Source organism: bacterium, assembly GCA_016699995.1.
Taxonomy (GTDB): Bacteria; Patescibacteriota; Doudnabacteria; order UBA920; family UBA920; genus UBA920.
On record CP064996.1, the window covers coordinates 401,217 to 458,887 of the forward strand.

The 57,671-nt window shown below is 43.5% G+C and carries 57 protein-coding genes, 3 tRNA genes and 1 other RNA gene (2 of these 61 cut by a window edge); 48 read left to right on the top strand and 13 right to left on the bottom strand.

Features of this window, described 5'->3' with window-relative positions; all coding sequences use genetic code 11:
- Together IPM19_02115 and IPM19_02120 are read right to left on the bottom strand one after the other, a co-directional pair.
- A protein-coding gene (locus IPM19_02115; GenBank protein QQS23337.1) for a class I tRNA ligase family protein crosses the window boundary here: on the bottom strand, nt 1–1,059 show its 5' portion. Its footprint begins 276 nt before the window's first position; the window shows 1,059 of its 1,335 coding nt (coding positions 1–1,059); the start codon lies at nt 1,057–1,059; the stop codon falls past the left edge of the window.
- A gap of 17 nt (nt 1,060–1,076) precedes the next feature.
- Nucleotides 1,077–2,786, bottom strand: a complete 1,710-nt coding sequence (locus tag IPM19_02120) for a cation:proton antiporter (GenBank protein ID QQS23338.1) — start codon at nt 2,784–2,786, stop codon at nt 1,077–1,079.
- A 78-nt stretch (nt 2,787–2,864) separates the two neighbouring features.
- On the opposite strand from IPM19_02120, the gene IPM19_02125 reads away from it, so the two are divergent.
- The 6 genes from IPM19_02125 to IPM19_02150 all read left to right on the top strand — a co-directional run bounded on the left by IPM19_02125 (nt 2,865) and on the right by IPM19_02150 (nt 6,318).
- Nucleotides 2,865–3,476, top strand: coding sequence for a nucleoside monophosphate kinase (locus tag IPM19_02125; GenBank protein ID QQS23339.1), 612 nt, complete (start codon nt 2,865–2,867; stop codon nt 3,474–3,476).
- The gene (locus IPM19_02130; protein QQS23340.1) at nt 3,476–4,147 is read left to right on the top strand and encodes a nucleoside monophosphate kinase; all 672 of its coding nucleotides are present in this window, start codon (nt 3,476–3,478) and stop codon (nt 4,145–4,147) included. Before IPM19_02125 ends, IPM19_02130 begins: the two co-directional genes overlap by 1 nt.
- Nucleotides 4,108–4,866, top strand: a complete 759-nt coding sequence (gene map / locus IPM19_02135; GenBank protein ID QQS23341.1) for a type I methionyl aminopeptidase — start codon at nt 4,108–4,110, stop codon at nt 4,864–4,866. Before IPM19_02130 ends, map begins: the two co-directional genes overlap by 40 nt.
- Nucleotides 4,867–5,076: 210 nt before the next feature.
- Nucleotides 5,077–5,499, top strand: coding sequence for an IS200/IS605 family transposase (gene tnpA, locus IPM19_02140; protein ID QQS23342.1), 423 nt, complete (start codon nt 5,077–5,079; stop codon nt 5,497–5,499).
- Between the two features lie 110 nt (nt 5,500–5,609).
- Complete coding sequence (locus IPM19_02145) at nt 5,610–5,747, top strand: hypothetical protein (GenBank protein QQS23343.1); 138 nt, start codon at nt 5,610–5,612, stop codon at nt 5,745–5,747.
- An 88-nt stretch (nt 5,748–5,835) separates the two neighbouring features.
- Nucleotides 5,836–6,318: a hypothetical protein gene (locus IPM19_02150; protein QQS23344.1), complete on the top strand. Its 483-nt coding sequence runs from the start codon at nt 5,836–5,838 to the stop codon at nt 6,316–6,318.
- Nucleotides 6,319–6,352: 34 nt separating this feature from the next.
- Here IPM19_02150 and IPM19_02155 read toward each other — a convergent pair whose 3' ends face one another.
- The 3 genes from IPM19_02155 to dnaE form a co-directional block, all read right to left on the bottom strand.
- A complete protein-coding gene (locus IPM19_02155) occupies nt 6,353–6,625 on the bottom strand; it encodes a hypothetical protein (protein QQS23345.1) in 273 nt (90 codons plus the stop codon).
- 25 nt (nt 6,626–6,650) lie between these two features.
- Nucleotides 6,651–8,402 (bottom strand): threonine--tRNA ligase, encoded by a 1,752-nt coding sequence (thrS, locus tag IPM19_02160; protein QQS23346.1) that lies wholly within the window; start codon nt 8,400–8,402, stop codon nt 6,651–6,653.
- 622 nt (nt 8,403–9,024) lie between these two features.
- Nucleotides 9,025–12,498, bottom strand: coding sequence for a DNA polymerase III subunit alpha (gene dnaE, locus IPM19_02165; GenBank protein ID QQS23347.1), 3,474 nt, complete (start codon nt 12,496–12,498; stop codon nt 9,025–9,027).
- Nucleotides 12,499–12,565: 67 nt separating this feature from the next.
- Between dnaE and IPM19_02170 the strand changes: the two genes are divergently transcribed.
- From IPM19_02170 to IPM19_02185, 4 genes are all read left to right on the top strand, one after another.
- Complete coding sequence (locus tag IPM19_02170; protein ID QQS23348.1) at nt 12,566–13,414, top strand: hypothetical protein; 849 nt, start codon at nt 12,566–12,568, stop codon at nt 13,412–13,414.
- Nucleotides 13,415–13,416: 2 nt separating this feature from the next.
- Nucleotides 13,417–14,517 (top strand): rod shape-determining protein RodA, encoded by a 1,101-nt coding sequence (gene rodA / locus IPM19_02175; GenBank protein ID QQS23349.1) that lies wholly within the window; start codon nt 13,417–13,419, stop codon nt 14,515–14,517.
- Between the two features lie 59 nt (nt 14,518–14,576).
- The gene (locus IPM19_02180) at nt 14,577–14,939 is read left to right on the top strand and encodes a hypothetical protein (protein ID QQS23350.1); all 363 of its coding nucleotides are present in this window, start codon (nt 14,577–14,579) and stop codon (nt 14,937–14,939) included.
- Between the two features lie 106 nt (nt 14,940–15,045).
- On the top strand, nt 15,046–15,726 hold the full coding sequence (locus tag IPM19_02185) for a 50S ribosomal protein L25 (protein QQS23351.1): 681 nt from the start codon (nt 15,046–15,048) through the stop codon (nt 15,724–15,726).
- A 52-nt stretch (nt 15,727–15,778) separates the two neighbouring features.
- Here the strand turns inward: IPM19_02185 and prmC are convergent, their stop codons facing one another.
- On the bottom strand, nt 15,779–16,609 hold the full coding sequence (prmC, locus tag IPM19_02190; protein QQS23352.1) for a peptide chain release factor N(5)-glutamine methyltransferase: 831 nt from the start codon (nt 16,607–16,609) through the stop codon (nt 15,779–15,781).
- On the bottom strand, nt 16,609–17,703 hold the full coding sequence (prfA, locus tag IPM19_02195) for a peptide chain release factor 1 (GenBank protein ID QQS23353.1): 1,095 nt from the start codon (nt 17,701–17,703) through the stop codon (nt 16,609–16,611). The genes prmC and prfA overlap by 1 nt, the downstream gene beginning before the upstream one ends.
- A gap of 91 nt (nt 17,704–17,794) precedes the next feature.
- On the opposite strand from prfA, the gene IPM19_02200 reads away from it, so the two are divergent.
- A complete protein-coding gene (locus tag IPM19_02200) occupies nt 17,795–18,319 on the top strand; it encodes a hypothetical protein (GenBank protein ID QQS23354.1) in 525 nt (174 codons plus the stop codon).
- A 54-nt stretch (nt 18,320–18,373) separates the two neighbouring features.
- On the opposite strand, the gene rpmE is transcribed toward IPM19_02200, so the two are convergent.
- Entirely contained in the window at nt 18,374–18,640 is a 267-nt protein-coding gene (gene rpmE, locus IPM19_02205) for a 50S ribosomal protein L31 (GenBank protein QQS23355.1), read from the bottom strand.
- A 232-nt stretch (nt 18,641–18,872) separates the two neighbouring features.
- On the opposite strand from rpmE, the gene rpsB reads away from it, so the two are divergent.
- From rpsB to IPM19_02230, 5 genes are all read left to right on the top strand, one after another.
- Nucleotides 18,873–19,631, top strand: a complete 759-nt coding sequence (gene rpsB, locus IPM19_02210) for a 30S ribosomal protein S2 (protein QQS23356.1) — start codon at nt 18,873–18,875, stop codon at nt 19,629–19,631.
- A 19-nt stretch (nt 19,632–19,650) separates the two neighbouring features.
- Nucleotides 19,651–20,235, top strand: a complete 585-nt coding sequence (tsf, locus tag IPM19_02215) for a translation elongation factor Ts (protein QQS23357.1) — start codon at nt 19,651–19,653, stop codon at nt 20,233–20,235.
- A gap of 100 nt (nt 20,236–20,335) precedes the next feature.
- Nucleotides 20,336–21,097 carry a tetratricopeptide repeat protein gene (locus IPM19_02220; protein QQS23358.1) on the top strand — a complete coding sequence of 254 codons (762 nt, stop codon included), beginning with the start codon at nt 20,336–20,338 and terminating at the stop codon, nt 21,095–21,097.
- Nucleotides 21,098–21,120: 23 nt separating this feature from the next.
- Nucleotides 21,121–21,196 (top strand) — tRNA-Thr (locus IPM19_02225).
- Nucleotides 21,197–21,353: 157 nt separating this feature from the next.
- Complete coding sequence (locus IPM19_02230; GenBank protein QQS23359.1) at nt 21,354–23,249, top strand: hypothetical protein; 1,896 nt, start codon at nt 21,354–21,356, stop codon at nt 23,247–23,249.
- Between the two features lie 50 nt (nt 23,250–23,299).
- Here the strand turns inward: IPM19_02230 and IPM19_02235 are convergent, their stop codons facing one another.
- Complete coding sequence (locus IPM19_02235; GenBank protein QQS23360.1) at nt 23,300–23,914, bottom strand: hypothetical protein; 615 nt, start codon at nt 23,912–23,914, stop codon at nt 23,300–23,302.
- Between the two features lie 659 nt (nt 23,915–24,573).
- Between IPM19_02235 and IPM19_02240 the strand changes: the two genes are divergently transcribed.
- From IPM19_02240 to IPM19_02255, 4 genes are all read left to right on the top strand, one after another.
- Nucleotides 24,574–24,649, top strand: a tRNA-Thr gene (locus IPM19_02240).
- A 22-nt stretch (nt 24,650–24,671) separates the two neighbouring features.
- On the top strand, nt 24,672–24,827 hold the full coding sequence (rpmG, locus tag IPM19_02245) for a 50S ribosomal protein L33 (protein ID QQS23361.1): 156 nt from the start codon (nt 24,672–24,674) through the stop codon (nt 24,825–24,827).
- Between the two features lie 63 nt (nt 24,828–24,890).
- Nucleotides 24,891–24,964 (top strand) — tRNA-Trp (locus IPM19_02250).
- Between the two features lie 72 nt (nt 24,965–25,036).
- Nucleotides 25,037–25,546: a DUF2726 domain-containing protein gene (locus IPM19_02255; protein ID QQS23362.1), complete on the top strand. Its 510-nt coding sequence runs from the start codon at nt 25,037–25,039 to the stop codon at nt 25,544–25,546.
- A gap of 145 nt (nt 25,547–25,691) precedes the next feature.
- Here the strand turns inward: IPM19_02255 and IPM19_02260 are convergent, their stop codons facing one another.
- Both IPM19_02260 and IPM19_02265 read right to left on the bottom strand, forming a co-directional pair.
- Nucleotides 25,692–26,042: a hypothetical protein gene (locus IPM19_02260; GenBank protein QQS23363.1), complete on the bottom strand. Its 351-nt coding sequence runs from the start codon at nt 26,040–26,042 to the stop codon at nt 25,692–25,694.
- A 248-nt stretch (nt 26,043–26,290) separates the two neighbouring features.
- Entirely contained in the window at nt 26,291–26,557 is a 267-nt protein-coding gene (locus IPM19_02265) for a hypothetical protein (protein QQS23364.1), read from the bottom strand.
- A gap of 98 nt (nt 26,558–26,655) precedes the next feature.
- On the opposite strand from IPM19_02265, the gene IPM19_02270 reads away from it, so the two are divergent.
- From IPM19_02270 to uppS, 7 genes are all read left to right on the top strand, one after another.
- Nucleotides 26,656–27,075 carry a DUF1761 domain-containing protein gene (locus IPM19_02270; protein QQS23365.1) on the top strand — a complete coding sequence of 140 codons (420 nt, stop codon included), beginning with the start codon at nt 26,656–26,658 and terminating at the stop codon, nt 27,073–27,075.
- Between the two features lie 52 nt (nt 27,076–27,127).
- Nucleotides 27,128–27,670 (top strand): nucleotidyltransferase family protein, encoded by a 543-nt coding sequence (locus IPM19_02275; protein ID QQS23366.1) that lies wholly within the window; start codon nt 27,128–27,130, stop codon nt 27,668–27,670.
- Nucleotides 27,671–27,675: 5 nt separating this feature from the next.
- Nucleotides 27,676–28,266: a hypothetical protein gene (locus IPM19_02280; GenBank protein ID QQS23367.1), complete on the top strand. Its 591-nt coding sequence runs from the start codon at nt 27,676–27,678 to the stop codon at nt 28,264–28,266.
- A 16-nt stretch (nt 28,267–28,282) separates the two neighbouring features.
- A complete protein-coding gene (locus IPM19_02285; GenBank protein ID QQS23368.1) occupies nt 28,283–28,870 on the top strand; it encodes an AAA family ATPase in 588 nt (195 codons plus the stop codon).
- A gap of 211 nt (nt 28,871–29,081) precedes the next feature.
- A complete protein-coding gene (locus IPM19_02290; protein ID QQS23369.1) occupies nt 29,082–29,468 on the top strand; it encodes a hypothetical protein in 387 nt (128 codons plus the stop codon).
- 43 nt (nt 29,469–29,511) lie between these two features.
- Nucleotides 29,512–30,054 (top strand): class I SAM-dependent methyltransferase, encoded by a 543-nt coding sequence (locus IPM19_02295; protein QQS23370.1) that lies wholly within the window; start codon nt 29,512–29,514, stop codon nt 30,052–30,054.
- A gap of 46 nt (nt 30,055–30,100) precedes the next feature.
- Nucleotides 30,101–30,802 carry a di-trans,poly-cis-decaprenylcistransferase gene (uppS, locus tag IPM19_02300; GenBank protein QQS23371.1) on the top strand — a complete coding sequence of 234 codons (702 nt, stop codon included), beginning with the start codon at nt 30,101–30,103 and terminating at the stop codon, nt 30,800–30,802.
- 32 nt (nt 30,803–30,834) lie between these two features.
- Here uppS and rnpB read toward each other — a convergent pair.
- An RNA gene (gene rnpB / locus IPM19_02305) (RNase P RNA component class A) lies at nt 30,835–31,184 on the bottom strand.
- Between the two features lie 153 nt (nt 31,185–31,337).
- Here rnpB and IPM19_02310 point away from each other — a divergent pair.
- From IPM19_02310 to IPM19_02390, 17 genes are all read left to right on the top strand, one after another.
- On the top strand, nt 31,338–32,438 hold the full coding sequence (locus IPM19_02310; GenBank protein ID QQS23372.1) for a glycosyltransferase: 1,101 nt from the start codon (nt 31,338–31,340) through the stop codon (nt 32,436–32,438).
- Nucleotides 32,422–33,537 (top strand): glycosyltransferase family 4 protein, encoded by a 1,116-nt coding sequence (locus tag IPM19_02315; GenBank protein ID QQS23373.1) that lies wholly within the window; start codon nt 32,422–32,424, stop codon nt 33,535–33,537. Before IPM19_02310 ends, IPM19_02315 begins: the two co-directional genes overlap by 17 nt.
- A gap of 13 nt (nt 33,538–33,550) precedes the next feature.
- Nucleotides 33,551–34,759 (top strand): glycosyltransferase family 4 protein, encoded by a 1,209-nt coding sequence (locus tag IPM19_02320; GenBank protein ID QQS23374.1) that lies wholly within the window; start codon nt 33,551–33,553, stop codon nt 34,757–34,759.
- Nucleotides 34,759–35,889: a glycosyltransferase gene (locus IPM19_02325; protein ID QQS23375.1), complete on the top strand. Its 1,131-nt coding sequence runs from the start codon at nt 34,759–34,761 to the stop codon at nt 35,887–35,889. Before IPM19_02320 ends, IPM19_02325 begins: the two co-directional genes overlap by 1 nt.
- On the top strand, nt 35,879–36,934 hold the full coding sequence (locus IPM19_02330) for a patatin-like phospholipase family protein (GenBank protein ID QQS23376.1): 1,056 nt from the start codon (nt 35,879–35,881) through the stop codon (nt 36,932–36,934). The genes IPM19_02325 and IPM19_02330 overlap by 11 nt, the downstream gene beginning before the upstream one ends.
- Nucleotides 36,935–38,353, top strand: coding sequence for a UDP-N-acetylmuramate--L-alanine ligase (murC, locus tag IPM19_02335; protein QQS23377.1), 1,419 nt, complete (start codon nt 36,935–36,937; stop codon nt 38,351–38,353).
- A 24-nt stretch (nt 38,354–38,377) separates the two neighbouring features.
- Nucleotides 38,378–39,448 (top strand): UDP-N-acetylmuramate dehydrogenase, encoded by a 1,071-nt coding sequence (murB, locus tag IPM19_02340; protein ID QQS23378.1) that lies wholly within the window; start codon nt 38,378–38,380, stop codon nt 39,446–39,448.
- Between the two features lie 31 nt (nt 39,449–39,479).
- Nucleotides 39,480–39,833, top strand: coding sequence for a ribosome-associated translation inhibitor RaiA (raiA, locus tag IPM19_02345; protein QQS23379.1), 354 nt, complete (start codon nt 39,480–39,482; stop codon nt 39,831–39,833).
- Between the two features lie 98 nt (nt 39,834–39,931).
- Entirely contained in the window at nt 39,932–42,676 is a 2,745-nt protein-coding gene (gene secA, locus IPM19_02350; protein QQS23415.1) for a preprotein translocase subunit SecA, read from the top strand.
- 340 nt (nt 42,677–43,016) lie between these two features.
- A complete protein-coding gene (locus tag IPM19_02355; GenBank protein ID QQS23380.1) occupies nt 43,017–43,325 on the top strand; it encodes a hypothetical protein in 309 nt (102 codons plus the stop codon).
- 111 nt (nt 43,326–43,436) lie between these two features.
- Complete coding sequence (locus tag IPM19_02360) at nt 43,437–43,997, top strand: uracil-DNA glycosylase (GenBank protein QQS23381.1); 561 nt, start codon at nt 43,437–43,439, stop codon at nt 43,995–43,997.
- On the top strand, nt 43,994–46,573 hold the full coding sequence (locus IPM19_02365; protein ID QQS23382.1) for a M1 family metallopeptidase: 2,580 nt from the start codon (nt 43,994–43,996) through the stop codon (nt 46,571–46,573). The genes IPM19_02360 and IPM19_02365 overlap by 4 nt, the downstream gene beginning before the upstream one ends.
- Before the next feature lie 34 nt (nt 46,574–46,607).
- A complete protein-coding gene (gene secD / locus IPM19_02370) occupies nt 46,608–48,095 on the top strand; it encodes a protein translocase subunit SecD (protein QQS23383.1) in 1,488 nt (495 codons plus the stop codon).
- 5 nt (nt 48,096–48,100) lie between these two features.
- Nucleotides 48,101–48,994 (top strand): protein translocase subunit SecF, encoded by an 894-nt coding sequence (gene secF / locus IPM19_02375; GenBank protein QQS23384.1) that lies wholly within the window; start codon nt 48,101–48,103, stop codon nt 48,992–48,994.
- Nucleotides 48,995–49,098: 104 nt separating this feature from the next.
- Nucleotides 49,099–50,190, top strand: a complete 1,092-nt coding sequence (locus IPM19_02380; GenBank protein ID QQS23385.1) for a hypothetical protein — start codon at nt 49,099–49,101, stop codon at nt 50,188–50,190.
- Between the two features lie 36 nt (nt 50,191–50,226).
- Nucleotides 50,227–51,450: a hypothetical protein gene (locus IPM19_02385; GenBank protein ID QQS23386.1), complete on the top strand. Its 1,224-nt coding sequence runs from the start codon at nt 50,227–50,229 to the stop codon at nt 51,448–51,450.
- Nucleotides 51,451–51,471: 21 nt separating this feature from the next.
- Nucleotides 51,472–53,415, top strand: coding sequence for a type IV secretion system DNA-binding domain-containing protein (locus IPM19_02390; protein QQS23387.1), 1,944 nt, complete (start codon nt 51,472–51,474; stop codon nt 53,413–53,415).
- Nucleotides 53,416–53,451: 36 nt separating this feature from the next.
- Here the strand turns inward: IPM19_02390 and trxA are convergent, their stop codons facing one another.
- A complete protein-coding gene (gene trxA / locus IPM19_02395) occupies nt 53,452–53,775 on the bottom strand; it encodes a thioredoxin (GenBank protein ID QQS23388.1) in 324 nt (107 codons plus the stop codon).
- 92 nt (nt 53,776–53,867) lie between these two features.
- On the opposite strand from trxA, the gene IPM19_02400 reads away from it, so the two are divergent.
- The 4 genes in view from IPM19_02400 to murD are tightly spaced (at most 39 nt apart) and all read left to right on the top strand, a layout consistent with a single transcriptional unit that may run on beyond the window.
- A complete protein-coding gene (locus tag IPM19_02400) occupies nt 53,868–54,770 on the top strand; it encodes a serine hydrolase (protein ID QQS23389.1) in 903 nt (300 codons plus the stop codon).
- Nucleotides 54,771–54,809: 39 nt separating this feature from the next.
- Nucleotides 54,810–55,850, top strand: a complete 1,041-nt coding sequence (gene mraY / locus IPM19_02405) for a phospho-N-acetylmuramoyl-pentapeptide-transferase (protein ID QQS23390.1) — start codon at nt 54,810–54,812, stop codon at nt 55,848–55,850.
- Nucleotides 55,851–55,881: 31 nt separating this feature from the next.
- On the top strand, nt 55,882–57,438 hold the full coding sequence (locus tag IPM19_02410; GenBank protein QQS23391.1) for an amidohydrolase family protein: 1,557 nt from the start codon (nt 55,882–55,884) through the stop codon (nt 57,436–57,438).
- On the top strand, nt 57,438–57,671 hold the 5' end (the start) of the coding sequence (gene murD / locus IPM19_02415; GenBank protein QQS23392.1) for a UDP-N-acetylmuramoyl-L-alanine--D-glutamate ligase. 1,158 nt of this gene lie beyond the right edge of the window; only the first 234 of its 1,392 coding nucleotides appear in the window; its start codon is at nt 57,438–57,440; its stop codon lies off the right edge, out of view. The genes IPM19_02410 and murD overlap by 1 nt, the downstream gene beginning before the upstream one ends.

Below are 57,671 nucleotides of genomic sequence, written 5' to 3' on the forward strand. Positions count from 1 at the left end.
CAAAAACTCGCCAGCAATAGAAACCTCTTCGGCGGAATTTACATCTACAGAATTTGCCAATTTAACTCTGGCATTATGAGCGGCTTCGATTGCTTCCCAGGTAAAATTGTTTTGCTGTCGGAAATTGCTTTGCAGCAAAAGGTATCTTAAGTCTAAGCCTGAAAAGCCTTTGCCTTTGAGTTCCTCTAGAGTGTAATCGTTTTTTAGGCTCTTCGACATTTTTTTGCTGTCTACTAGAAGGTGTTCAAAATGAACCCAGTAATTTACAAATGGACCAAGCGGCTGACTTTGTGCAATCTCGTTGGTGTGATGAGGGAATATTAAATCAATGCCGCCGGTGTGTATGTCGGTTGCTTCTCCCCTAAACGCGTGAAAGTTAATTGCCGAACATTCAATATGCCAACCCGGGCGGCCTTTGCCTAATTCCGGATGTTCCCAAAATATGGCGCCGTCTGCCTCGTCCCAGGCCTTCCATAAAGCGAAGTCGCTGAGATTGTCTTTGTCGTACTCGTCATGCTTGATGCGCGCGCCGACCTTTTTGCCTTCCAAAAATTTAGCTCCAACTAAGGCACCATAATCTTTAAAATCATTTTGGTATTTCTCAATGCTGAAATAAGTGCTGCCGTCTTCGGCGGTATAGGCGTAGCCTTTTTCCTTGAGCTTCATAATGAATTCCTGAATTTCGGGAATTACATCGGTCACATTAATGAACTCAATTTGTTCCGTATTTACGCCTACTTCGCGCAGATCCGCGATAAACCGTTCGGTGAATTTAGTGGTGTAAGTTTTTAGAGTTTTGATGCTGGATTCATTTCCGAATTCTGCCAGACAGCCGCGGATGGTTTTATCATCGATATCGGTGATGTTCATGACCCAGCGCACTTTTTGGCCGTTTGCTTTTAAGGTGCGGAAAAGCACGTCGGCCATGATAAAACTGCGCAAATTTCCTATGTGGGCATAACCGTAAACGGTTGGTCCGCAACTGTAGAAATTAACCGTTTCGCCGGAGAATTCTAGAGGAATGATATCTTTTTGCAAGGTATCGAAAATTTTAAGCATACACTATTGTAGCAGATTTAATGGTGGTCGTGCGCGCGCAGGCTTTTTAAGTGGCGCTCTTTGAGTTTTTTAAGTGCGTTAGGGTTTTGATTAGCTTCTATTACCCCAGCCAAGTGCAGACTGCCTATGATATGCTGCACCAAAACATAATCAGCGCCTAGGTCGTATAATACTTGCGCTTCGTCTTCATCCTGCGCTGTCATGATGATTTTGATCTTCTTTTTTTGACGTTTGATAAACTCAAACGTCGCCATGTTGTCGGCCAAGTCGGGGATAGTGGAGATAATCAGCCTGGCTTTTTTCAAATTAGACACCTCCTGGATGTATTGGTCTGCGATATCACCACAGATGGCTGTATAGCCGAGTTTTTCGTAATGATGAACGACGTCCGGGTTAAAGTCTATTATTACTATCTCTTCTGCCGGCACCGAAAGCGAATCTAAGATGTGGCTACCTAGCCTATGCGCGCCAATGATGATTATGTGGTTTGCAGGAGGAGACTTAATAAGTTCATTATCCTTTTTAGTATTCGAGAAATCCAAATAATTAAAGAGTGGCTGAACATATTTATAGATCTTTGAGGCGTACAAAATGCCATAAGTTGCTGCGGCGATAGTAAGGATTCGGACTAAGGCGACAACGGTTACGTCTGTTTCGTTTACATATCCTGCAGCCAGCCCGGCAGAGGTAATGAGTAGGCCGAATTCCGAGATATGCGCTATAGAGGCTCCGCTCATAAAGCCGATGCGCGGCTTGTATCCAAGTATGCTTAGTGAGAGCGAAGTTATAAGCGGTTTAATTATCAATACAAATCCTGTAATTATCAGCGCCGGGATTATGGCATCAGAAATGTTTGTAAGGGATAGGCTGGCGCCCAGGACTATGAAGAATATGATAATGAAAAAATCGCGCAGGGGCTGAATGCGGCTGCCGATCTTATGCTGGATGCCAGAATTAGCCAACGAGAGTCCGGCTACGAATCCGGCGATCGCGGCGTTGAATCCTATGATCGGCAAGCTGAACAAAGCAGCTATGCCTAGCGACCACGCCAAGGCGAACAATAAAATAAGCTCTTCCGATTTTTCTATGGATTTTATAACTCGCGGGAATACGTACTTGCTAAGCCATACAATCGCTACTCCGAGCATAAAAGTTTTGCCTAGAGTGAGCACTAATTGCCCGCTTAAGTTAAAGCCCGCGAACGGGGATCCGCTTACTGCATTCGAAGAGGACAGTAGTACTAAAATAAATATCGCCAAGACTGCTTGAACCAGCAGGATTCCTACGACAATTTTCCCGTATAAGCTTTGCAGATCCTTTTTTTCTGATAAAAGCTTAACGGCAATAATGGTAGAAGAAAAACTGATGGCGATCGAGATGTACAGTGCGGTAACAAATTCGAATCCGAGCAGGCTTAGTAACCCGAAGCCTGCAACACCTGTGAATATAACTTGGACTAATCCGGTAATGATCGCGGTTTTGCTAATACGCTTTAACTGAGAGATGTCCATTTCCAGTCCGACCATAAATAACAGCAGGGTAATGCCAATTTCACCCAAGCCATGGAAGATCTCGCCATTATGAATATTGACCAACCCTAGTTGGCCAATGATCAAACCTGTCACAATATATGCAATGATGCTTGGCTGCTTCAAAAATCTCAGCAGGAACGCAATGATGCCAGCTCCTGCCATGACAGCGGCTAATTCGATAAATAAATTGTCCATTTATATTTGTTTCCAGTCTATGTTGCGTTTATTATAACATAAATTGCCCAAAAATGGATAAATCGGTACAATTAAGACATGGATTCACCTATTATGGATTTTACAAAATATGACGCGATTTTTATGATCGGACCTCAGGGTTCCGGCAAGGGTACGCAAGGTAAAGTGTTAGCTAAAAAAATCAATTTCTTTTACTGGGAAATGGGTGCAATTCTGCGTGAAGAAGCGAAAAAGGATACTCCTTTTGGACGGAAAGTTAAGGAACTGATCGACGCCGGGCATTTATTGGAAGACGAAGAGCTGTTTCGGGTGTTACAGACAGAATTGCCGGAAGTTATTAAACACAAGCGCCTGCTCTTCGACGGCGTGCCTCGCACGGTGCCGCAGGGTATTCACTTAATACATTATTTGCAGCAAAACGGTTTTACGCAGTTTGCCGCGGTAGTCATTGATGTTCCAAAAGAAGAATCTGTAAAGCGCTTGTTAGAGCGCGCTCACCATGAATTTCGCACAGACGATACTCCCGATAAAATTGAATACCGTTTAAATCTTTATGATGAACAAACAAAGCCCGTAATCAAATTCATGGGGGGAGTAGGGGAGCTTTTTGTAATTGATGGGGTTGGCAGTATTGAACAAATTACAGCGCGCATTGATGAAGCGTTGCAAGTAAAGGAGAGTCACGTTTAATGCAACGCACGCCTCGCACCAAGTCTAATATGCAGCTTAACCTAATCTTCTTAGGTGATGTGGCTGCGGGCAAGGCAACCCAGTCTGCCTACTTTGCAAAAAAGTATAAATTGTACGATTTCGACATGGGGCGCGAATTAACGCTGTTGCGTGAAAAGCAGAGGGATGTAAACCATATTTTAAAAAAGAATTATGATAAGGGGATCTTGGCGCCAACCCAACTATGTCGCCAGATTTTGAGGGATACCATTTCGAGCGTTCCCAAGACAAAAGGTATTCTGTTCGACGGTCATCCCAAAATGGTGCAAGAAGCCCGCTTAGCTCGTAAATTGCTAGCGGAGTCTGGCCGCACAAAACCTCTGGTGGTCTACATTACCATTCCGGTGGAAGAAACAAAGAAAAGAATCGCTTCCCGCCAGGGTTATAAAGGAACCAACACCACTCGGCGCAGCGACGATACTCTCAAAGGCCTTCAGAATCGGGCTAAGTATTATCGAATAAACATTCGGCAAGTTATTAAATATTTTTCATCAGTATATAAATTCGAAAGGATCAGTGGTATGGGTACTCCTGTACAGGTTCGAGCTAGAATTCAGAAAGCCATTGATCTTTATATCAAGAATAATCAACCATGGGAAAGTCAATCAAAACTAAGCAAGAAATCGAAGTAATCGATCAGGGCGGCAAGCTTCTGCGCGATATTTTGCATCGCACAGCTGCACTGGCAAAGCCGGGAGTTTCTACAGCGGAGCTGAACCGATTTGCAGAGGCCGAAATCAGAAAAGTTGGCGGCGAGCCAAGCTTTATTGGTTATGGCAGCAGAGACAATCCTTTCCCAGCTGGGTTGTGTACTTCTGTAAATGATGTCGTGGTGCATGGCATCCCCTCGGAGCAGGACATATTGACGGAAGGAGACATAGTCGGCTTGGATATTGGCATGGTATATAAAGGTTTATATACCGACACGGCGATTACCGTAGGTGTGGGTAAAGTCAGCTCGCAAGCCCAGAAGCTTATGGATACGGCGCGCATTGCTTTAGAAGAGGCTATTAATGTTGCAAAGCCCGGAAACACAATTGGCGATATTGGCTTCGCGATCCAATCGATTGTAGAAAAGGCCGGCTTCTCTGTGATTCGCGATTTGGTAGGGCACGGGGTCGGCTATGCCGTGCATGAAGATCCGGCTGTTCCGTGCTATGGCAAACCAGGCAAAGGTATGGAGCTGGAGGAAAATATGGTTCTTGCTATCGAGCCTATGATTTGCCAAAAGAAACCAAACGTCATTTTTGATCCCGACGGGTGGACTATTCGCAGTTCGGACGGAGGCTTGGGTGCTCACTTTGAACACACTATTGCTATCACCAAAAACGGATCTAGAATATTGACGTAAGTGTTTGCTGAGGGTTCATTTTAAACACCTGTCATTTTCTATTGGAAACTATTGACAACTAAGCCAAAAAACTGTAGCACTAGTCTACAGTTTTTTGTTTACCCATCTAAACCCCCAGCTTTAGCTGGGGTGTGCGTTTGAAAGCGTAGCTCTCGGCAAAAGCACGCTACAATAAAATCACCTCAAGCAAGAAAGGAGGTGATTTTAAAAATGGTTTCAAGTCGAAGATTGTACCAACTTGAACATAGCACTTACCGTTGTTTCTACCATGTGGTTTGGACTCCAAGGTATCGAAACAAGGCATTGCAAGACAAGTATACCAAAGCTGAACTCAAAAGAATATTTCTGGCCATCTGCAAGTGGAAAAGCTGGGAAATGTCTGCCTGGCACATTGGCGATGATCATATTCATCTCTACATTGGAATACCACCCAAGTATTCTGTTGCCTATGCTTTGGCAGTTCTTAAGTCTAAATCAAGTGCCTGGCTCAAGAAGAAGACTAAGCGGTTTCCTAAAGGAGCTCTTTGGGCCAGAGGCTACTTTGTATCCACTGTAGGCATTGATGAAGCAATAGTTAAGCGTTATGTTCAGAACCAAGAACATCATCAGATAGAACTGCCAAAGCTCTTCTAAGTGTTAGATGCCTGCTACGGCAGGCAAAGATAAAAGCCACCAGCGTTTAGCTGGTGGCTAGTTTACTGTTTTAGAAGAATTGTAGCAACGTCTTAGGAGGACAATTATCGATGGAAGGAACAGAAGTAGGATGGTTTTTGGGTCTGCTCGCCGCAATACTGACATTTGGAACTCTTCAGTTCTTCTTGTTCTGGGGTGTGGTTGTGCTGCTAATCGCCGGTGGGCCGGTGAGGCTCGAAGAAGAATGAGTCTGTAAAAATTTAGCACTACTTGTAGTGCTTTTTAATTTTGTAGGATCTGCTATAATCAAGGTGAATTTACAATTAATATAAAACAATGAACAATGAATTGAATGGTTTGGCTACGTTCCCCAGCGCAGCAGGCACAGAGATAGACCCTGCGGTCGCGGCAGGTTTGGGGGTTTTCTGGCTAATCTTAATGGTCGGGTTTTACATTTATTATTCCTTTACGCTTTATCGAATTGCACAGAAGACTAATACGCCAAATGAATGGCTGGCATGGGTACCCATTGTTAACTTCTTTTACGCTGTAAAAATTGCCCGCGTTTCCAACTGGTGGATTCTTGCCATGTTGGTGCCTTTCGTCAATATCTTCGTTATCGCATATGTATGGATGAAGATTTCCGAAATCCGCCGACGCCCTCAATGGTTTGGCATTCTTATGCTTATCAGCCCGATCAACTTGATTGTCTTGTGGTTCTTGGCCTTCAAAGAAGCTGATGACGCAAACAACACAGCTCCACCCGCTCAGCCTGTCCCACCAGCAGCGCCAACGCCTCCTGCTCAGCCAACTATATAACTTGAAAATAAAATCCACTCGAAAGAGTGGATTTTTAGTATTGCCTTAAGTATTCCTGTGGAAAGGTGATTAATCTGAAACGGTCGCTGGTGTCCCGTATAAGGCCGGCTAAGCTGTTGCCGCGGACATAAACGATAACATAGCCTACTCTGAGTTTTTCTGCGGTGTCAATCGACAGCTCCCAGGATTTTATCGTTAATGAAGCAGTCCGGAGGTTAAGAATCATCTGATTAACCTGATGTCCCCACAGGCTGCCTTCTATTACGTCGCCGTGCTTAATTGTGTCCTGTTGCTTAATCTTTAGCATCTTACCCCCTGTATCAATTTTTGAATTAGGATTTTTGCTCGATTTCTGATTTTAATGTTTGAATAAAATCGCTGACTTTAATAATGCCTAAATCTTCATCGCCGCGTTTTCGTATTGCTAAGCTGTCCGCTTCGATTTCCTTATCTCCCACCACCAGTAAATACGGAACTTTTTGCTTTGCCGCTTCGCGGATGCGCTTGCCTATGGATTCGCTGCGATCGTCTAGTTCGACTCTCAGATTCGGGATTGAGTCCTTCAATTGTTTGATAACATTGCCTGCATATTCGGTTTGCTTTTCCGAGATAGGTAAAACCACTGCCTGCAACGGGGACAGCCAGGTAGGGAAGTTGCCGCCGGTATGCTCGATTAATACAGACAAGAAACGTTCAATAGAACCCATAATGGCCGCATGAATCATCACAATGCGTTCCTGTTCGCCTTGTTCATTGATGCAGAACAGGTCGAAGCGTTCTGGCATATTGAAGTCAAACTGAATAGTTGCGACCTGCCATTGTCTGCCTAAAGAATCGTTAGCCATAAAGTCGAGTTTTGGTCCGTAAAAGGCGGCTTCGCCAATACCGTCCAGAGTTTCCACTCCTTTTTCTTTGGCAATTTCCTTGAGTAGATCTTGGGCTTTGTCCCAATCCGTTGAATTACCCAAATAATTATCCGGGTTTTGAGGGTCTCTGGTGGACAGACGGACTTTGAGTTCGAACCCAAAGGTTTTATAGAATGTTTCGATAATATCCCAAACTGCCACGAACTCTTGCTTTGCCTCTGATAAGCGGGTAAAAACGTGGGCGTCATCTTGTGCAAAAGCGCGCACGCGCGAAAGCCCTGCAAGCTCTCCCGATTGTTCATCCCGGTAGCAGGTAGTTGTGTTGCAATACCGCTGGGGCAGTTCGCGGTAGCTCCAGCGCTTTCGATTGTAAATCTGGGTATGGTGAGGACAGTTCATCGGTTTCATAGCAAATTCGTGTCCTTCGCGGGTAGTGATGCGGAATAATTCGTCTTTAAATTTATCCCAGTGACCGCTTTTTTCGTAGAGGTCTTTTTTTGTGATGTGGGGAATTTCAACTTTGGTATAGCCTTTGGCTTGGCGCAGTTCCCAAACATAATCATCCAACATGTTACGAACCAATGTTCCTTTTGGAGTCCATAATGGCAACCCAGCTCCGATCAGGTCGGAGAAGACAAACAAGTCTAATTCTGGTCCCAGCTTTTTATGATCGCGCTTTAAAGCTTCTTCGCGCATGTTCAAGTACGCATCCAGTTCTTCTTTTGTCTCGAATGCTAAGCCGTAAATGCGGGTCATCATTGGCTTAGTTTCGTCGCCGCGCCAGTAAGCGCCTGCCAGCTTGTCTAACTTAAATGATTCAGGATCAATTTCGGAAGTATTTTCTACATGCCCGCCGCGACACAGATCGGTAAATTCTCCGGTCTTGTACAGTGACAGACTTTCTCCAGTATCGGAAAGTTCATTTATTAATTCATCTTTAAAAGGCTGATCTTTGTTTGCATAAAAACTCTTAGCTTCTTCGCTAGAAACATCCTGACGTTCGAAAGCCAAATTAGATTTAGCTAGTTCGCGCATGCATTTTTCGATTTTTGGCAAGTCATCCGGGCTTAAAGGCTTGGAGAAAATGAAGTCATAGTAAAAACCATTATCTATTACCGGGCCGATGCCTAACTTGGCGTCTGGGAATTGTTCTAGTACTGCGCTTGCTAACAGATGGGCGAGCGAGTGGCGCTTGTTGGAGAGTTGTTCGTTATTCATAATCAAAAATTATATTAAAAATCCCAGAATTTCGAACGCGCTATATTTGCTGCGTACAAAATTCTGGGGTCTTTTGGGTAAAGACGGTTCCGTCCCAGTTCTTCGCTAGCTTATTGCCTGCGAACTTTTTATTTAGTTTACTTTAGGCTCGGCAGTTGGTAGCTGCTTCATAGCTTGAGCCCTTCTATTATAGACTAAAAATGGAAATAAAAAAAGCCCCCGAATATCGATCCGGGGGAAAAGAGGAGCTTCGATCTGATCATGACCAGATCCAAGCGTTGTCGGGATGATTTGACCGACAACATCGGCGCCCTGGTAAGGGCAGAAATGGGCTAGGCACAGGCTCGGCGAAGCGGAGATGCCTAGCCGCGGAGGAATGTGAACGGGAACAACCGTACACTTTCCGTCGAACCGGATGTGATGACCGGTCCAACCTCGCGAATTTCGCAGAATGCTGTTATTTAGTTGTTATTAAATTGTGATGATTGCACTCGCATGCTGGGGACATGCGAGCTCCGAGCGCTTTAAAGTTGTTCGTCCGAAAAGTGCTAGGAAGGTTGGCCAAGAAGAGTATGTTTCTCAGCACTTACATTAAATACTTTTTTTAAACCGCTGTCAAGAATCAAAAATCCATTCGGTCGTAGATCATGCTGACCTCTGGGATTTTGCGGAGCTTTTCGACCAAATCGCGAGTAATGCGGACTTGTGATTTAGTCTTTATGGTATTGGCGTCTTGACCCGAACCGACATTTAAGTAGACCGGGGCACTGCCAGGATTAGATTCGAGCAGGGCCTTGATCTGGTGAAGCGTGGATTGATTTTTAATGTCCGGCAAATGAATGGTCAGCTGTTTTTGCTTTTCCATTTCGCTTAAAGCCATCTGGTATAGCTCATCATTGGGCAAATCTTTGATCTCGTTAACAATTAGCTTGGCTTCGCCGTCCTTGTAGGAAATTTTTGCGTTTAGGCGGATAACCGTGTCGGAGTCTAAATAAGGCACAGCCATTGGCATCACCTTTGGAAATACTAATACTTCAATCGAGCCGGTTTTGTCTTCTAAAGTAAAGAAGGCCATCGGGTCATTCTTTTTGGTTATGGTGCGCTTAGCCTTAGTGATGATTCCGGCAACCTGCACACTCTGGTTATCCATGCTTTGGTTAATTTCCTTAATAGGCGTGTAGTCCTTGATGACCCTGGTGAACTCGTCCAGAGGATGACCCGTTACAAACAAGCCTAAATGTTCTTTTTCATACTTCAGCTTATCCACCTCCGGCATGGGGGTGGCGTCTATCAACTGCAAGCGGCCGATCTGAAAAGTTTTACCGAACAGTGAGTGCTGGCCTTGGGTTTGAGACCGGAAGTGCTCGCGTAGAAAATCTAAAACATTTTCGGTACTAGCGAGCAACGAAGCGCGTTCGCCAAACTTATCTAGTGCGCCGGCTTTAACCAGGGCCTCCCAGGAGCGCTTGTTGAAGTTTTTAACGTGGCACTTGATCAAGAAGTCTTCCAGGCTATGGAATTTAATGCCGGCTTTGTGGTTATCGATAATCTTTCGAATCACATCGGAGCCTAAATTTTTAATGGCACGCAAACCAAAACGGATTGTTTTTTCATCTATCACTGTAAAGCCTCCATAACTTTCTGTAACGTCTGGCGGTAGGATTTTAATGCCGATATTTTTACATTCTTCAAAGGCTTCGTGGATTTTATCCTCATCTCCGCTTTCCGCGCTCATCAAGGAAGCCATGAATTCTACTGTGTAATTAGCCTTCATGTATGCGGTTTGGTAGCTAACCTGACTGTAAGATGCCGCGTGAGCTTTACCGAATCCGTAAGCAGCAAATGGCTCGATAAGGGTAAATAATTCATTGGCTTTTGCCTCGCTCATTCCTTTGGCGATGCACCCTTGGGTAAATTTTTCTTTTTGCTTGGCCATTTCTGCAGGAATTTTCTTGCCCATGGCCTTGCGCAGCTTGTCGGCTTCTTCCCAAGAGTATCCAGCGATATTAATCGCAGTGAGTAAAACATCTTCCTGATAAACCAACAAGCCCAGAGATCGTTCTAGATAGTCCTTCATTTGAGGCACAAAAAATTCTACCAGCTTTGGATTATGCTTGCGCGCGATGTATTGAGGGATAATTCCCATCGGTCCCGGACGATATAAAGCTATCATGGCTGATATGTCGAAAATTGAGGATGGCTGCAGTTCCTTTAGGTAACGGGTGATGCCGGAGCTGCCTAGCTGGAAAACACCAAACGTATGGCCGGCAGACAAAAACTGATAAGTCTTCTTATCATCTAGCGGGAGCCTGGTAACATTGATATCAATACCATGCCTGACTTTAACCAATTTTACCGCGGCTTCGAGAATACTCAAGTTACGGATTCCTAATAAATCCATCTTAATTACTCCAATCGCATGGCTGTCTGCACCTACGTCGAGTGCGTACATGTCATATTGGGTAATTAGCCTGTTGCCATCCGGTTCGACTTGCAGAGGGGTGTAGTCTGTGAGTGGGGTAGGGGTGATGGCAATGGCGGCAGCATGAATAGAAGCGTGGCGAACGCAGCCTTCCAGCTTAAAGGCGATATCGATAATTCTTTTGGTTACTTCATCGGTTTCGTAAATAGCCTTAAGCTCTTCATTCATATTAATGGCCTTGTCGAGCGTCATGGTAAAGCCCTGCTTGCCCAAAGGAATCATTTTTGCAATGCGGTCGCATTTGCCGTAAGGCACTGCCAAAGCCCGGCCTACGTCGCGCACCACCGCGCGCGCCTTCATGGTTCCGAAAGTGATAATCTGAGCCACTTTGTCTGCGCCGTATCTTTCTGCGATCCAGCCGATAACTTCGTCTCGGCGATCGTCGGCAATGTCCAAGTCGATATCAGGCGGGGTCGGGCGGTATACAGTTAAGAAACGTTCAAAAGGAAGTTCGTATTCGAGCGGATCAATAGCGCTGATATTTAACAAGTAGCCGACAATGCTACCTGCCGCGCTTCCTCGAGTATTGGTTAAAACGCCAAGCTTATGGGCGCCTTCCACAATGTCGGCCACCATTAAAAAGTAGGCGTCGAATCCCATCGTGGAAATAATTCCTAATTCATAGTCTATGCGCTCCTGAATCTGGCGATCCAGTTTGCCGCTGGCATACTTGCCTTGCGGTTCGTAAATCTCTTTGGCTTTTTGGTAGACAACATCTTTCAGATGCTCCGCAGCTGTCTTGTTAGGGGGCAGTTCGACTTTGGCAAAGTAGCGCTGGTTGATAGGAATTTCTACATCCACCTGATCTGCGATCACCTGGGTATTACTGATAGCTTCTGGTAAATCGGCAAATTTTTTAGCCATTTCTCCGGGTGCCGAAAATGAAAGATCATGCGATCGCATATCGAGTCTATTGGTGTCGGTAACGTTGCGTCCAGTTCCAATGCAAACCATGATGTCTTGAGCTTCGGCATCGTCTTTGTGGACATAATGGCAGTCCTGTGTCGCCACAATTGGGACATTGTATTTTTGTCCTAGAGCAACAAGCTCTTCGTTCGGCATTAATTCATGCCCGTCTAAGCTGTTTCTCTGAAGCTCTAAGTAAAAATTTTCCACGCCAAAAATAGATAAGTATTGCTGCAGCGCTTTGGCTCCTTCTTCCTCGGATACTTTTAAAGCGCGTGCGATTTGCCCGCGGGGGCAGCCGGATAATGCGATCAATCCTTCGGAGTGTTTTTGGATAGCTGCTAGGTCTATACGCGGCTTGTAATAGAATCCTTCGGTATGTCCTAAAGTCGCCAGCTTCACCAAATTTAAATATCCCTGATAGTTTTTTGCTAACAGAGTTAAATGATGGTAGTCGGCGTCTTGTTTGCCTTCCTTCATTATCATGCCGCGAGGCGCGATGTAGGCTTCCATTCCGATTATTGGTTTGATGCCTTCGGCAACACAGGCGTTATAAAATTCGATCACTCCGTACATAGAGCCATGGTCGGTAATAGCCAGACTGGTCATGCCATGAGCTTTGGCTGCTTGAATCAGGTCCGGAATTTTTGATAGTCCGTCCAGAAGAGAGAAGTGCGAATGGCAATGTAAATGAGTGAATTTCTCCATGTTTCGTTAAAATTTGCTATACTAAATTTATCATAACACACCGCCAAAAACTTAAAAGCAACCTAAAATGAGCGAATTAAAGGAAAATTTAAAAGTCCAATATGCCGGCGCCACGCTGGCAGTTCAAGACGGCCTGTATAAGCTTAACCAGTGGTTTACCGGCCTTCCGGGGTGGGAGCGAACTCTTTTGGTGAGCTTAATTATTTTGCTCATCCCTGGCGTGGTGGCCTTACGCTACGGCAGCGAACTTTATTTTACTAAATCGCTTAATCAGCACGCCGTCGCGGCTCATCCCGCTTTCGACGCACCGGAACCGATTCAGGTCTCCAGCGCTAAGATTGTTCAAAATTATAATGGCACAGTCTCTGCCTATGCAGAGGTCACCAATCGTAATTTGGACTTAGCCGCAGAAAGTTTAAAGTACACCTTCCGTTTCTTGAATTCTAAAGAAGAGGAAATTACTCAGTCTTTCGGGGAAACTTATTTGCTTCCAGATGAAAAGAAGTGGATTGTGGTTTCTAGGGTTCAATCGCTGCAAAGCATTAGTTCTGCAACTGTAGAAGTAGAACAGCCGACCTGGCAGAAGAAGATCCAATTGCCGGAAGTTGCTTTGCGAATGTCCGAACCTTATGTGTACGAAGAGGTTAATCCCTTGGCGACCGCTGCAGAGGGCTCTGTGGTTAATAATAGCCCGTATAATTTGAAGCAGGTCACTTTACTGTTAATCTTATACGATAAAAATGGTAAGATTTTGGCCGTTACAACCAGGGAAGAATACACTCTGAAGGCTTTCGAACGGCGGGCATATAAGCTGCAGTGGCCGGGAATATACAAAGCGAATGTAGATCGCATAGAACTTCAGGCCTATACCAATACTCTAGATCCAAACAATCTCAGCGCGGGGAGTGCTAAATAGACATGAATCAGCTGTTTCAAAAATTGAAATTTTATGACATACCGCTACTAGTAGTTAGCGGTTTGTTGCTTGTTGTGGGCCTATCCATTCAGTATGCCATTTCGCTGGGTGAAGGTGATTTGGGTTTATTCTACCGCCAGTTCGCGTTCGCTAGCGGGGGTTTGGTGGTGTTTGTTCTGCTGGCTAATTACAACTACCAGGTGTTGGCTAAGCAAAACCGGATCATATATCCGATTTTAATCTTCGCGCTTATTTATCTGGTTCTGTTCGGAGACCCGATTCGCGGCAGCGCGCGCTGGATTGATTTTGGATTTTTTCAGTTGCAGCCCGCAGAATTGGCAAAAATTATTATCGGTTTAGGATTATCGCGCTGGCTGTATCTTCATCGGGGCGAAATCAATTCGTGGAAAAATATTCTACTGACTTTTGTCTACGCTGCGATGCCTGCAGTACTGATAGCCATGGAGCCGGATTTGGGCTCGTCGTTAATTGTTATGGCGGTATGGTTTGGAATTATTTTACTTAGTCCGATCCGCCGGTCTTTAATAGTAGTATTTCTAATTGCAGGAATTTTGTTTGCTGGCTTTTCCTGGCAGTTCCTGCTGCGCGATTACCAAAAGTTGCGCGTAGAAGTATTTTTGAATCCGGATAAGGATCCGCAGGGCAAAGGGTATAACGTACGGCAGGCGACAATTGCTGTAGGGAGCGGACAGCTTACCGGGCGTGGCCTGGGCCAGGGCGTGCAGAGTGGACTAAAGTTTTTGCCGGAAAAGCATACTGACTTTGTTTTTGCTGCATCAAGCGAAGAGATCGGCTGGGTCGGATCCATCGCGGTGTTAACTCTTTTTTATATTTTGATGATTCGTATAATCAAAATTATGCAGACTGCCCGCAATGATTTGGCTATGTATATTGCCGGCGGTATTTTGTTCTTATTCGGATCGCAGGTTGTTATTAACATCGGCATGAACATCGGATTGCTGCCGGTAACAGGGATTCCTTTGCCGTTTATCACTTATGGAGGCAGCTCGATGCTAGTTACTGCCATTGCATTGGGGATTGTGCAAAACATCGCCAAACAGTCCAAAGTGCTCCGGTTTTAGCCAAGTTTTTTAATTGATGTAGCCATTGGTAGCTGATATAATATAGAGGAAAGGAATATATGCGCAAAAATGATCTAAAAAGAGTGCTCGGTTGGCTGGGTTTTATGCTCCAATGTCCGGTGTGTAGTACCAAATATCAAGTTTCAAACATCAAAGTTTTGGACAGCCAGCAGGAAGAAGGTTTTCCGGAAGCGCACTTGCTGATTCATTCCGACTGTCATAAATGCAAAAGTTCTGTTATGTTCAATATTGACATCAATGGCCCCGACATCTTCACTGTTATTGCCAAAACCGACTTAACCAAGAAAGATACCGCTAAATTCAATGATCTTCCGGCTTTGGTGCCTAATGACTGTATTACCATTCATCAGTCTATAAAAGATTTTGACGGCGACTTTATTAAAGCCTTTAAGACTAAATAAATTACTTGCTAAACCCGCCACTCGGCGGGTTTTTTGTCTTTAGCGAGGCCTCTTGCCAAAAATCTCCAAATACTATATAATTCTGAAGTATTTAATTTACTACTATATGGAAAAAATTCAATTAAAGGCCGTTAGCCGAGAGTTAACTCACCGCAATTCTAAGACAGAATACCGCGCCGGTTTGATTCCTGCCGAAATGTACGGCAACAAAGTCGATAACGTTCACTTGGCTGTGGACGCAATTGAGTTTGAAAAAGTATTTCGAAAAGCTGGCGAAAGCACAGTTATCGAGCTGGTGATGCCAGACGGATCTGCTACTAATGTACTGATCCATGATGTGCAGCACCATTACTTAAATTCCAACCCGATTCACATCGACTTCTTTGCTGTTAACATGTCCGAAAAGCTGCAGGCAACTGTACAGATCGAATACGTTGGCGAAGCTGAAGCTGTGAAAGTTTTGGGCGGTACGTTGGTAAAAGTATTAAACGAAGTAAACGTAGAATGTTTGCCTATGGACTTGCCTCCTCATTTCGAAGTGGATATTTCTGCCTTAAAGACTTTTGAAGACTCAATCACTGTCGCTGACATTAAAGTAAGCGACAAAGTGCAGATTTTAGCCGAAGCCGAAGAAGTGATCGCTAAGGTACAGGCTCCTCGCGATGTAGAAGCAGAATTAACCAAACAAGTGGACGAAGCAGCAGCTGTAGCTGCAGCCGTAGGTCCTGAACCGGAAACTGGCAATGTTGAAGGCGGCGAAAAAGCTGACGACAAGGCTGGCGAATAATTGCTAAATTTTTAACCGCTCTATCCTAACCGATAGGGCGGTTTTTATATTGTTAAAATTCCAAGACAGCGTATCGGATGAGCTGATTTAGGTCCTTGTGGAAGGTGAGTTTATAAGGTCTCTGTTCTGATTTTGGTCCAAGAAATTGTCTGACTGCAGAGGACAGGATAGGCTTAGTTGATGGGTCTAGTTCGAATAGAATCACTTTAGGCTTCTGTTTTCTTTTGGAGATCTGTTCGATAAGTTTTGTATAGAGGATGGAGTCGTTGGTGCCGTCTGTGAGCGCAAGTTTAGGCTCTTGCTTGAGATTGCTTATAAACTTTCTATAATCACTAACTGGAACGTAGGGGAGATTGGCAATAATTAAATCAGGATTGCTGCGAATATTGGAAAGCAGATCGCTTTGTTTGAATGTGACTTTGGATTTTAGACTTTTTGCATTAGCCTGGGCAATTTTTAATGCCTTCGGGGAGATATCCGTTGCGGTCACCTTTATTTTAGTTCCAGCCGGTGAGTTTTGAAAGATGGAGATGGCCAAGCATCCCGATCCGGTGCCTATATCCAAAATCGATTTTATGTTTTTAGTGTTGATATAGTCTAAGGTTTTATCTACCAACCATTCGCTTTCGGGCCTGGGGATGAGTACGCTGCGATTCACCTTAAACTTTTGGCCGTAAAAATATTTATACCCCAGCAGGTACGCCGCCGGCGCACCTTTTTTAAAGGCCCCAATCATTTTATCCAAACTAAATTCCTGGCTTTTTGTGAGCTTTTGGCTAGGGTTTTTAATTAAATCCGATTTTGAATATTTTAAAAGATGAGACAAAAATAATTCTGTCTCATCAATGGAATGATATTTTTTTAAGGCTTCGCGAATGGTCATTACGAGTTTTTGATCGCTTCTTTTTTGAGTTCAGTATCAGCTTTCTGAAGCGCTTCGATTATTCCGCCCAGTTCTCCTTCCATAATCAAGTTAATTTGGTTAAAGTTTTGGTTAATGCGATGATCAGTTACGCGGTCCTGCGGGAAGTTATAGGTGCGGATTTTTTCGCTGCGATCGCCGGTGCCAATCTGACTGCGCTTGTTGTCGGACAGCTTTTTTTCTTCGATTTCACGGTAGTAGCTAGAAACGCGCGCGCGGATAACCGCCAGAGCTTTTTCTTTGTTCTGTGACTGGCTGCGTTCATCCTGGCAGGTAGCCATAATTCCTGTTGGAATATGGACTACGCGGATAGCACTATATGTTGTGTTTACGCTCTGGCCGCCTGCGCCCTGCGAGGTAGTGGCTTCGATCCGCAGATCTTTTGGGTCAATGCTGTAATCGTTTTCTTCCAATTCCGGCATTACAGCGACGGTTATCGTAGAGGTGTGCACTCGGCCGCTTTTCTCTGTTTCCGGTACGCGCTGCACGCGGTGTACTCCGGATTCGTACTTAAAGATACCGTAGGGGCCAATGTCGCTATTAGGTCCGGCGCTCGGACGGCCGGTAATCTCGAAGATGACTTCTTTATAGCCGCCGGCATCATTCGTAGAGCTGGAAACAACATTAACTTTCCAATTATTGCTTTCGGCATATTTTGAGTAAGCTCGGAAAAGCTCGGCAGCAAACAATCCTGCTTCATCGCCGCCGGCACCGGCGCGCATTTCTAAAATAGCGTTCTTTTGGTAGTACTCGTCTTTGGGAATTAGGTCGGTTTCTATTTCTTCGTTTAGTTCCAAAATGCGCCCTTCAATGGTTCGGATTTCTTCTAGGGCCATGTTGCGCATTTCTTCATCTACTTCGCTCCCGGCCTCCGCTAATTCTCTGTTGCCGGTTAATTCATCTTCTAATTTTTGTATTGTCTGAATTTTTTCAACGACAGGCAAAAGCTCAGCTTGGCGTTTGCCGAGTTTGGCGAGGTCAATATTACCGCCAGAACTGAGCTGCTCGGTAAGCTGATTGTATTCTTCTAAAATTTTATTGAATCCTGGGTTCATAACTCTGTAATTATACTGATCACACTGCCATTGCACAAGGCTGGGAGGTATGCTACTTTATTATATCGATAAATCTTTAGGAGGAAGTAATATGTACTTATTCATACAATGGTACTGGATCCCTTTGGGTGTCCTCAGCGTAACATTCTCCATTATCCTTCTGGTTGTTGCCTTTATTGCTTATTTGAATTGGAAGGAAAGTAGAGCGCAAAGGTTATTCTTTAAATTAACCTCTACAGTGTACGGAAGATTGCAGGAAAGTTGGGAAAAGATGGTGCAAGATGAAGCTGCGGCACGAGGACTGGAGGACTGTAAATTATTTCGCACAGAATCCGGTAATATTATCATTGAAAAGAAAAATACCCCTGATCATCTAGGCAGGCATCCTACTCAAATACCCAGGGTTGTATTCATATACAACCCACACAATAAAACTCTCTATTTAGACTTGATGGTGAAGTTTTCAACGCGTGCGTGGGGTGGGCCTGTATCACTGTACGAAAGCCGGGAAGTAAACTTAGATCAAACTAGTCCGGAAATTGTTTATGACAGGACAATGAAGGATGCCATGGAGCTTTATAGGCATGGTTTGGTTGTAGAAGATCACAGAAATTAAGTACGTTTACAAAACAAAAACCACCGACTGGTCGGTGGTCTTTTTATTTCTAGTTTATTCAGCTTTGGATCCGCGGGTCTTGCGAGGCTTCTTTTCTTTCTTTTCTGTGATAGCCTTGGCTCCGGCTGCGACTCGCTTCTTAAAGCGGTCAACGTTACCAGTGGTGTCGAGGATCTTCTGCTTACCGGTGTAAAATGGGTGGCAATTGCTGCAGATTTCGGTTTCGATGGATTCCATAGTGGAACCTGTTGTAAACGAATTTCCGCAAGAACAAGTCACTTTTACGGCGGTATTATAATTTGGATGGATTGCTGTTTTCATATATTTCAGCACGCTTGGGCGCTTGCAAGGCATGGCGCGATACGTGCATTACTGATTAGAACTTTTCTAAGTATACTAGGACTTGCGCGTTTCGTCAATAGTTGGTATACTTTTCGGGTAATTAATTAAACATATCTTGCTTAGCTGAGTAGTATTACTCTGCTAAAAATCCTGTCGTTTCGGGCCATCTGGCCGATTATCGACCCCGCAAGATAGAAGTTAAAGGATCAATATGAAAGACATTAGTCTCTTAGACCTGCTTAAGAGCGGGGCTCATTTTGGGCATAAAACATCTCGTTGGAACCCAAAGATGAAACAGTTTATTTTTGCTTCCCGCAACAATATTCATATCATCGATTTAGAAAAAACCCGCGCTAACCTCCAGAAGGCTGTTAGCTTTGTTTCTGATATCGCTAAAACCGGCGGTACAGTTTTGTTCATTGGCACAAAGCGCCAGTCCCGCGATATCGTAAAACAGCAGGCAGAAAGCTGCGGCATGCCTTACGTTAACCTTCGCTGGCTAGGCGGCACATTTACCAACTATCGAACTATTCAAAAGACTGTTCGTAAATTGGAAAAATTACAATCCCGCAAAGACGCCCCTGACTTCGAATTAAAGTACACTAAGAAAGAACGTTTGCTCATCGAACGCGAAATCGAAAAACTAACCAAGTTGTTCGAAGGTATCAAGAACATGAAGCGTATTCCTCAGGCGGTGTTCATTACCGATATTCACCACGACGATATTGCCTTAACAGAAGCCCGTAAGATGAAAGTTCCTGTAATCGCAATCACCGACACTAACACAGATCCAAGTTTGGTGGATTACCCAATCCCGGCTAATGACGATGCCAGCAGTGCTGTAGCATTGATCACAGAATTCATCGCTACTGCTGTGAAGGCTAATAAGTCTGCAGAACCTGTCGTCCAAGCTGCTCCAGCTGCTCCTAAGGCAGAGAAGCCAAACGCACCTGCTGCAAGCAGCAAATAACATTATTAATAAAACTAAAATGACTGACAACAATACTATCAAATTACTCCGCGAACAAACCGGCGCTGGTATTATGGACGTAAAAGAAGCTTTAGAAGAGGCTGGCGGCGATAACGAAAAGGCAATCGAAATTTTGCGCAAAAAAGGTTTAGCCAAGCAGGCTAAGAAGGCTGACCGTGCTGCCAACGAAGGCATTGTGGAAAGCTATATCCATGCTGGAGGTCGCATCGGCGTATTAGTGGAAGTGAACTGCGAAACCGATTTCGTAGCCCGCACTGATGACTTTAAGAATTTGGTAAAGGAAATCGCTCTGCATATTGCTGCAGCTAACCCTCTATATATTTCTTCCGAAGATGTTCCTAACGAAGTAATCGAAAAGGAAAAGGAAATTTATAAAGAACAGTTTGCCGGCAAGCCGGATGACGTCATCGAAAAGATGCTCGAAGGCAAGATTGCCAAATACTACGAAGAAGCATGTTTGCTTAACCAGCCGTTCGTTAAAGATGGTGGCAAAACCATCGGCGAATTGCTTGGCGAAGCAACCGGTAAGATGGGGGAGAACATTCAGGTTCGCCGCTTTACCCGCTACATGCTTGGTAACTAAATTTTTTAGGCCTCGCGCACTGCAATTTTGCGGCGCGGGGTCTTTTGTAATGCTATAATGAAGTTAATTAATTCCTGTAAGCGTGCCTTATAACACCATAATGAACATCACTTTTATAGTTTCTATCCTGGGGGTAATTTTTATGGTTCTGCGCCGCTTACCGGAAGCCACTATTCAGGATAAGAATAAGCCGGATTCAAAAAAAGACCGCATAGAAGCAGCTAACGAAGCTGGTTCTGTTTTGAGTGCCAAGGGTTTGCCGGTAAAGGCTTACTCCAAGTCCAAAGTTATCTTAAAGACCATTGGTCATAAGGCCGGTCAGTTCTTGTTAGAAGCTAAGGGCTTAAAGCAGGCTCCAAAAATTACTTATACTTTTCAGAAAGTCTTTCAGAATATTAAGGCTGACACTAATCCGGCTTTAGTAAAGGATGAAAAGTATTATATCAACCTCATTAAGCGCAATCCCAAAGACGATTCCTACTATGACCTCTTGGGGCAGTATTATTTAGAACATAAGAAGATGGAAGACGCGCTCAATGTGTATGAATATTTAATTACTCACGCACCGACCGAGACTTCCTATTGGGTTCGCTTAGGTTTAGCCGCGCTATTCTTAAACAATTACAAAAAGGCAGAGCAAGCTTACGAAAAGGCGGTTCAGCTCGATCCCACCAATCCGAGCCGTTTTTATAACCTTGCATTGGCAAGACAAGGGATGAAGCGCTTCGCTCCGGCTTTGGAAGCCATAAAAAAGGCTTTGGAATTGGACCCGAATAATCAAAAGTACCAGGATTTTAATTTTGAGCTGGAGTCTAAAGCCAAGAACTCCATACCTCTTGATAATATTCACAAAAAAGAGTAAACTAACTGAGTATAAATTTACCTGCCGTTGTAGCTCAGTTGGTAGAGCATCTCCATGGTAAGGAGAAGGTCTGCGGTTCAATCCCGCACAACGGCTCCATGAAAGAAAACTTAACCCGCCTAGTGGCGGGTTTTTGATTTGGTGAATTTGCCGTTTATGCCGATTTTGCAGATGAAAGTAGAGTATGGGAGAATTGACAAAACCATCCTTTTATATTATAGTTAGCGGTTATTATCAATTTTTTAGGAGGAAAAAGATGAAAGACTTAAAGCTATTTAATACTGTGCAGCCTGTTCAGTTTGTTAACGAAGAGGATGCTCGTTTTTCCGACTTGCAAGATCGCATTGGCCTATACTCCTACAAGCTTGTGGATCTAGCTGAATCTAATCTTGAGGAAGTGCAGGCTCGTCAGTCAATTTTGATGTGGCTGCTAAACAATAGTTCATTATTGGAAAAGTCATTCTTTAGATACGGGATGAGTGGATCCATAGATGGCTACAAGAGTGATGCGACGATTCCAAGAAATGCTAGCAGCTTTCTAGCTTACGCACAGTTCATCTTAGAGAAACGAACAGCTTTTTGGCAACGTATCAAACAATTCAATAGTATCGATGACTCTTTGTATCGTTTGCCTCAGCGCATTCAAAATTTAAGCAATTACCTTGCGACTGAAGGTGCTGTTAAGTACGAAGAAGAGATGGCTCTGACCAGGCGGATGATCGCCGAATTGCGCGAGAGTACGGCGATTCAGGGGGTATTGAAATTCTCAGTGGAAAGCAGAACCCATACCGTAAGGTTTGAAAAAGATGAATCATGCTATGGTACTTGGTATTACCATCCTTGTGTTGATCCGCTCTTGGATCCTTCCTCGGGGGCGGTGGTCAAGTTCTTGAACAAAATCAAACCAGTCCGCTGGCTAATCAAGAAGACAAAGGATGCAATCTTCTACGTGAAGAAAGGAGTTGCTCAAATCCGCGAAACCCCCGAATCTATCATCGAGGACGTTCGTATGTTCCTGGTTAAGAAATGCCAGGAGGATGCCGATTTTGCCGCTTTAGGTAATTGCTCCATCACCGTCGGCTATGTGTTTGACCATACTGGCTTGACTGTATCGCTGCTGGATTGGAAATACAACAAAATTAGTTCCCGCGGCAGAGAGCTGTATGAGCCTGATCACGGCCTTGCGGTGCGAGAGCGTTCGGCGGACAAAGTTTCCAAAAAAATGAGCCAACTCCTACGGCTCCGGTATAAAAAGCAGCTCGATGTTTTGGCGGATAAGGTGTTTGTAGAAAACTGCGGACCGATCGAAATTCCTTGCAAGAATGCCCAACAGGCATTTGCCGATTTGAGTTTCCAGGATATATGGGATCAGTACGAGGAAGAAATCTCCGATCTTAGACAATGGCAAAAGGATGTAATTGCTCTCTTCAAGGATTTGGGTATCTATTCGGACCTGGCTCACATGATTATGGAACTGGAATTGCCGTATTGTTTTCCAAAAATTGTTGAACAAGGCGCTATACAGTTTGAGCGATTCTATCCCATTCGTGTTAGGACAGAGGCTAAGACCTATTGCGAACCATTCAGCGGTATCGAGATAGACGACAAGGTTGTGAATATTACCGGTGCAAATGGGTCAGGTAAGTCAACCGTGATGTTGGCCGTTCTAGACAATTTAATGCTGGCTCATTGCGGCTTACCTGTCTTTGCAGCCGATGCGCAGGTCATTTTGCTCGAACATATTATGCTGAGCTTTTTGGATCGCGATTCCGATAAAAGTACATTCACCGCCAAATTTGAGAAGGACGTTTTTACGATGCAATCATTGGAGAAACTTTCTAAAGCTCAGCGGGCTAAGACGTTGATTATCAACGATGAGCTGGGTTCGGCTACGGATCCAGTGGAAATGCTCGATCTGGCAAAAGAGTATTTGATGTACCTTTATGATCTAGGGGCTCATAGCATTACTTCTAGTCAGATCAAAGAGCTAGGGATCTTTGTGGAGTCGGCGGAGTCAGGGGGCATCGGCAAGAACCTCGTCATCGACAAAACTTATACAATCAAGCCTGGCTTGGAATCTGGCCGACCCAAGGAGGTGGCCAAGCGACTGGGCTTTGATGAAATCATTAAGCGTAAGGCTGTCGCAGCCTAAATATAAAACCTGTTCTGAAGTTCAGAACAGGTTCTTTTTATTTACTTTGCTTATTTTGATTCAGCAGCGGGGGACGCGGCGCAGCAGCGCTTGGCTCCGAGCCATGAATCGTGCCCTTCTGCTGGGTGATTGTACCAGATCCGAGCGCTGGCCACGTCTGCCATGTGGCATAGAGCGGCCAGTTCGTTCATAACTCTGTTGCGGCTGGAATAATCCTTGCCTTCGCCTTCTACGTACTTCATTGCATTCAGTTGCATATCGTTGAGCTCAATTCCGTATTTCTTGAGCAGCGCCATGCGGAATTTATGCTGAGCGCGCTTTTGGGTAAGATGAGGTTTTACATGGAGCACGCCGTCTTCGTCGATGTCGTACTTAAAAGGTTTTTCGACATCATGTAGAAATGTAATCAACAGCACGTCTGATAAAGTAAAAGACAGTTTTCTGTAAGCAGATAAAGTGTTGTACAGCACCATGCCGATATTCATGATTTCGGCGATGTGATCATGGTAACCGCCGGGCCAAGCTTGGTGGTTGTTAGTCGAGCCCTGGGTTTTTTTGAATAGATCAAAATTTTCTTTGTATAAGCGTATGCATCCCAGCTGATTGGGGCCGTGTATCCAACGCAACAGATCGTGCACAGGGTAAGATCTTTGCAAAGCAGTCATAATTCCTCCAGAAAAAAGTGAACTAAGTTTAGCAAAATTTTGCGGGCATTTCAAAAAACACCCTTGCGGGTGTTTTGATGGTGGGCAGGACAGGATTCGAACCTGTGAAGGCACAAGGCCGGCTGATTTCACTTTATCCTAAAGTTACCTAAAGGCGTGGACTATATCTTCACCATTGCAGGTGTCCCGGTATCTAGTCTCTACGGCGCTCTCATGATTGTGAGTTCCCACGGTATTGCCCTTGTCTTACGACAGTCGGGTTTCACCGTTATCCCGGAAAGTTTATCGTACAGTTCTTGTTCCCGTACGAGCTGCATTTTTACAGTCAGCTGCGTTTGACCGCTTCGCTACCTACCCGTAGCTAACTGTAGAATTCTAACTCATTTTGGGCTTTTTGGCAAGAATTGTTGGTTATAAAAGAAAAAAACGCTGTGGAAGCGTTATAAAGGTGGGATGCGAGAATGGGTCCGACTTACCCTGAGAAAACGCTGGTATAGTTCGGATTCGCGCATGGTGGAGGATATATCCTCCGGTGGGTTGTTATGGTGGGGTTTGTTAAGGTGGGATAGCTTTTCAGCTACTTTCAGAATACCCCTCGGACTGGACAATGTCAAGGGTTTATGTTAAACTTTGAAAGTTAATTTAATAGCTTAAACCGGGCCGGCTTAGCTCATCCGGTAGAGCAACGGTTTTGTAAACCGTAGGTGGTCGGTTCGAGTCCGACAGCCGGCTCCAGCCAAAATATTAAAGATCAGATATGTCACAAGATCACAGAATTCAGTTGGAATGCACTGAATGCCGCAACATCAACTATAATACTACTAAGAATAAAAAGAATACCCAGGCTCGCTTGGAGATTAAGAAGTATTGTAAGTTTTGCCGCAAGCAGACCGTTCACAAGGAAACCAAGTAACACCCGCACCCCATGCGGGGTTTTGGTATAATAGGGGAGTCGACTAGCAGGTGAATCATGCGAGGGGGCTTCGTATAATGGTAGTACAATGGTCTCCAAAACCATTTGCGTAGGTTCGATTCCTACAGCCCCTGCCACAAAAACACTCAGTTATGCTGAGTGTTTTTGTTTGAGGGTATGCGAGAATCGAACTGGTGTATAATAAGTTTATGAGTAAAATACTTATTGTAATTGGGATACTAGGTGCAATCGTTATTGTGCTAAAACTTGTATTGAACAATACTGAAGCAGAAGCATATCCTTTTGAGAGGAAACCAAATTTTCTGACACCTAGTGAAATGGCTTTTTTTAGAGTTTTATTGAAAATAATAAATGATCAGTATTTTGTTTTTCCACAAGTACATCTGGCTAGTATTTTGCAGGTAAAAAAGGGAGAATTTGATAGAAAGGAGTGGAAAAGATATTTTAACAAACTAATTCAAAAATCTTTCGATTTCGTTATCTTAGATAGGGAAACCTTAAACCCTCTGCTTGTAATCGAATTAGATGATTATACACATTTACAGAGTAAGCGAATTAAGAGGGATCTATTTGTAGATAACGCCTTAAAATCAGCCCAAATCAATATCTTACATATTAAGTGTGAAAAGGAGTACAATATCGAAGAACTAAGAACTCTAATTTTCCAAGCACTATCTCATCCTGGTGAACGACAGTAAGATAGACAGTGACGCAAAGTGGATATAGAGTTCTAATATCCTCCATAACACCCTGCCACAAAAACACTCAGTCATGCTAGGTGTTTTTGTTTGGGTAATAAAAGAGAGCGTGGATTCTTTTTAAGAATCCACGCTCTGCATAACTTTAGTACCTGCGGCCGTACGAGCCATTCCCGGTCGGCTGCCACTGAACACATGCTTCCGGAGGCGGGTTTGGGGTTCGGTACTGACCTTTGAAAACCCTTACCATACCAGTCTGGCTATGCATCAGCTTCTTAAGCAAAGTTTCGGGCAGACTGCTCGTTTCTACCTGGAATGGCTTGCCATCGGTGTAAGTTGCTTCGCCTCGGTTGCCAATGCGAAAAGGTGCTGCGTACCGATCAAGGTTGTTCTTGTCTAAGTGCAGCGAAAAACCATCGGGCTTGTCGCCAAAAAACTCATCCGCTTCCAGATATACCTGGCAGTATACCTTGGATGGTACTGTATTTTTTTTCATATTCCCCTCCTTAAGGTGCGCTTGGTTGCTTTTTTAAGATTTATTTTTATTGCTCAAGTAGTCAACGAATCAGCTTCGTTGTTGACTCTAGAGCCTAGCAGAAAAAAAGGGTTTTGTCAAGGCGGCAACGTCCTCAGATTATAATATTTGGATGCTTTAATCATTAAAATTAGACATTCTGAAAATAAAAAAGAGATGAATTTTTCATCTCTCGATATTTCTTTACTCGTCTACTGTCGAATAATATCTTAATCATCTTTCTCAATAAACGTTTTATAGATGGCTACACCCCAGGCTATAAGGCACAGCCCAGGGTTCGTCTCCCAGTAGAACGTGGTGGCGATGATAGCATTTAAGAAGTAGGGGATAAATACCCAAGCTGCGAACCCTAGCAGGGAAATGCCAGGGTCAGACGGGACTGTGTCCAGTGTAAATAGAGTCGTTAGTCTTGGAAAAAAAAATGCTGCAACTATAATGATAAGTCCAGTGTCTGGATGTGCTTGCCAGAATTCCATGAATTATATTGTGCCTCCGTACTAAGATTTTATAAGCCTATTTTACCATATTTGTCTAATTTTGTCAATATCACTCGATTTACTGATATAATCAATCTATGGAAATAAACTATATTGCGGTACTAGTTGCCGCTGTTGCGCAATTCATTTTTGGCGCAATTTGGTACATGCCGCTGTTTGGCGGCATGTGGGGCAAGATCCATGGCTTTGATGCTCACAGTAAAGAAGCTCAGGATGAGATGCGCAAAGGCATGATGCCTTTGTTGGTTATTCAGTTTATTGGTACATTAGTCACTTCGTATGTTTTTGCACTCCTATACAAAGACATGCCCAGCCAGTGGCACGCCTACGGTTTCGCCGGCTTTTTGTGGTTAGGATTTATGGTCCCTACTCAAGTTGCGGCAGTATTGTTTGGCGGCACAGAACCAAAATGGGTTACCAAAAAAATCGCCATTATGGCTGGAGCAGCTTTGGGTTGTATGATGATTTTGGCTTTCACGATCAGCGCTTTCAACTAAAATCCAAAAAACTGCCTTACCTAATGGGGCAGTTTTTTGTTATGCTATTTTCATGACCGAGCAGGATATTAGAAATTTGATTTTAGATGATAGTGAAATGATGAATGTGTTAAAGGCCGTGAAGGACCTGCGACTACCGGATTGCTGGATAGGAGCGGGTTTCGTAAGGAATAAAGTTTGGAACTACTTACATCAATATCCTAACGACCTTAATTCGTCCGACATTGATGTTGTTTATTATAATGATCGTAACACCGATTCAGAGCAGGAAAAAGCTATCGAAAATGCTTTAGCTCAGAAAATCTCCAGCGATTGGTCTGTTACGAACCAGGCTCGAATGCACACGGAAAATGGAGATGAGCAATATACGTCTACTGAGGATGCGATTAGCTATTGGCCAGAGACTGCTACTGCAGTCGCGGTACGGCTCGGCCAAAGCCATGAATTGGAGATTATTGCCCCGTATGGTTTAGACGATCTGCTTTCTATGATTATAAGAATGTCACCAAAATTTAAAGATCCTAACAAGTTCAAGCAGAGGCTATCAAGTAAGCGCTGGCAGGAGAGATGGCCACAAGTTACAATTATTAATTAGATTTTATGAGTATAGAACAAAATCGATTCGGTGAACAATTTTCGGAACAAGAAAGTCGTCAGCAAAGATGGAATGAACTTACTGTGGAGATTGACCAAATAAAAGATCGTTTAGGTAAAGGGATAGACGAAGGTATTAAAGAAGCTGTCATTGGTCTTCGAGCTTTGGATGTGAACGTAACCCAATCATGTGAAGGTCATAATGATCACGGGACAGGCGGGCCTTACATCGACGTAGAGTCTGATTTGAATACAGTCCATGAGAAAGTATTGGAGCCTATGTATGGCAACCTGGACGATAAGGAAACACAGCAGAAATTTGACGATTTGGTAGAAGAAATTAATTATAATAATTTGCGCGAAAGAAAAAAGCTGATCGAATTACTAGATGAATTCTATACCGGGCGAGAGACTCCTTATGAAATACGGCTATCCGTGAGCCCAATGGCAAGATCTTGGAGCCGGCTAGAAAATCAGGGCGTGGGGTTACAAACGATTGAAGAAGACGCTGAAAAAAAGAACTTGCGATTAAAAATGTTTAAGGCCGAAATGGACGATTTTAAAGAATTTTTAAAGAACAAATTTTTCCAAACCTAATTGAACAAGCAAACTGATGCCTAAACCTGTGATCATCTTAGTAAACGGTTTGCCGGCAACTGGCAAAACCACCATAGCGACGAAAATCGCCGGTCATTTGCAATGGCCGATTTTTCGCAAGGATGACATCAAAGAGCAGCTCGCAGATAGATTAAATGAATTTAACCTCGAAAGTTCTCATCGTTTAGGATTAGTGTCGCGGGTTATGCTGCGATATATCACAGAACAGCTTTCCCGATCCAATTCAAATTTTATAATCGACTCCAATTTTTCCAACGGCGTTCAGACAGACGAGTTTATTAACATGATGAAAAACGCTCGCCACCGTATCATCGAGGTGTTCCTTCACACGGACGGCGAAGTGCTCTATGAAAGATTTAGGGACCGAATTAAGGATCGGCATCCGATCCATTTAGAACACTTTCAGGGCTTTGAAGATTTTAGAGAAACTATCAGTAAAGGATCGCTGCAGCCATTGTCTTTAGACGGAATCGTTATTAGAGTCGATACAACCGATTTTAGTAAATTGGATGAAAGTAAATTGCTAGAGGAAATCAAGAATTCATTAAATAATATTTATGAACATAATAGCGATTGGATTTGATTACGGTGGAGTTATTGGGCTGCATAAAAGAGATTGAAGGAAAGCGGCTATAAATTAGGGATGTTGAGTAATAACTCCAAAGAGAAAACAGTTCAGAGATTGGATTCACTCCTATCCTGTATTTAAACGTTCGACAGCTCGAAGCCAGGCTTAAAGAGTTGGGAATTTTTTAGCCCTATCTATATATCTCGACTACAGGTATGATATAGATATGTCGGCACTGCAAAAGGAGCAAATTTACGTAGAATTGCGCAAATATCATTTGGACGAACTTCCAGATTCTTTTGCTAATCCTAAGCTAAATGAACTACTAGCCGAGTACCGGCTGCTGGAAGACCAGTCGATCAGCATGCTGCTTGGGTTGGTAAATGGAAAGTCAGAAATTGCAGACTTTTCCAATGACTACGAAAATTTCGCTGCTAAAATTGAAATGTTAAATGATGTAGAAGATAAAAATGATAAGCAGCATTTTCATTCCAAGCTGGAGAGCTTAAAATATATTATTTCTATGGCCCAAGCCGCATCCTTTACCATTAGGCCAGTAAGAAAAATTAAACAGTCCAGCAGAGCAGTCGTGACAAAGATCAATAAAAAATGAAACCGCGTTGTAACTCAAAGCGGTTTTTTGTTATCCTGATTTTATGAATTTAAATGAATTGTTTGAAAAGGCCATCGTGCACAGAGAGCAACATCAGTGTAGCGCTTATCCCTATGAAAGCTATGATAGACTTTTTGAGATTGTTACCGTCGAAAATCCAGACCGTATACTGGAGATAGGCTCTGGCTGCGGTTTTAGCGCTTGCGTTATGATGCTGGCCAGCCCAAGATTGCAGCTGGATAGTATAGAGAAAGACCCAGAGCACGTTAAAGCTGCGCGTCAATTTTTGCAGGAAAATTTAACTCCGCAGGCAGCAGGGCGTGTAAGGATTATTGAGGGTATCGCGGAAGAAGTTTTAGAAAGATTGACTGAAGGGTATGATTTAATTTTCTTTGATGGTTATCAGATCCATTATGAATTTTTACCTCATTACAAAAGGCTGCTTAAAGCCGGCGGGCTGTTGGTTTTAGGAAACACGCATTTGAGCAGTAAAACCAGTGATAATTTCTTTGCGGAATTAAGTAACGGCAAGGATGGGAAGATCATGGACCGATTCGCAGAAACGATACTGGCCCGCCGCATATAAGATTTTCAAACTAAAAAAATTGTGATAATATAGATGAATCGTAGATATGAACTTAACAGACAAGTTAAATCATTTAGCAATTATTCCCGATGGGAACCGAAGATGGGCGAAGGCTCGTCTTTTGTTACCCTGGAAAGGCCACATAGAAGGCGTGAAGCGCTTTTGGGAGTTAGCAGAAGCAGCAGCACAGATGGGTATTAAGTACCTGACTTTCTGGGCCGGTTCCTATGGCAACTTAGACAAGCGCAGTAAAGAAGAAGTAGATGTCTTATTTCAGCTTATGGCCGATGAGCTAGCCAAGCCAGAGTTGCTCGAAAAATTAGAAAAGAATAAAACCAGCTTAAAGGTCATAGGGGAGTGGGAATTATTTGCCCGGGATTCTAAGCTAAAAGACACCTTGCAGGGTATTGAAAACAAGACCACCGAAGGTGCGGAGTATCAATTAACCATTTTATTTGGTTACGATGGCCAGCGCGAAATGCTGGCTGCTGTTAAATCTCTCCAGCAATCGGGGCAAGAGGTTAACGCCGATAACTTACAGCAAAGCCTTTGGACCAAAGAATTGCCGGCCGTGGACCTAGTTATCCGCACCGGCGGTGAACCGCACTGGTCCGCGGGTTTCTTAATGTGGCAGACAGCTAACAGCCAATACTATTTTACAGAAGATTTGTGGCCGGACTTTAAAGTGCCGCAATTAAAAACAGCGCTCGAAGATTTCGAGCGCCGCGAGCGGCGTTTGGGTAAATAAAAAATACGCAACCTCAGTTGCGTATTTTTTATGCTTCAAGCAGACTCGTAAGCCGAATTTTGTTTTTAAGCGATAATCAATCTTGGCAGCTTGTTACCAAACTGCTCGTGCGCCCTACCAAATTTGGGCTTGCACTCAAGTAAGAATTTAGCCGTTTCATCCTCTGCATCTCTGCAGTGATTAATCCTCAAGCAAGCTTGTAGGATTCCTTTGCATTTCTGCGCCGGCGTCACTGTTCGCATCTCGTAAGTTACCTTAGACGGGTGTTACCCGCTACTAGTTGTTAAAAGCTCATATGATACCTTCAACGCGAGTGTTCGGACTTTCCTCTCTGGCCCTCAGCCTTGCGGCATAGTTCCAGAGTAATCGCTCGATCTGCTTAAAGCTCATAAATAATGCCATAGTTGAGGGGTTTTGTCAATGTGGCTGCCAAGTAACCGCGGTTAATTCACTGTGAGACTAAAGTGGTGCCAAAGCCGGAAAAACAATGGTATAATTAGCATAAATTCAGTATTTATTAATCCTTTATATAACCTTGAAACAAAGTTCAGAAGTAGTCTTGGCACATGACTCATTTACCCAATATGGTGGCGCAGAGCGAGTAATGGGAGCAGTGGCAGAACTCTATCCAGAAAGCGAAATTTATACTTTAGCAACTGATCCGGTAATTACAAAGAATTTTCCCGATCGAGTTTTCAAACCGAGCCTGGTTCAGGTTTTTTATTCTATTATCCCAAAGCTGCAGTGGTGGTTTCCGTTAGCCCCAGTAGCTTTGCGGGTTATGAAGTTGCCGCCTGCAAAAGTTGTGGTCAGCAGCAGTTCGGCGTTTATGAAGGGGCTGCGCAAACCGAAAGGGAGTATTCATATTGATTACTGCCATACTCCCACCCGGTTTTTATGGAGCGATGCTGTTTATGCCGAAGGAGAAGTTCCAAAAATACTCCGCGGGGTGATGCGTTTGTATTTGCGCTGGCTGAGACGCTGGGATATTGCCGCCGCTAAGCGCGTTGATTATTTTATTGCTAACTCTAAAGAAGTTCAAAATCGCATCCAAAAATATTACAAACGAGATAGCGAACTCATTTATCCGTTTATCGATGTGAACTTTTGGCAAAACTCCGCGCCTCGAGGCGAGTACTTTTTAATGGCCGGCCGCATTACTCCCTACAAGGGTTACGAAAAAATCATCACTATCTTTAACGAATTAAAAATTCCATTACATGTAGTGGGCGAGGGTCGTTATTTGTCTTATTTAAAGACCATTGCTAAAGACAACATAATATTCATGGGCAAGGTTTCTGATGATGAATTGCGCAATCAGTATAGTGGCGCCAAAGCTTTTATCTATCCTCAAGTAGAAGATTTTGGATTAATGCCTTTGGAGGCAGCCAGCTGCGGCACTCCTACAATAGCTTTAGCAAAAGCAGGTAGCTTGGAAACAGTTGTATCTGGGGTAACTGGCGAGTTAATCGACGAATTCAATTTCAGTACTGTTTCGGATATTATTCAGCACTGGCAGGGAGAGAAATATCAAAGCAACGCTATGCGTGAGCACGCATCAAAGTTCAGTAAGGAAATTTTTCAGGCCAAAATTTCCGACTTTGTTAACAAGGTGAAACATGAACATAACTATTGATCTTCGCAGTCTCCATACTAAAGAATTTAGCGGCGTTGAATATTTTTCTGAGCAAGTCATTCAGCATTTACTGCAATTGGATAAGCAGAATCAATACCTGCTTTTTTATAACGGCTATAAAAAGAAAACCTTCGACCAGTTCCATTTTGTAAATGGCAAGTATAAGCAGACCCGCATTCCTAACCGTTTGTTAAATTTAAGCTTTAAGTTTTTAGGCTGGCCAAAAATAGAGAACCTGACGAATAATAACCATGTTTTGTTGCTACCAAACCCAACAATGGTCAGCATACATTCTGTAACTAAGCTAATCTTGGTGGTGCACGACCTGTCACCGGTATTGATGCCAGAAATGTATACGTTAAAATCCCAGTTATGGCATAAAATGATAAATATTCCCAAGCTAGCAAAGCGCGCAAACAGAATTCTGGCAGTATCGGAATACACCAAGCAGACTTTGGTCAGCGAATTTGGCATTAGTCCCGAAAAGATTTCTGTAGGATTATTGGGTATTGATAGTAATCGCTACCGTTACAACCAATCAATAGGCAATCTGCGCAATATTCGCAATGTATATGGCTTGCCAGGCGAATTCATACTGTTTATTGGCACGCTGGAGCCCCGCAAAAATTTGTCTCGTCTCATAAAAGCTTACGAAGCTTTGGATACCGAAGCGAGTTTGGTGATTGCAGGGAAAAAAGGCTGGCGTTACGCGGAAGTTATGCAGCTAATCGAATCCAGCCCAAAACGCAAACAGATTGTATACTTAGGCTATATTTCCGAAGAGCATAAGCCCGGCCTGATAAAATTAGCTAAAGTTTTTGCCTGGCCAAGCTTGTACGAAGGGTTTGGCCTGCCAGTGTTGGAGGCCATGGCCGTTGGAACCCCGGTGTTAACCTCTAATGTGACCTCATTGCCGGAGGTGGTCGGGGATAGCGCCATAACTGTGAATCCTTATAATATTACAGAGATCACCCAAGGCCTCAATGTTTTGTTAAATGATTCGGCTGTGCGCGAAAATTATATCGCAAAAGGCTTGGAACGTAGTCAAAAGTTTAATTGGGATAAGACAGCGCAAGTGCTGCACAGCTTACTGGCATAATTTTAATTTTAGAATGAAAATAGGCTTTGATTTCAGAATGGGCGGGAGCATCAATGCCGGCATTGGCCGGTATAGTTTTGAGTTACTCAAAACCATGCTGGACCGTAGTACAAATGATGACTTCGTCGTCTTCTACAATGCCAACAATGTAAACACTGCAGATTTAGAGGAATTACAAGCACGAGGGGCGGAATTGGTGGAGGCAAATTATCGCCACTATTCTTTTAGCGAACAGTTGTTTTTTCCGCGATTGCTTAAAGCTCATCATTTGGATATAGTTCATTTTCCGAATTTTAATGTACCTTTGCTGTATAAGGGTGAGTATGTCGTTACCATTCATGACATGGTCCACCACAAAATTAGCGGCCATAAAAAGAGCCGGTATATAAAATTCTTGGCTTATAAATATATTATCGAACAGGCTGCCAAGCGAGCCAAGAAAATTATCACTGTCACCGAAGCCGCGAAAAAAGAAATTATTGAATATTTAGGAACAGACCCGAATAAGATTGAAGTGACTTACGAAGCTCCCGCGCCAGTCGTTAAGAACCCCGGTGACTTTAACAGACTCAAAGAAAATTTTTTAATCAATGCCCCTTACCTGTTGTTTGTGGGCACTCTCGAACGTAAAAAGAATATCGTTAATCTATGCCTAGGTTTCGACAAGTTGTTGTCTAAATACAACTACAACTTAGATTTAGTTTTGGTAGGAAAAGTAGATAGTCATTATCCAGAAGTTAAAGAGCAGGCTCTGAGCATCAAACACCGCAACCGGCTCATTTTTACCGGTTATGTAAATAATAACGATCAGGCAAATTTTTACCAAAATGCGTTTGCATTTGTGACTGCTTCTTTGCATGAAGGCTTTGGCTTGCCGGGTTTAGAGGCCATGCAGTACGGTACTCCCGTACTGGCAGCCAATACCGAGGTTTTTAATGAGGTGTATGATGATGCCGCGATTTACTTTGACGGCTTAGATCCTGACGATATTGCTGATAAAATTAACTTGCTAGTTTCGGACCAGCCCTTCCACGAATCTATGCGCAAAAAATCGCTCAAGCGCGCAGCGATGTATTCTTGGGAAAGAACTGCCGACCAAACCTTAAAAATTTACAAAGATACTCAGTCGTTAATACCAATTCCAGATAAAAAACCGGAGTCGATTCCTCAGGTCGAGCCTCGTGCGCCCGAGTCTAAGGAGTATTCTCCAGAATTAGAATAATGTCTCATCCAACAAACCCAAAATACATTGCCATAGCCGGAGGCTTAACCGGCGGTCCAATTGCTCCGCTTCTAGCTGTTACCGATTACTGGCGGACGAAAGACGAACTGATCACTCCGGTTATTTTTGACGTGCGCAACAGCTTTGGAAAAACTGTAGCTCAGCGTAGAAACATAAGGTTCTACAGCATAACTACTGGCAAACTTCGCCGCTATTGGACCATAAAAAATTTCCTTGCGCCTTTTTTGCTTTTGATCGGCTTGATTCAATCTTTATATTACTTATCCAAGCTGCGCCCAAGGCTGGTATTAGGGGCCGGCGGTTTTGCCCAGCTGCCGGTAATGTACGCTGCTTGGATCTTGCGAATCCCGAGAGTGATTCATCAGCAAGATGTTTCTGTTACGCTTTCGAACCGGTTATGCACTCCGATCGCTAATTTGATTACAACCACCTTCGAAGGCTCGATCCGAGATTTCCCTCAGGGCAGCGGTTTAGGCAAAAAATATATCCAGGGCACAAAGGTGTATTGGACAGGCAATCCGGCCAGTCTTCCGGATAAGCATTCAAAATTCCCTGCGGACATTAAGTTAAATGGCGAACTGCCGGTATTGCTGGTTTTTGGGGGAGCTAGCGGAGCTGCTGCTTTGAATAAAATAATTGCTGACGCTGTTCCGACTTTGAGCAGAGTGGTAGAAATCATCCATATCACCGGTCCGGGCAAGAATTTATTTAAGCCGGCAAAGAATTATCATCCAATAGAGATCTTAACCAGCATGAAGCCTGTTTACGAAGCAGTCGACGTGGTGCTAGGTAGAGCGGGGATTAACACACTCACGGAATTGGCAGAGTTTGGTAAGCCGGGTATAATTGTTCCGATGCCCGACACTCATCAAGAAGTTAATGCGGAGCTCATTTTCCGCAGCGGTTCGGCTATGGTACTGGACCAAAATTCATTAAACGGCGATTTATTGGTTAAAGCCATCAGGAAGATTATTTTCGAGCCAGATCGTCAAAAGAAATACGTCACCAATTTAAGGAAGCTATTTAAGAGTAATGCAGCGCGGGAAATTGTGTCTTTAATAGAACATACGGTTTTGCACAAGTCATCAAAACAGAATTATGCAAAATAAGCGGAATAAAATTCGAGTCGGATTTGCTTTTAGCGGCGCTTCTACCCGTTCCATTTTTTATATTGGCTTTTTAGAAGCTCTTAAAGAAAACGGTTATCCAATCGATTACATTGCATCGATGTCTGGAGCAACTATCGTAGCAGCCAGTTTTGCCTCCGGAACCATGGATAAGCTTAAAGAGATGGCCTTCAGCATTAACAAAGAAGTAGTGCTTGGCTTCCTGGAACGCAGCCGCAGCAAAGGCGGTTTATATCACCTTAGAAAAGTGGAAGAGCTGCTGCGGACTTTTACCAAAAATTATAATTTTGAAGACGTTTCCCCTCGATTGGGTTTTGTAGCGACCGATATCGTGGCAGGCGAGGAGGTCGTGCTTCAGGTTGGAGATTTGGCCAAAGCCATTTGCGCGTCATGCACCTTGCCGGTGGTATTTGAACCGCAACCATGGGGCAACAAAGTATTAGTAGATGGAGGGATCATTAACATTGTTCCCGGAAATGTGGCGCGTCAAGCCGGCATGGATCTTATTATCGGTGTAGATTTGCGCGCCACCAGGCATGTATTTAGCCCGTGGCAGATTTTTTTAAGAAAAGCCATTAACCGTGTTAAAAAAGTTCTATGGCCGCAGTTTGCTAAAAATTTCAAGGAAAGGATCATGAATCAATTGCGCCTATCCGAATTCTGGGAAGATAATTTTTACCTTGGACAGACTGGGCATAAGCTCACTGACCCAAATCTTCTAACCGTTATTGGGCGATCTTTGGATATTGCTATAGAAGCTCAACAGCGCGATAAGCATAGCGAAAATTTTGAGTGCGATATGTTAATAGTTCCAGAACTAGAATTGCCATTTTGGAAGCGTAATCTATTTTTGCGCTTCACTCACGTGGATAACACCAAAGATTACTATTTGGCTGGGCGCAAAGCGGCAGAAGAATATCTACCAAAGATGTGGCAGCTGCTGAAGGACAAGGAAGAACAGGAAAAGGCCCGGGCAAAGCAACTGGAAACATTGTTTACTCAAACCGAAAATAACAAAACTAAGTAAATGAATTTATTACCTAACTCAAAAATCTATTTTATTGGAATCGGTGGTATTGCGATGTCGGCTGCTGCAGGCATCGCCAAACAAGCCGGTTTCGAAGTTACGGGCAGCGACAGCAAAGCATTATACGATCCGGCAAAGTCAGTGCTGGACGAATTGGATATCGATTACTTTATCGGATACAGCGCCGAGCAGCTTAAGAACGCGCAGGTTGATGTTTATGTTGCTTCTGCGGGCGAGGATTTGTCGAATCCGGAAATTGCATACCTTCGTGATAAAAACATAGAAATTTATTCTCTTAGCGAGCTGCTTCATGCATTGGCCGAAGATCAATTGCGTATTGTTGTTACCGGAACTCATGGCAAGTCCACCACCACCGCGATGCTTGGCCAGACTTTGCAGACCATCGACGACAGTTCATTTATGACCGGCGCAGTGTTAGCAGAGGCAAAAAGGAATTTTCATTATGGTACAGGTCATTATTTCGTATTCGAAGGCGACGAATACAAGGCTCTGTATGATGATCCGACCCCTAAGTTTCAGCAATATCACCCCGATATTCTGCTTCTCACTAACTTAGAGTTCGACCATCCGGATGTGTTTAATTCTATAGAGGAGATACAAGATGAATTCCGTGAGCTGATAGATAAGATGCCGGACGATGGCATTGTGGTTTACAATGCCGACTCCAGCGATTTAGCCAAGGTTGTTCATACTAGCAACTTGGGACAGGTTAGCTTTGCCTTGGATAACAGCGCCGATTTTACCGTTTCTAACATAGAAACCTTGCCGGATAAGACGATGTTTACAGTCAATCGTAAAGATCCTGCATCCGCTGAATACAGCACAGAGCAGTATGCTATCAACGCCTTTGGACGAATTAATGTGTATAACGCTTTGGGAGTGATTAGTTTGCTGAGAACTTTAGGTTTTAGCCATGAGCAAGTGCAGGATGGCCTAGATAGATTCCGCGGCATCAAGCGCCGCTTTGAATATATCGGGCAAACCAACGGCGGTACAGGAGCAAAAGTTTTTGATGATTATGCCCATCATCCCACTGCAGTGAAAGAAACTTTAGCAACCGCGCGATTGCGCTTTCCCAATTCAAAAATTTGGGCAGTTTTTGAACCGCATACCTTTAGCCGTACAGAAGCTGTGCTTGCAGATTTATCGAAAGCTTTCGAATCTGCAGATAAAGTCTTACTTGCCGAGATTTATCCGGCGCGAGAAAAGAAAACCGAAAATTCCATCACTGGTCAGCAGGTAGTTGAAGCAATAGCAAAGAACCATACAGACGTGCAATTGGTGGCAAATAAAAATGAAGTTATAGAGATTTTACAAAAGGAGCTTAGTCCGACAGATGTAGTAATAGTTATGGCGGTAGGCAGCTTTAACACGCTAGCTCTCGATTTGGTTAAATAACTTCAAACTAATTGCTGTAGATTTATGCAGATTACAGAAAACGCACAATTAGCGCCTTATACAACCTTTTACATCGGCGGCCCTGCTAGGTATTTGATCTTTGCCCAGGATGACAGTGAAGTTATTGAAGCTATAAAATTTGTGAAGAGTAAAAATCTACCCCATCTCATTTTTGGCGGGGGCAGCAACATGCTGGTAAGCGATAACGGTTTTGATGGCGTGGCAATCCGCATCGAGAGTGTAGGAATGGATATTATCGAGGACTCGCCAGAATCTGTGACTTTAAAAATTGCCAGCGGCGAAGTATGGGACGATGCTGTTCGGTTAGCGGTGGAAGAGAATTGGTGGGGGATCGAAAATTTATCGCACATCCCCGGCTTTGTAGGTGCGTTTTGCGTTCAAAACGTGGGCGCATATGGTCAAGAAGCTAGTGATGTGGTGCAGAGCGCTGAGGTGTATGATATTGAACGCGATGAGGTTTTAGTCATGCCCGCAGCAGATCTTAATTTTGGCTACCGATCTAGTATTTTTAATACAACGCAAAAAGGCCGCTATATCATTTTAAGCACGACTATAAAATTAATAAAGAACGGAAAGCCTAATTTATCTTATGGTGATTTAGCAAGCTATTTCCAAAATTTCACGCCATCGATAGAACAAATCCGCGAAGCAGTAATCGAAATTAGAAATAAAAAATTTCCTTTTCCTTCCGAGCCGACAAAAGGAAATAGCGGTTCATTTTTCCGCGGTCCGCTACTGTCTAGAAACGAGTTTGTTCAATTAAACGAAAAGATCAAACAGAACTTTCCAGAAGCCGCAGATAAATTCGACAACATGGAAAACAAACTTAAAGTATCTCAAGGATACAAAACCCCAGCAGCCTTTTTAATAGATCTATGCGGTCTTAAAGGGAAAACAGTAGGTGGCGCAAAAATCAACGAAGACCAGCCGGCAATTATTTTAAATTTTACTGGTCATGCAACAAGCGATGATGTAATGACGTTATATAAAGAAGTAAGCTCCGTTGTTTATGAAAAAACAGGGGTAAATCTGGGCATGGAACCAGAATTGGTCGGATTCAAATCTGAGAAGTAACGTTATTTTCTGTCGTTGTTTGATATAATTAATGCAGAAAGGACAAATCAATATGAACATCAACATCAAGGCAACTAATACCACCTTAACACCCGCAATTCGCAGTAATATCGAGAATAAACTAGAGGTTCTAAGCAAGTTTCTCAAGCCTGAAGACGTTATTCATGTTGAATTAGCCGAAGACACTCACCACAATAGCGGACAATTCTTTAGAGTAGATATTCAAATCAGTCCTCGGGGTAGCTATGCAGAAGCTCGCGCCAACGATTTTTATGAAGGAATGGATCTGGTTATTCCAAAAATTACTCAACAATTACGTAAAGAAAAGGAGAAGGGGATCAGCCTCCGACGAAGATTAGGCAACCTTTTCAAGCGGGGAGAATAGCCCGATTTTAGGCCACTGGAAGCAGTGGTTTTTAATTTTCTTGCTAATTGCCTAAGTAGTGTATTTTAGCTATACTAAACTGGTATTATTTACCCATTATGTCTATATTTTCTAGAGTTTTCTCGTTTGCTTCATCTGATCCGCTGCAAAAGTACAGCGGGGAACTGGCAAAAATTAACAGCTACGCAGATGAAATTTCTAAATTATCCGACGAACAAATCCAGCAAGAAATTGCTGGCTTTAAAGCTGTCTTAAAAGAAATTACTGATTCGAAAGAAGCAGTTAAAAAGCTTGCCGAAATCCGCCCCCGTGTATTCGCATTAACCCGCGAGGCCGCGAAGCGCGCTATCGGCCAGTTCCATTACGATGTGCAAATTGTCGGTGGCATTACTTTAGCCGAAGGTGCGATTGCCGAAATGAAAACCGGTGAGGGTAAAACTTTAACTGCCACTTTGCCATTGGCTTTATACGCACTGGCCGGGCGCGGAGCACATATCGTAACTGTTAACGATTACTTGGCGCGTTGGCAGGCCAGTCTAATGGGTAAGGTTTTTGCCCAGCTTGGCTTGTCTACTGCCAGCATTCAGCATGAAGCTTCCTTTTTATACGATCCAACGTATCAGCCCGAACAGGAAGAAATCGAAGCATTAGAAAGCGGTACCCAAGGACTGGTATTAGATGTAAAGCATATGCGCCCGATTACGCGTCGACAAGCTTACGAAGCCGATATTACATACGGTACCAACAATGAATATGGGTTTGATTACTTGCGCGATAACATGGTCCAGTCTATCGAACATCTTCGACAGCGCGAATTATTCTTTGCAATTGTGGACGAAGTCGACAGCATTTTGATCGATGAAGCCCGTACGCCGTTAATTATTTCTCAACCGGACACAGAACCGACTGATAAGTATTTTCAGTTTGCAAAATTAGTAGACCGTTTGCAGGAAGAAAAAGATTATACCGTAGACGAAAAGCATAAAGCGGCCAGCTTAACCGATGAAGGTATTTCTGAAATCGAACAGATTCTAAAAATTCCAAACATTTACGATACCAGCCAGGGCGTAACAACTTTGCATCATATCGAACAGGCTCTGCGTGCCAAGACGCTGTTTAAGCGCGACCGCGATTACGTGATTCGCGACGGCGAAATTGTGATTGTAGATGAATTTACCGGACGCCTGATGTTCGGCCGCCGTTATAGCCAGGGTTTGCACCAAGCTATTGAAGCCAAGGAAAATGTAAAGATTCAGCAGGAAAGCAAAACTTTAGCGACTATCACTTTCCAGAACTTGTTCCGTTTGTACGACAAGCTTTCCGGTATGACAGGTACTGCTAAGACTGAGGAAGAAGAATTCTTTAAGATTTATCAGTTAACAGTAGTCCAGATTCCGACTAATCGCGATATGGTTCGCATGGATCATTCTGATTTGGTATTTAAGAATGAAAACGGCAAGTTTGCTGCAATTGCCAAGGATGTTAAAGAGCGCAACAAGCGCGGGCAGCCGGTATTGATCGGTACTGTAAGTATTGCCAAGAACGAATTGCTTGCAGAACACCTTAAAAAAGAGGGCGTAAAGTTCGAAGTGTTGAACGCTAAGAACCACGAACGCGAAGCTCAAATTATTGCTCAGGCAGGTAGCTTAGGTGCCGTGACATTGGCTACTAACATTGCCGGCCGTGGTGTAGACATTCTACTCGGAGGCAATCCGGTTGATAAAGAAGAAGCTGCTAAGGTGCGCGAAGCGGGTGGTTTGGCTGTGATCGGTACAGAACGGCATGAATCCCGCCGTATCGACAACCAGTTGCGTGGCCGTGCCGGCCGTCAGGGTGATCCTGGTTCGAGCCAGTTCTATGTTTCCATGGAAGACGATCTGATGCGTCTGTTTGGAGGCGGCCGTATGCAGAGCCTGATGGACACTCTAAAGATTCCAGAAGACCAGCCAATTGAGGCCAAGCTGGTATCCCGCTCGATTGAATCGGCACAAAAGAAAATCGAAGGCATCAACTTTGATACCCGTAAGAGCGTGCTAGAATTTGACGATGTACTAAACAATCAGCGCAAGAGCATTTACAACCGCCGCCGTCGCTACCTTGGCGGGCTAGAGAAGAGCGGCCAGGAAGACAAGCATATCCGTGAAGAAATTTTGGATATGATCAGAGCTGAAATCGAAAGCATCGTTACCTTCAACATGGGCAGTCTTGATTTTGAAGAAGGTCTTAAGCAAGTTTTCCAATATGCCGGCAATATCTTAACCACACTCGATGGCAACAAGCAGGCAGTAATATCCGAAGCTCTCCAAAATGCTGCAGATCGCGACTTTGTATTAATTGACGAATTGAACAAATTGGCCGAGCAGGAAATTAAAGCTAAAGGTGAAGAAATCGGCGATGAGCTATACGACAGCGTACTGCGTTCTTTGATGTTGTCTTCCATTGACCGTTTATGGATGGAACATCTGGATACTATGGATCACTTGCGCGATTCTGTTCGCTTGCGTGGCTATGGCCAGCGCGACCCATTAGTGGAATATAAAAAAGAGGGCTACACTTTATTCAAAAATTTGCAGGCAGAAATCGACAAGAGTGTAATCTACGCTGCGCTGCGCGTAGGAGTTCAGATTCATAATGAAGGCGGCCAAACCCATCAGCATATTACTTTAGGCGGTGGTAGCAATGATGTTTCTAATAAGAGCAGCGCAGCTCAGGTAGAGGCAGAACCGCAAGATCCGCGCGCAGCTGGTTTAGGGCGCAATGATCCTTGTTATTGCGGATCAGGTTTGAAGTATAAAAAGTGCGGTTTGATTAATTCTGTAGAACACCAAAAGAATTTGGCATAATAAAAAACCTCGATCAGTTTGATCGAGGTTTATCCATAATCGCCCACATTTGTCTCCCTGGTATGACATACTTCACAGTACCAGCCGACACAACCGAGCTTCCTAATACCTTCGTTTTTAGATCTGGCGTAACGGATAATTCTTCTCATGAACGTTTGACAGTGGACATGAAAGAGTGAAATACCCCTAAGTAGTTCTCTATATTCATGTTCACCGTAGTTGCTCCCTTCCCATTCAGACTCAATTTCTGAATCTCTTTGATAAGACATATTACCTCCTTGAATATCATAACAAGGTAACATATAATACATTCAACGTCAAGAGTGTATTAAGGAGGAATATGGCTTTAACAACAGAGAAAAGAATCAAGCAATTGATGATGAAAGGTCAAGAAGAAACCAAACACCTTTCTAATCCGAACGTCATTTTACAATCAGAGTATCATCAGAAAGTTAAGGAATTTGGCCAAGAGGCGATTAAATCTCTATTCCAATTATTGAAGGACAATGAAGGGTGTTCAATAGCAATTTTTGGTTTACTTTCAGAGATACACGGCCGTGGGCCAATTATTCCGCTGGATAAACGCGGCAACATCACTTTCATCCGAAAACGATGGCTGCGTCTAGGCAAAGTCCATGAGCTATATTAAAAACCCGCATCTATGATGTGGGTTTTATTTCAAGTTCCGCTAATGTCATCAATGCCTCCATTAAAATGTTATAATTAGCTCTGACTTTGCAGATTATCTACTTCTAAAGCCATGTCAATCAAGAAAAAAACTGATGAACTTCTAAAGATAAATAGGCAGATATTAAAATGCTCCGTATGTTTAAAATCGGCTAAAGGCCTGCTAGTACCCGGCGAAGGTAGTCGAAGTGCAGAGATAGTTTTAGTAGGAGAAGCCCCAGGCAAGAACGAAGCCGTCACTGGCAAACCGTTTATTGGCAGAGCAGGGAAGCTGCTCGACTCTTTGCTAGAGACAATCAAACTGGATAGAAACGATATCTTTATCACCAGCGCAGTAAAATATTTGCCTAAAACCTATATTACGCCCAAGCCAGCAGACATTGAGCATGGCCGTATTCATCTCTTTGCTCAGCTCGAAGCTATCCAGCCAAGAGTAATTGTCTTAATGGGCAATACTGCAGCTATGGCGGTACTGCACGAAAAGTTTTCCATTGCCAAGGATCATGGTAAATTTATTATACGCGACGGATTAATTTACTTTTTAAGCTATCACCCTGCAGCACCTCTTTACAGTCCAAAGCTTAGGGAAATTATTATCAAGGATTTTAAGAAACTCAAACGGTATATCAAATGAAAGCTTACTTAAAGAAACCAGCCAGGCTGCCGAACCATGTAGTTCCCAGCTATTACCACATTCAAATTACGCCCAATCTGACGGATTTTACTTTTACCGGAAAAGAAAAGATTAAACTGGCAATTAATAAGCAAAGCGATCGTATTGTTTTGCATTCCTTAGATCTGAATATCTCTAGCGCCAAATGGGAAAGCGGTAAACAGGAAGTTGTAGCAAAGAAAATTTCTTATAATAAAAAGGCAGAGACTGTCCAAGTATTCTTGCCAAAAAAAATCACAGGCAAGGGAATTTTACACCTGGAATTTTCTGGCACTATCTTAGACGGCTTACAAGGATTTTACCGAAGCAAGTATTTGCACAATGACCAAGAAAAACATTTGGCTACCACTCAACTAGAAGCCACCGATGCCCGCCGATTTTTTCCTTGTTTTGACGAACCTGCCCATAAAGCAATTTTCGAAATGGAAGCTATAGTTCCGAAAAAGCTGCAAGTGATCTCTAACACCATCGAAGACGAAATTTTGCCGCATCACGATACCGGCTTAAAAATTGTCCGCTTTCAGCCTACGCCGCAGATGTCTACATACTTGCTGGCTTTAATAATAGGCGAATTGGAACATTTGCAAACGCAAACTAAGAGTGGAGTGCAAATTCGCGTGCATACAACCCCCGGGAAGAAATCGCAGGGAAAGTTTGCTTTGGAGACCACCAAAAACGCATTAGAGTTTTTAGAAGATTATTTCGGCATACCTTACCCCTTGCCGGTGTTGGATATGATTGCGATTCCGGATTTTGCTGCCGGGGCAATGGAGAATTGGGGAGCAGTGACCTTCCGCGAAAAAGAATTGCTCGTGGATGATGACCATACGCCATTTATCGCCAAGCAGCGCATTGCAGAAGTAATCAGCCACGAGTTGGTACACCAGTGGTTCGGCAACTTAGTGACTATGGAATGGTGGACGCACTTATGGCTCAACGAAAGCTTTGCCTGCTACATGGCGTACTTGGTAGTGGATAATCTGCATCCGGAATGGAACTTTTGGACCAAATTCATCTTACAGGAGCAGTCTTATGCGTTAAATCAAGACAGTTTGCATACCAGTCATCCCATAGAAGTCGAAGTTCATCATCCCAACCAGATCGGCGAAATCTTTGATGGCATCAGCTACTCTAAAGGCGCAAGCATATTGCGCATGCTTTCCAGCTATATTGGCGAAGAAACTTTTCGGAAAGGATTGTCTTTGTACTTAAAGAAGCATTCCTATAAAAACACTTCCTCTATTCATTTGTGGGAAGCATTCGAAAAAGCATCAGGAAAGCCGGTAAGAAAGTTTATGAAGCGCTGGACCCAGGAAGTAGGTTATCCGATGGTGGACGTATCTCTGCACAACAACCGCTTGCTCTTAACTCAAAACAAATTTACTCAGCTGCCTCAGAGGGCTTCAAAAAGACAACGCAGCCCAGTTTGGTCAGTGCCAATTTTACCTTTTTACGGAAAAAATGTACCAACTGGCGATATCGAGCTGACCAGAAGTTCTCAATCTTTCCCAGTGCCTTCCAATTACCAGTTGATAAAATTGAATGACCAGGAGCAAAGTTTTTTCATTACTAATTACGATCTGCCCCTACTGGCTAGGTTAGCGCAGGAGGTAAAGGCGAAAGAATTTTCCAGCGTGGACCGCCTGGCTATTTTGCGCAACACTTTTTTGCTGGCCAAGGCGGGGAAGTTAAGCACTGATATCTTTTTAGAATTAGCTAAAAATTTACAGCAAGAAACCAGTTATGTTGTATGGTCAGAGGTAGCTGGTAGTCTTAATAATCTTGGGCAAATGCTTGCAGGTACCAGTACGGAGAAGTTTTACAATAATTTCTTATCCAAAATCTACGGACAGCTTATCAGCAAAAAGGAATTAGGCTTCAATGCAAAAGACAGGGAGACATATAACAATAAAACCTTGAGAGGACTGGCTTTTTTGCAATCGGGCTTATACGGCCATAAGCCTTCTATCTCTGCCGCCAACCAAATGTTCGCTCAGCGCTTGAAGGGAAAAGCAACCGACCCCGACACCCGTCTGGCTGTTTATGCGACCGTTGCTAGGTGGGGTAATGCAAAAGCCTACCAGCAGCTGGTTGCGCTGTACAAAAAAGTAGAATCGGCTCAAGAAAAGCAGCAGCTGCTTTTGGCATTAACTAAATTTCAGCAGCCAGAACTGCAAAGGAAAGTTTTGAAATTCTTTTATGGCAAAGAGATCCGCGATCAAGACCGTTTTTTGGTTATCAATTACTCGCTGCAAACATCTAGCTTAAAAAAGCAGGCATGGAAAGCTTTGCAGGCAAACTGGAAAAATTTGGAAAGAAAGTACGGCTCCAGCAAAATGCTTGGTTCTATAATTTCCGGAGCTTCGAGCTTTAACTCTAAACAAGAATCCAACAGTTTCGAAAAATTTGTTAAGACCCACGACCTCAGCAGTGCAAAGCAGGCCGTTAAGCAAACCCGAGAGAAAATTGCGATTAAGCTGGCATGGCTGAAGAGGGATTTGGGCTTCGTGCGGGCGTATTTGATAAAAAACCAATAGTTTAATATACTTAGTAGGTGATTAATTGATATTTATGAAACCATTTATTAAGCGAATTTTGGTTTTTTTATTTGTCATTTTATTGGGTGCAGCGGCAGCCTGGGTAGTCCATCCGCAGGGCAGTAAAATCGACTTAAATAAAATCGGAATTAACTACAAAAAAGAGTTCAATCTGCGCCTTGGGCTAGACCTTAAAGGCGGTGCTCACTTAGTTTATAAGGCAGATTTTAAGGATGTCGCAGATGCCGACAAATCCGATGCGTTAAACAGCGTCCGCGATACTATCGAGCGCCGCGTTAATGCTTTTGGCGTATCCGAACCAGTCATTCAAGTTCAGGGCTCGGATCAGATTATTGTTGACCTACCCGGGGTGGCAGACGTTAACGAAGCTATTAACCAAATTGGCCAAACTCCACTATTAGAATTTCGTACCCAGGGCGACCCAAATGCGGTACAGAACGCAACTGTCGGAGCAGACGGTCAGGTAGTGTTGGATCCTTTGGCAGGCTGGGATCAAACAGCCTTATCCGGAAAGCAGCTGAAGCGGGCCACCGCAGACGTTCAAGCTCAGCAGGGTTCTTTGAACTCGGGAATTATTGTTCGGTTGCAGTTTGATGATGAAGGCACCAAGCTATTCTCAGAACTGACCCAGGCTAACATCGGCAAGCAAATTGCAATTGTTCTGGACGGCCAAATCATCAGCGCACCGACTGTACAAACAGCAATTACCGACGGCGAAGCGATTATTTCCGGCAACTTCCCAGCAGACGAAGCAAAGGAGTTGGCTACTCGTCTAAATTCTGGTGCTTTACCTGTGCCTGTCAGCTTAATTTCTCAACAGAATATCGGAGCCTCTTTGGGACAAGAATCCATTCAGCTCTCTCTCATCGCCGGTCTCATCGGCTTGCTGATGGTGGTGCTATTTATGATTTTCTACTACAGATATCCAGGCCTATTGGCCGTATTAGCCCTGATTATTTATGTATTGCTTTCTATTGCAATATTTAAGATCGGCATCTCGATCACAGCTATCGTTCTGGTCGGCGCATTCTTCCTGCTCGGCGTAGTTGTGAGTGGCTGGTTCGGCATCCTGGCGTTGGTTAGCTATATTGCGTTAATGCTCTTAAATGGCGTACAACCAGTGACTCTAACATTGGCTGGCATTGCTGGATTCATTTTGTCTATCGGTATGGCTGTGGATGCCAATATTTTGATCTTTGAGAGAATGAAGGAAGAAATCCGCAGCGGCAAGGAGCTTACCAAAGCGATTGACGATGGCTTTGCCCGAGCTTGGCTATCTATTCGTGACTCGAATGTATCTAGCTTGATAACAACTTTCATCTTGTACATGTTCGGCACGCCTTCGATCAAAGGGTTTGCCATCACACTGTCTATCGGTATTTTAATCTCTATGTTCAGCGCTATCACAGCTACCCGCACTTTCTTAAGATTATTAATGACAAAGCGAATCTCAACAATGCCATGGCTATTTGGGGCGAAGCTTAAGAAAGCAAAGGAATAAAATATATGAAATTACTAAATTACTACCGGCAGTTCTTTGTTCTCTCTATAGCTATTACTCTGATTAGCATCATCGCTTTAGCTGTATTCGGGCTTAAACTCGGCATAGATTTTAAAGGTGGTTCCGTAACAGAGTTGGAATTTAACCAAGCTGTAGATACAGGTAAAGTCAGAGAGGTTATTCAACAGAAGGGGATTAGCGGTGCGCAGGTTCAGTCTACAGAAGATAACGGCGTGATTATTCGCACCGAGCAGCAAGATGAAGAAAAGCATAAGGAGCTTTTGGCTGCTTTAAAAACTGACGTGGGTGAATTTACCGAAAAAAGCTATCAGTCGATCGGTCCTATCGTGGGAGAACAGCTCACTAGGCAAGCTGTATATCAGCTTATCTTAGTGTCATTGGGTATTGTGTTATACATTGCATATGCGTTCCGTAAGGTTACTAAGCCTATTTCCAGCTGGCAATTCGGTATTGCAGCAGTTGTAGCCCTCCTCCATGACTTGATTGTCGTACTCGGTATTTTTGCACTTCTTGGACACTTCTTTAACATCGAAATAGACAGCATGTTCGTTACCGCTATGCTTACCGTATTGGGCTTCTCGGTTCACGATACGATTATTGTGTTCGATAGAATCCGCGAAAATCTGCGAGTGTATGCAGGGCAGTCGATCGAGTTCGTCGTTAATCATAGTATTTCGCAAACATTAGTCCGTTCGCTCAATACTAGCTTAACCGTACTCTTTGTATTGCTTGCACTGCTCCTATTTGGAGGCGAGACTATCCGTTATTTCGTTCTAGCCTTATTCGTAGGTATAGTGGCCGGTACTTATTCGTCCATCTTCGTAGCTAGTCCAATACTAGTTTTGTGGCAAAATTACAGATTGCGTAAACGAAAATAACTAAAAACCCCTTATATAAGGGGTTTTTTATTTGAAAAATGGTATAATAATTATTTGACGAACTCATATATATATGTTATAATCTTGAATATTAAGATTTAGTTATGGGCATTTTAGATACTATAATCGATACGCACCAACGAGAATCTTTGCAAGAATTTGAGTTAAACTTGATCATTGCGAAGATCCTTGAACCTTTGAAAGAGCGCGAAAAGCTGATTCTTTCCAAGCGTTATGGTTTAAACAGCGAACCTGTTCAGACTTTAAAGGTAGTCGGGGAAGAACAGGGCTTAACTCGCGAGCGCGTTCGACAAATCGAAAAGGAGTTACTCAAGAACTTAAAACGTGGCGTTAACCAGCTGGAAGAGTTTATCTCTGCCCGTGACCTTTTAGTTACTACTATCGCCGAACACGGCGGTTTGATGTCGGAAAAGTCTCTGATCCAATTTTTAGGCTACTCGGAAGAAAGCGATGTCCAGGCATTAAAATTCTTATTGCGTTTAATTACAGAAATTGAAGAGCACAGCGAAGATGAGCATATCCGACAGTCCTGGTCTAAGATTGGTTTCGATAAAGATTTTTTGCGAGACTTTGTAAAAACCACAAAAGAATTGCTAGATAACCATGGTCAGCCTTTGGAACCCGAAAAGTTTATCGAAAAATTTGAACAATCGGAATTCTTTAAGCAGAATCAGGACAAGCTTACTCCGAAAGTAGTATTGAACTACCTGCACGCTGCAAGCGGCGTTAAGAAGAACCCTTTCGGAGAATTTGGATTGCATCACTGGAACGAAATTAAGCCAAAAGACGTTGGCGATAAAGCTTATTTAGTAATGAAGCACCACAAGAAGCCGGAGCATTATTCTGCAATTACCGATCTGATCAACGAGCACAACATTGACGGCCGCAAGGCTTACAAAGAAACAGTTCACAATAAGCTCATTAAAGACAAGCGCTTTGTACTAGTCGGCCGCGGCATTTATGCCTTAACCGAATGGGGCTATAAGCCAGGGGTTGTGTCCGACATCATTGTAGAAATACTTAAGGAATCTGGCGAACCTCTTACTCGCGACGCGATCGTAGAAAAAGTTTTGGATCGCCGCCTTGTCAAAAAAAATACTGTATTGGTTGGCTTGTCTAACAAGAAATTATTCAAAAAAGTGGGTAAAAACCTTTACTCTTTAGCTAACAGTTAAATTTAATTTTCAGAAACAAAAACCAGGTCTAATATTATGGAAAACGGTCTATTCCCAGACGTAATCAATTTGTTAAGCACTATTTGGTTCCTATTCAGTCATGGGGGATGGGTCGTTTTTGTTATTATCACAATTTATATTCTGTATCAGTTGTATATTAACGAAATACAGGGGCAGTATGTAAACAGTATTGAGTGGACCCTATTAGAAATTAAGCCTCCCAAAGAGAATCCGACCAGCTTCTATAACGCGGAACAAGTATTTATTCAGCTGCACCAGCTGTTTGATAATTTTACATTCCAAGAAAAATACCTCGAAGGCAAGGTGGTGTTTACCATTGCTTTCGAAATTGTCAGTTTGGGTGGCCGCATCTCTTACTTAGTGCGAGTGCCGACCAAGCAGCGCGATCTATTAGAGGCCGCCTTATATGCCAATTATCCAAGCATAGAATTGACAGAAGTAAAGGATTACTTGGACAATTTTCACTATGATCCAGAAGACAAGCGCTACGATTTATTTGGTGCGGAATTTGTACCTGTTAAAAATCAGGCATATCCGATCCGTACTTACCGCGAGTTTGAAAGTTTGCACGGTCCAGAACTGAGCGAAATAGTAGTGGATCCACTATCGCCGTTACTAGAAACTTTTACTAAGATTAGCGACCAGGAATTTTATGGTGTGCAATTCATCCTGCAGCCGGTAATGGATTCTTCTTGGGAACCGGATGCCTTGGAGCAAATTGATAAGCTGCTAGGCGAAAAGACTATCGTCACTGCTGACGGTAAAAAGGCTAAAGTCAAGAACGACATGATGGGCGTAGACGAAATTGTAAAGCAACAGATCGTCTCGATTAAAAGCAAGCTTAACCGTCCCGGTTTTAGAACCAAGATCCGAATGCTGCACTTAGGAACTAAAGAGCAATTTAATAAGAATGCAAAAAAACTAATCTTAAGTCCATTTCGAGTTTTTGCCGCACCAAACTTCAACAGCCTAAAGCCGACCTACGGTCCTAAAAAAGATTATCGCATCTCCCCGAGCTTAGAAGGTGCGTATATCGACTGGTGGGTTAAACGCCGCAAAAAGGAACTATTTGAGGCTTACAAAGGGCGCAGTAGTTATATGGGCGATAAAACTGCTATTCTTAATACAGAAGAGCTGGCCACTCTATATCATTTCCCGATTACTACGACTTCTGTCACTCAGCCGGTAGAATCGCTCGAAGTGAAGAAGATTCAGCCACCAGCCAACCTACCTATTTAAAGCAAGAACATTTATACCTTTATGGAACAAAAAGAACAAATCAATTTTTTTGGCAAAACGAACTTCCGCAATCGGCAAGTTCCTTTTGGCATTAAAACCGACGATCGCCGTCGTCACATGTATGTGATCGGTAAAACAGGAATGGGGAAGACCACGTTGATGGAAAACATGGTTATTCAGGATATCCGCAACGGCAACGGCGTCTGCTTCATCGACCCCCATGGCGATCCGATAATGAAAATTTTGGATTTTGTTCCGCCTCATCGGATTAACGACGTGGTGTACTTTAATCCGGCCGATTTAGACTACCCGATCGCGTTCAATATATTAGAATCTGTGGAAAGCCGGTATAAACATTTAGTCGCTTCCGGCTTGATGGGTGTGTTCACCAAAATTTGGGCCAGCATGTGGTCTAGCCGTATGGAATACATTCTAAACAACACCATTTTGGCTTTGCTCGACAGTCCTGGCAACACTATGCTTGGTATTGTGCGAATGTATGTAGATAAAAAGTACCGTAAAAAAATTGTCGATAATATCAAGGATCCAATGGTTAAGGCTTTTTGGATTGAAGAGTTCGCCAATTATGCAGAAAAGTACCGAACAGAAGCCGTGGCTCCGATCCAGAACAAAGTCGGACAGTTTTTATCCTCGGCCGTCATTCGCAACATCGTGGGGCAGCCAAAATCTACAATAGATTTGCGCGATATAATGGATAACCAAAAAATTCTATTGCTGGACCTTTCTAAAGGTAAAGTGGGTGAAGATAACTCCGCGTTACTCGGAGCCATGATTATTACTAAACTCCAGTTGGCAGCTTTATCTCGCGTGGACATACCGGAAAGCGAACGTAAGGATTTTTATTTATACGTGGACGAATTTCAAAACTTCGTCACGGACAGTTTTGCGACTATTCTAAGCGAAGCGCGTAAATATCGTTTAAACCTTACCATGGGCCACCAGTATATCGGCCAGCTGACTCCGGAAAACAATACCAAAGTTCGCGATGCCGTATTCGGTAACGTTGGCTCTATGATTGTATTCCGAGTAGGAGCGGCGGATGCCGAGTATTTAGAAACGGAGTTCGAACCGGCATTTACCCCTACAGACATCGTCAATTTGCCTAAATTCCATATCGTCTTAAAACTAATGATCAACGGCGTGGCCAGCGATCCTTTCACGGCTACAACCATTCCTGTCGATGAGAACTGGAGAATAGGGGACGGTGAAAAAGTAATTAAAGTTTCTCGAGAACGCTATGCTAATCCGCGTGAAGAAGTAGAAGAAAAGATTCAGCGCTGGATGGGCACAGAATTTCATGAGGCTTCTGCCGATTCGCACAGTGCTGAAAATGGCGAACAGTCTATCCGCAGACAGCGAGATCTTCCCGCACAAAAAGCTGGGACGGGCGGTTATGCTGCGTCCAGAGAACGCACCCCAGTGACTCGTCCGGAGAGCAATGAGAATATGCGCCAAACTGATCAAAATGATCAGCCTGGGGTAGTCGCGGAAGTAAGTGAAGTGGCTGTGCGTAAAGCCAGCATCCAAATCGCCGATGATTTCTTAAACCGCGTAAAGACTCCGGCCAAAGCTCCAGCCTTTGGTCCATCCGCCGCTGCGCCGGGAAAGCTGGGTCCAAATAGTAATTCAAATAGAACTGGAGGCCGTTCCTTTAGCAAGCCTAACAGTAGAACAGCTGCGGCACAGCCTGGCAACGCGTATTCGCGCCCAAAACCGGCTCCAAAAGGCCCAAAGAAGCCCGACTTTTGGAAAACTGCCCAAACTCTAAATCAACAAAACCAGGAAGGATTGGCTAATAACATCGCTGATGCTTTAGAAGGCGCGTTTACAACAGCACCACCAAAACCTCAGCCAGCTGCACAACAAGCTCCAAAACCTCCAGTAGACGGTCAAAGTGCAAATCAGACCGGCATAGCAGAGGAAGGACAGACTTACAATTTATAAATCAAAAAACCGTTGAAAGTTTCAACGGTTTTTTTGTTAAGCTAAGAGTTTTTCTATTTCTGCTTCGATAGTAGCTTTTGGGGCAGCTCCTACGATTTCGCCAACGATCTGTCCGTCCTTAAAGAATTTCATAGTTGGGATGCTCATAATGCCGTATTCCTGTGTGAGTTCGGGCTCTTCGTCAACGTTGATTTTTGCTACCTTAATTTTACCTGCATACTGTTCGGCTAATTCTGCGACAATTGGACCGAGAATTTTGCAAGGACCGCACCATACCGCCCAGAAGTCCACCAGAACCAAACGATCCGATTTTAGCACCTCAAAATCAAAAGTGCTTTTAGTTGCTTTTATTTCGCTCATAAATATAAATTAATGTACCCATTCAGTGTATTAAAATTCGGGTGTAGTGTCAATGAGTTGCCTAAAACCAGCAAGGGATTTATTATGTTAATATGGTCAAATCCCTCAAAATAATCGGCTTAATAGTACTTGCGATCATTATACTGTATGCGATCTCTTTTTTCTTTTCTAATGCAGGTTTGGGTCCCAGTTATAATTCCAAATTATCTAACAAGGAACAGGTGAATATTGGAAGCATGGCTACATATTCTGTGGGCGCGCAAGACATCCCTGAAGTTAAGGCAAAAAGCTATATGGCGGTAGATCTGGCAAACGATGAAATAATTTATTCCAGGCGAGCAGATAGTCCGTTGTTAGTAGCTAGCTTAACTAAGCTGATGACAGCTTGGATAGTGTTAAATTATGGCGACATGTCCGACAGGTACACAGTCTTGAAAGAGGATGCCACCGCCTTCAGCCCGGCTTTAAAGCTAGTACCAGGGGATAAAGTACTTGTATCGGATTTATTTAACGCCATGCTAATCGGCTCAGCCAACGATGCCGCAGCCGCACTTTCTCGTTATATAGAAAAGAAACAGCCTCAATCGTTTATTGAGTTAATGAATCAGGAGAGTAAAAAGCTGAATATGAAGGATACGCGCTTTAGCAATCCAAATGGTTTTGACAGCGAAACAAATTATTCTTCTAGCAATGATCTTCGCATCCTCGCTACAAAATTGTTAGAAAAAAGCGCGTTCGATGCAACCAACCGTGCTACAGGTTACACTTTTTCTGGAGAAATAAAAACGGATTACCAGATTAATGCCACAAATATTCTCCTTAAACAGTACTCCGACCTGAGAGCAATCAAAACCGGTTTTACCGAAGAAGCGCAAGGAAGTATGATAAATATTTTAAGACATAACAATCAAAATTACCTGCTAATTGTGATAGGCAGCCCCGATCGGGAAAGCGATACGCTAATCCTCAGAAAGAAAGTCCTGGAGATCCAATAGATTTCACTTTGATGCTAAAAATATGGTATAATAAATCCAATGATCACCGATTTATTAATCAAAATATTTAGCTTAACTGCTATAGCTTTTTTGTTTGCTATTGCCATCACGCCGCTCGTGACCAGCTTGCTTTACCGTTTTAATTTGGGGAAGCAAATTCGCAATGATGGCTCTACGCCGCTATTTTCCCGTATGCATTCTCATAAAGAAGGCACTCCTACCATGGGAGGGGTAATTGTGTGGGGAACTGTCTTGATTTTAGGCGTTGTCTTTTGGTTCTTCGACCGCGCGCTAGGCATAGAAAATTTTCATATTCTAAACTTCCTAACCAGAAAAGAAACCTTGCTACCTCTGGGAGCGTTGATAGGCGCAGCGATTGTGGGCCTGATGGACGATTATCTAGACATTCGCCGCCTCGGACACATGGGGCGAGGCTTCCGGTTCCGCTTTAAATTAATTTTATACACTTTGGTAGCCTTAATTGGTGCCTGGTGGTTTTATTTTAAGCTTGGCTTTGACTTCGTGCACGTTCCTTTTTATGGCGATGTAACTATAGGATGGTTGTTTATTCCGTTCTTTTTACTCGTAACAGTGGGGACAAGCTTTGCCGTAAACCAGACCGACGGTTTGGACGGTTTGGCAGGAGGAGTTTTACTAGTAGCCTTTATAGGTTTTGCGGTTATATCTTTCATGATCGGCCGGGATAATCTAGCGTCTATGCTAGGCGTAATCTCCGGATCTTTACTGGCTTTTTTATGGTTCAATGTGCACCCCGCCAGATTTTTTATGGGCGATACAGGCTCAATGGGCTTAGGGGTGTTGCTGGCTATTGTGGCATTTTTGACCAACAGCGTATTACTGCTTCCTCTGATGGGATTTGTCTTCGTAATCGAAGCCGGCAGCTATTTTATACAATTGTTTTGGAAAGTAGTATTTAAGAAAAAATTCTTTTTAGCTGCCCCTATCCACCACCATCTCGAAGCGGTGGGGTGGCCGGAAGCTAAAGTTACCATGCGATTTTGGATTCTCTCCAGCATCGCAGGAATCATGGCCGTTATCATCTTCTTCCTGGACCGTTAATTTATTCATAACTTCAATTACAAAAACAAAAATGTATTCACTGCTCATAAAAAACGCAAATATAATCGACGGGTCTGGTAAGAAAGGTTTTGCTGCGGATGTCGCGGTAGAGGGCGATAAGATAGTTGCTGTATCGGAAAAGATTACCGTGGGTGCTAAGCAAATTTTTGACGGTACGGGTTTAATTCTAACGCCGGGGTTTATAGATGTACAAAACCATAGCGACAGTTATTGGCAGCTGTTCGACAATCCCGCATTAGAGAGCTTGGTCACCCAAGGCTATACAACTATTTTGGTAGGAAGCTCTGGCAGCAGCCTGGCCCCTTTGCTTTCCGAGCAAAGCCTTTTGGGTATTCAAAAATGGAAGCCCACCTCGGGCATTAATGTAAACTGGCGGACTTATAAGGAATATGCGGAGCAATTGGCGGGAAAGAAATACGGAGCAAATGTCTCGACCTTAATTGGGTATTCTACTGTCCGTCGCGGTCTATTAGGCGATTCGGTATCAGCACCGACAAAAGAAGATCTAGACGCCCTGACCAAGCTATTGGAAGAATGCTTAGTTGCCGGAGCCAAAGGCGTTTCTTTGGGATTGCAGTATTCACACGAGTTAAATGTCAGCGAAGCAGAGATTTTTAACCTTGCTCAATTGTGCGCCAAGCATAATAAAGTTTTGGCTGTGAGCTTAAGGAACGAGAGCTCGGAAATGATCGCCAATATCCGAGAACTGGCTGCCATTGCAGAACAGACCGGCGTGAGGCTAAAAATATCTCATTTGAAGATCAGATTCCGCAACAATCAAAATCTGCTTACGGAATTATTAGACACCTTAGAATCCAGCTGGCATAGGGGAGTAAAGATTTCTTTCGATTCCTATCCGTACGATTTTACCTGGCAACCCTTGTACACTTATTTGCCAAAGTGGGCCATAGAAGGCGGTCGCAGCAAAATGCTGGAACGGCTTAAAGATGAAGTGCAGCATAAAAAAATATTGAGTTATCTACGAGATCATCCGGGCAAGATCACGGAGTTGATTATCGCGTCCACAGGACCAAATTTAAAAGTCAACGGCAAAGCCGTGTCTAAAATCGCCAAGGATATGAATCTAACCAGCGAAGAAGCTGTATTAAGCCTTATCAAAAGCGGAGGCAGCAGCGTTCTTGTTTTCGATAAATGTTTAGATCCCAAAACAGTATCAATAATTAACAATCACGCTATGGGCCTGATTGCCACCAACGGAGGCGGTTTTAACCTTATCCATGGCGAAAACTTAGTCCACCCGCGCAGTTTTGGAACCAGTACTAAATTTTTAAGATCTGTAATAGACGATAAAAGCATCAGCCTGGAAGAAGCGGTTGCCAAGCTGAGCGGCAGAGCTGCAGAGGTCGCAGGCTTAACTGACCGGGGCATCTTAAAAACCGGCAATTACGCAGACTTGGTTCTGTTTGACCCGGCGCATATCAATTCCGAAGCCAGCATGAGCAATCCATACCAGTACAGCAAAGGCATAACAGCCGTCTGGGTAAATGGCGAATTAACAGTTCGCAACGGACTGCCTTTAGAAACATTAGCTGGGACTTTCATTTGATGGATATTAAAGGTTTACAAAATAAATCAGTCGGGATATTAGGTTTCGGACAGGAAGGGCAAGCAATCGCTGAATATTTAGTTAAAAGCGGTCTGAACCCTGTTGTTTACGACGCAAAAAAATTAGACGAATGGTCATCTTTAAATTTAGCCAAGCTGCATTCGCTCGGTTTGCAAGCTGTGACCGGAGAGGATTATTTGCAGCATGCAATTGATTCGCAAGAGATCATTTTT

Bases quoted from the DNA above. Each gene is read 5' to 3' on its own strand.
- IPM19_02280 (QQS23367.1), top strand. From the start codon at position 27,676: ATGAGTATAGAACAAAATCGATTCGGTGAACAATTTTCGGAACAAGAA.
- map (QQS23341.1), top strand. From the start codon at position 4,108: ATGGGAAAGTCAATCAAAACTAAGCAAGAAATCGAAGTAATCGATCAG.
- IPM19_02185 (QQS23351.1), top strand. From the start codon at position 15,046: ATGGAAAAAATTCAATTAAAGGCCGTTAGCCGAGAGTTAACTCACCGC.
- IPM19_02130 (QQS23340.1), top strand. From the start codon at position 3,476: ATGCAACGCACGCCTCGCACCAAGTCTAATATGCAGCTTAACCTAATC.
- IPM19_02220 (QQS23358.1), top strand. From the start codon at position 20,336: ATGAACATCACTTTTATAGTTTCTATCCTGGGGGTAATTTTTATGGTT.
- IPM19_02400 (QQS23389.1), top strand. From the start codon at position 53,868: ATGGTCAAATCCCTCAAAATAATCGGCTTAATAGTACTTGCGATCATT.
- IPM19_02315 (QQS23373.1), top strand. From the start codon at position 32,422: ATGAACATAACTATTGATCTTCGCAGTCTCCATACTAAAGAATTTAGC.
- secA (QQS23415.1), top strand. From the start codon at position 39,932: ATGTCTATATTTTCTAGAGTTTTCTCGTTTGCTTCATCTGATCCGCTG.
- IPM19_02275 (QQS23366.1), top strand. From the start codon at position 27,128: ATGACCGAGCAGGATATTAGAAATTTGATTTTAGATGATAGTGAAATG.
- IPM19_02330 (QQS23376.1), top strand. From the start codon at position 35,879: ATGCAAAATAAGCGGAATAAAATTCGAGTCGGATTTGCTTTTAGCGGC.
- dnaE (QQS23347.1), bottom strand. From the start codon at position 12,498: ATGGAGAAATTCACTCATTTACATTGCCATTCGCACTTCTCTCTTCTG.
- IPM19_02325 (QQS23375.1), top strand. From the start codon at position 34,759: ATGTCTCATCCAACAAACCCAAAATACATTGCCATAGCCGGAGGCTTA.
- tnpA (QQS23342.1), top strand. From the start codon at position 5,077: ATGGTTTCAAGTCGAAGATTGTACCAACTTGAACATAGCACTTACCGT.
- IPM19_02235 (QQS23360.1), bottom strand. From the start codon at position 23,914: ATGACTGCTTTGCAAAGATCTTACCCTGTGCACGATCTGTTGCGTTGG.
- IPM19_02365 (QQS23382.1), top strand. From the start codon at position 43,994: ATGAAAGCTTACTTAAAGAAACCAGCCAGGCTGCCGAACCATGTAGTT.
- IPM19_02390 (QQS23387.1), top strand. From the start codon at position 51,472: ATGGAACAAAAAGAACAAATCAATTTTTTTGGCAAAACGAACTTCCGC.
- murC (QQS23377.1), top strand. From the start codon at position 36,935: ATGAATTTATTACCTAACTCAAAAATCTATTTTATTGGAATCGGTGGT.
- IPM19_02255 (QQS23362.1), top strand. From the start codon at position 25,037: ATGAGTAAAATACTTATTGTAATTGGGATACTAGGTGCAATCGTTATT.
- mraY (QQS23390.1), top strand. From the start codon at position 54,810: ATGATCACCGATTTATTAATCAAAATATTTAGCTTAACTGCTATAGCT.
- thrS (QQS23346.1), bottom strand. From the start codon at position 8,402: ATGAATAACGAACAACTCTCCAACAAGCGCCACTCGCTCGCCCATCTG.
- IPM19_02270 (QQS23365.1), top strand. From the start codon at position 26,656: ATGGAAATAAACTATATTGCGGTACTAGTTGCCGCTGTTGCGCAATTC.
- tsf (QQS23357.1), top strand. From the start codon at position 19,651: ATGACTGACAACAATACTATCAAATTACTCCGCGAACAAACCGGCGCT.
- IPM19_02125 (QQS23339.1), top strand. From the start codon at position 2,865: ATGGATTCACCTATTATGGATTTTACAAAATATGACGCGATTTTTATG.
- IPM19_02285 (QQS23368.1), top strand. From the start codon at position 28,283: ATGCCTAAACCTGTGATCATCTTAGTAAACGGTTTGCCGGCAACTGGC.
- raiA (QQS23379.1), top strand. From the start codon at position 39,480: ATGCAGAAAGGACAAATCAATATGAACATCAACATCAAGGCAACTAAT.
- IPM19_02170 (QQS23348.1), top strand. From the start codon at position 12,566: ATGAGCGAATTAAAGGAAAATTTAAAAGTCCAATATGCCGGCGCCACG.
- IPM19_02180 (QQS23350.1), top strand. From the start codon at position 14,577: ATGCGCAAAAATGATCTAAAAAGAGTGCTCGGTTGGCTGGGTTTTATG.
- IPM19_02320 (QQS23374.1), top strand. From the start codon at position 33,551: ATGAAAATAGGCTTTGATTTCAGAATGGGCGGGAGCATCAATGCCGGC.
- prfA (QQS23353.1), bottom strand. From the start codon at position 17,703: ATGAACCCAGGATTCAATAAAATTTTAGAAGAATACAATCAGCTTACC.
- IPM19_02260 (QQS23363.1), bottom strand. From the start codon at position 26,042: ATGAAAAAAAATACAGTACCATCCAAGGTATACTGCCAGGTATATCTG.
- uppS (QQS23371.1), top strand. From the start codon at position 30,101: ATGAACTTAACAGACAAGTTAAATCATTTAGCAATTATTCCCGATGGG.
- IPM19_02155 (QQS23345.1), bottom strand. From the start codon at position 6,625: ATGCTAAAGATTAAGCAACAGGACACAATTAAGCACGGCGACGTAATA.
- murB (QQS23378.1), top strand. From the start codon at position 38,378: ATGCAGATTACAGAAAACGCACAATTAGCGCCTTATACAACCTTTTAC.
- IPM19_02230 (QQS23359.1), top strand. From the start codon at position 21,354: ATGAAAGACTTAAAGCTATTTAATACTGTGCAGCCTGTTCAGTTTGTT.
- rodA (QQS23349.1), top strand. From the start codon at position 13,417: ATGAATCAGCTGTTTCAAAAATTGAAATTTTATGACATACCGCTACTA.
- rpsB (QQS23356.1), top strand. From the start codon at position 18,873: ATGAAAGACATTAGTCTCTTAGACCTGCTTAAGAGCGGGGCTCATTTT.
- IPM19_02380 (QQS23385.1), top strand. From the start codon at position 49,099: ATGGGCATTTTAGATACTATAATCGATACGCACCAACGAGAATCTTTG.
- prmC (QQS23352.1), bottom strand. From the start codon at position 16,609: ATGACCATTCGCGAAGCCTTAAAAAAATATCATTCCATTGATGAGACA.
- secD (QQS23383.1), top strand. From the start codon at position 46,608: ATGAAACCATTTATTAAGCGAATTTTGGTTTTTTTATTTGTCATTTTA.
- rpmE (QQS23355.1), bottom strand. From the start codon at position 18,640: ATGAAAACAGCAATCCATCCAAATTATAATACCGCCGTAAAAGTGACT.
- IPM19_02360 (QQS23381.1), top strand. From the start codon at position 43,437: ATGTCAATCAAGAAAAAAACTGATGAACTTCTAAAGATAAATAGGCAG.
- IPM19_02290 (QQS23369.1), top strand. From the start codon at position 29,082: ATGTCGGCACTGCAAAAGGAGCAAATTTACGTAGAATTGCGCAAATAT.
- IPM19_02295 (QQS23370.1), top strand. From the start codon at position 29,512: ATGAATTTAAATGAATTGTTTGAAAAGGCCATCGTGCACAGAGAGCAA.
- IPM19_02265 (QQS23364.1), bottom strand. From the start codon at position 26,557: ATGGAATTCTGGCAAGCACATCCAGACACTGGACTTATCATTATAGTT.
- IPM19_02200 (QQS23354.1), top strand. From the start codon at position 17,795: ATGTACTTATTCATACAATGGTACTGGATCCCTTTGGGTGTCCTCAGC.
- rpmG (QQS23361.1), top strand. From the start codon at position 24,672: ATGTCACAAGATCACAGAATTCAGTTGGAATGCACTGAATGCCGCAAC.
- IPM19_02385 (QQS23386.1), top strand. From the start codon at position 50,227: ATGGAAAACGGTCTATTCCCAGACGTAATCAATTTGTTAAGCACTATT.
- trxA (QQS23388.1), bottom strand. From the start codon at position 53,775: ATGAGCGAAATAAAAGCAACTAAAAGCACTTTTGATTTTGAGGTGCTA.
- IPM19_02120 (QQS23338.1), bottom strand. From the start codon at position 2,786: ATGGACAATTTATTTATCGAATTAGCCGCTGTCATGGCAGGAGCTGGC.
- IPM19_02145 (QQS23343.1), top strand. From the start codon at position 5,610: ATGGAAGGAACAGAAGTAGGATGGTTTTTGGGTCTGCTCGCCGCAATA.
- IPM19_02410 (QQS23391.1), top strand. From the start codon at position 55,882: ATGTATTCACTGCTCATAAAAAACGCAAATATAATCGACGGGTCTGGT.
- IPM19_02355 (QQS23380.1), top strand. From the start codon at position 43,017: ATGGCTTTAACAACAGAGAAAAGAATCAAGCAATTGATGATGAAAGGT.
- secF (QQS23384.1), top strand. From the start codon at position 48,101: ATGAAATTACTAAATTACTACCGGCAGTTCTTTGTTCTCTCTATAGCT.
- IPM19_02150 (QQS23344.1), top strand. From the start codon at position 5,836: ATGAACAATGAATTGAATGGTTTGGCTACGTTCCCCAGCGCAGCAGGC.